Consider the following 54625-nt stretch of genomic DNA (forward strand, 5'->3'; position numbering starts at 1 on the left):
AAAGCTCGTCGGAACCCCGAGGCACGCGGATGTACTGCTCGTCACAGGCCCCGTGACCAACCAGAGCCTCGAGAGGGTCAAGCTGATCTACGAGCAGACGCCCGATCCCAAGGTGGTGGTTGCCGTAGGGGCTTGCCCCACGGGCGGGAGTGTGTTCTACGAGAGCCCCTTCACCAACGCGCCGCTGGACAGGCACATCCCGGTTGACGTCTTCGTTCCCGGCTGCCCGCCGAGGCCGGAGGCCATACTGCACGGTGTCGTGCTCGCTCTTCGGAAGCTGATCGAGAAGATTGAGGAGGGTAAGGAATGAACGTTGACGAGTTCGCGAAGGTCTTCGGTGAGAGGTTTCCCGATGCGGAGGTAAGAATCAGCGAGAACAAGCAACCTCACCCGCGGAGGAGGGTCTGGGTCACGGTCGGGCGGGATAGGTTCCACGAGGCGATGGCGTTCATAAAGGAGCTCGATCCCACCGCCCAGTTCTCCATAATCATCGCAAGGGACGCGGGCGAGACGCTCGAGGCTAAGTACCACCTGGAGCTCTTCTGGGAGGATGGCGAGAGCGTCTCGCTGATAATCGGCACGAGCGCCCCCAAGGAGAACCCAACGCTCCCGACAGTAACGGACGTCTTCCCGAGTGCCCTTGCCTACGAGAGGGAAGTGCAGGAGTTCCTCGGCATCAGATACGAGGGAATACCCGACCCGAGGAGGCTCTTCCTGCCGGACGACTGGCCGGAGGGGGTCTACCCGCTCAGGCTGGACGACACAGGAATCAAGCCAGAGATGGTGAAGAACGCGGGGCATCCCTACAGTCTGAAAAAGGAGGGAGAGCGATGAACGGGAAGCTTGAATACTGGGTCAAGGTGCCGGTGGGACCGATTCATCCCGCGCTCGAGGAGCCCGAGAAGTTCATCCTGACCCTTGACGGCGAGAGGATAATCAACGTTGACGTCAAGCTCGGTTACAACCTGAGGGGAATAGAATGGATAGCCATGAGGAGGAACTACATCCAGATACTCTACCTCGCCGAGAGGATGTGCGGCATCTGCTCCTTCTCCCACAACCACACCTACTCCAGGGCCGTGGAGGAGATGGCCGGTATCGAGGTCCCCGAGAGGGCCGAGTACATCCGCGTGATAATCGGCGAGCTGGAGAGGATTCACTCCCACCTGCTCAACCTCGGCGTCGTCGGCCACGCCATAGGCTACGACACCGTCCTGCACCTCACGTGGCTCGCCAGGGAAAAGGTCATGGACGTTCTCGAGTTCATAGGCGGCAACAGGGTCAACTACGCGATGAACACGATAGGCGGCGTCAGGAGGGACATCGAGGAGAAGCACGTCAGGGCGATAAAGGAGATGATAGAGTACTACAGGAGAGACGTCCTGCCGAAGGTGGAGGAGGTCTTCCTCTACGATCCGACCATCGAGGCCAGACTGAGGGACGCGGGGGTTATCCCCCGGAGGATAGCCATCGAGTACAGCGCCCAGGGGCCGACGGCGAGGGGAAGCGGCGTTAAGAAGGACGTCCGCTACAACGAGAGGCTCGGCGTTTACCCTGACCTCGGGATCAAGCCGGTAACGCCAAAGGAGTTCACCGGCGTCGTCAAGGGGGACATCTTTGACAGGATGGTCGTTAGGGTCGGGGAGCTGTGGCAGAGCCTTGAGCTCATCGAAAAGGCCATAGACAGGATGCCCGGTGGCAAGATAAAGGCCGTGCCGAAGGACAACGCCCTCCTCTTCCAGCTCAAGAAGGCCGAGGGAGAGGGAGTCGGCAGGTACGAGGCCCCGAGGGGAGAGCTGATCCACTACGTCATCGCCCAGAAGGGCAGGGACGGGCCGGTTAGGTGGAAGATGAGGGAGCCGACGTTTCCAAACCTGTTCGCGATAGCCAGGGCTCTGGTGAGCGAGCAGGTGGCGGACGTGCCCGTCGCGATAGCCTCGATAGACCCGTGCCTGAGCTGTACAGACAGGGTCGCGGTGGTGGACGCGAACACCGGGGAGAGGAAGGTTCTCACCGAGAAGGACCTCCTCAGGCTCTCCATCGAGAAGACGAGGGAGCTCAATCCTGAGGTAAAGGCGAAACCCGAGGTGGTTGGAGTTGGCTGTCCGAGGGGTGGTGGGCTATGAACCTCATATACGCTACCCTTGGTTTCATAGGGGTTTACGTCTACGTCTCGCTCGTCTCGTTGCTCTGGGAGGGGATGGACAGGAAACTCGTTGCGAGAATGCAGAGGAGGATGGGCCCCCCGTTGCTCCAGCCCTTCTACGACTTCCTGAAACTCGTGGGCAAGGAGTCGATAATCCCGAGGGACGCCAGTCGGTTCTTCGAGCTGGCCCCGGTGTTGACTCTCGCGACGTCGATAGCGCTCTTAGCTTACACACCTCTCGGCTTCGAGCCAATCTTTGGGACGAAAGGCGACGTTATAGTCTTCGTTTACCTCATCACCCTCATGGGTTTCTTCCGCGCTTTGGGTGCCATCAGCTCCGGTTCTCCCTACGCCCAGATCGGGGCCCAGAGGGAGATGGTTCTCATCGCGTCAAAGGAGGTCCCCATGATGCTCGCCCTCTTCGCGGTTCTCTGGCGCCTCAACGGACTCGGGGTTAGCAGGCCGTTCGGCATGGGCACTTTCTACGAGCACAACGTGTGGGAACTCGGGACGCCGCTCAGCGTCATAGGGACGCTCATACTCCTCTTCGTCTTCCTCCTCTGGCTCTCCAGCGAGATAGAGGTCGGGTACTTCGACGTACCCGAGGCGGAGACCGAGCTCGCGGAAGGCCCCATGGTCGAGTACAGCGGCAGGCACTTAGCTTTATTCGAGCTCGCCAGCGCTATAAAGATCTTCGTGAGCGCGAGCCTCGTCGTGGCCGTGTTCTTCCCCTGGGGGGTCTCAGGCTATCTCGGACTCACGGGGGTTACGGCCCTTGTCGCCGAACTCCTCTTCCACACCCTCAAGGTCTTCGCCGTGCTCTTCGCGGGCATGAGCCTCTTCAGGGCAATAACAGGAAGACTCAGGATAAACCAGGCCGTGAGCACGTTCTGGACGAGGCTCTTCCCGGCGGCGATAGTCGGGGCACTGCTCCTGGTCATTGACACCCTGGGGGTGGTGGCATGAGGGTTCCGCCGACCCTGTCGACGGTGCTCGGTAACCTCTTCAAGAAGCCCGCTACCAACCCCTTCCCGAAGAGCGATCCGGTGCCGGTTCCGGAGGGCTTCAGGGGCAAGCTCGTCTACGACGTCGAGAAGTGCGTCGGCTGCAGGCTGTGCATCACGGTCTGCCCGGCGGGTGTCATAGAGTACGTCCCCGAGGTGAGGAAGGTCACCTTCTGGCTCGGGAGGTGCACCTTCTGCGCCCAGTGCGTCGACGTCTGCCCGGTTAACGCGCTCAGCATGAGCGACGAGTTCCTGCTGGCCACCGCAGATAAGTACGACGACAACCTCAGGTGGTTCCACGGGGAGGAGATCGAGGAGTTCAAGAGGAAACTCGAGGAGAAAAAGAAGGCCCGGGAATCCTTCAAAAAAGAGGCGAGGAAAGCCGTGGAGTCCGAAGGTTAGCTCGGGGAGGCGCTTTCCCTGCTTTTATCCCGTTTTAATAGCTGTAATCCGCGATGTTTCAGGGGGCGACCTTCTCTCTCATCAGTTCCTCATATCTCTCCAGGAGGGCCTCGTAGTGCTTCAGCTCAACGTCGGCGAGCTTCCGGTAGAGCTCCCTAAGTTCGGGGTCCTCCACCCTCTCCGATAGGGCTTTGTAGGACTCGTGGGCTATGAGCTCGCTCTCCATGGCCGCCTTTAGGACCTCCTCCAGCTGGTCGGCCCTCTCGAACTCGTTGAGAACCGGGAGAACCTCGAGCGACTCGATCTCGGAGGGAGGCTTCCTTCCGTACTCCCTCTCGAAGCGGGCGTTGAGCTCCTTAGCGTGTTTTAACGAGTCTTTCGCGAGTTGCTCAAAGGTCTCCACCAGCCTCTCCCCGAGGCCCAGGTCCTTCGCCCGCTTCGCCAGTTCGCTGTAGAGCTCGGCCTCCTTCCGCTCGCCGCTTATCCAGTAGGCCAGGGCTTCCTCGTAGCTGAGCCTCGCCAGCCTTTCGACGACCTCATCAACGTCGTACATTTTCATCCCCGTGTCCGGATGCGCGTAGGGATAAATAAGCCTTCGCTCCGTATTGGCTCACTCCCTCACCTCAAACCGAAGCACCTCACCCCTCCGCGCGAGCCCTATTCCGGCCTTCTTTCCGAGGACCTCCACGAGAACTGTGTAATCCGGGTCGCCCAGGTTGACCTTCAGGCCGTACCGCTCCACTATCAGGGAACCGAGGTTCACCTCCAGCTCCCTCCCTGAGAGCCTTTTACTGCCCCTCACCTTCACTCTAACCGCGAAGGTTCCCCGGATTCGTTCCGCGAGCTCAAGAACAGCTTTCTCAACCTCCTCGCGCTTCGCCGGAACGAGCCTCTCCAGGGGGACGACGCGCTGAATGGCCTGCGTCTCGAAGTTCCTCAGCCTTTCGAGGGCCTCATCCTTAGGAAGGGGAGTCTCAGCGAGGAGGACGCCCCTCCAGTCCGTTCCCTTAACCTTGACTCTCTCCAGCGCCCACTCGAGTTCGAGTATCGCATCACCCTCCCTGTTGTGGGGGGCCGTCACGAGGAGAATCGTCATCTTCGCTCACCGATGGACAACTTTTTATATTTAACCGTCATAGATTGTGCGGTGAGTTAAAATGGAAACGGGTGGCCTTAAGCTTTATCCCCATCAATCATACGAGGTCTACGGCCTCTCCCGAAACCCCTTCGAACAGCTCGCGAGCGAGGGAATAAGCGATGTTGAGAGCATCCACGTCTACCAGGAGGTCGATATGCGCCTCCAGATGATAACGTCGGAGGTCATAGGCAACAGGAGCTCGATAGCGCTGAGCATCGTCGGCCCCCTCGGGATGGGGAAGACGCAGAGGCTCAAGACGATTGCCAAGGTCATAGAGGAGAACCGCGGGAAGGCCATATACGTGAAGGTGGACACAAACGACATCCTGAAGCTGACGAGGGACATCTTCTACGCGCTGAAGCCCCCGAAGAGCAGGACGAACATATTCCTCGAGAACCTCTCCAGGAAGCTCGGCTTCATAGACCGCCTCGAGAAGATGCTGAGCGATCGGAACGAGTACAAGAGCAGGGAGGTGGCGGAACTCCTGACGGAGCAGATGGGGAAGTACCCCTACTGCGCCCTTCTCCTCGACGAGCTTGAGAACATGGGGAGCGCGAACGAGAGGGAGAAGATACAGTTCTTCGAGATGCTCAGGCATTTCATCAGCAACATGCCCCAGGGCTGCGTCGTGGCCTTCGCCTGCGTCCCCGAGGCCTACGAGGAGTACGCGAAGATCTTCCCGGCCTTCTTCATGCGCCTCCACTACGAGTTCAAGCTCAGGCCGATGAGCATCGATGAAGCCTACGAGCTCGTCAAAAAGAGGCTCAACAGGGTGAGGATACGGGACACCGACGACCCGCTCTACCCGTTCACGGAGGAGGCGGTGAAGCTCATCCACGAGCTCGGGAAGGGGAACCCGAGGCAGATCCTGAGGCTCCTCCACTACGTTCTCAGCGAGGCCGCGAAGCACAAGTTCGACCCAATCGACGACTACGTCGTCACGACCATCCTCGAGGAGCCGAAGAGCCTCGAGGAATACTTAACGAGGATCCCGAAGGAGTACAGGGACCTCGTCGAAACCATAGTCTTCGAGTTCAACGGCGGGCCCGTGAGCTACATCCAGGTGGCCAAGGCCGTCAAGAGGCCAGGGATACAGGTCTACGACCAGCTGAACGAGCTGATAAGACTTGGCTTCCTCGTCGGGGACCCCAAGGGCAACTACAAGGTCCCGGAGTACGTGAGGAAGTTCCTCGAAGAGGGGCAGGCTGAGGGCGAGGAGTGATAGCATGCCGAACTACGACGCCCACGTCCTGAGCGGGATAGTCTCCTATCCGCTCGCCGTTTTCCTCGCGTTCGCCCTCAGGGACCACTTAGGAGTTCCCTTCGTCCTCAGCACGACGGCGATGCTGGTGGGTTACGCGCTCTACGTCCTGGGGGCTGATCTGCCCGATATGGACCATCCCAACGCCCTGATACACAGGGGAACGAAGCCGATAGTGGCCGTGGCAACGGGGAGCGCGGTCTTCGTTCGGGCTCTCGGCTCCGTGAACCTCGGAAGCGAGTCCCTCAACGTTACCGCCGCGTGGGGGATGGCGGTGCTCGCCGCGGTGATAGCCTGGTACGGCTTCACCGCGATAATGCCAAAGCACAGGGGCATCGTCCACTCCCTCCTCTTCGCGGCGATGTACGGGGTTCTCAGTTACGCCCTTGTGAAGTATGGCCTGGGCATGGCGACGGGCGGGGCCCTCTTCGTTGGCTTCGCGGCTTTCTGCGGCTACACACTGCACCTGATACTCGACGGGGCGGTTTCCCTCGTGTGAGCGAAAGACTTATCACCCCCAAAGATAAGAAACCACGGTGGTTTCATGGACGTGGGGGCAGTCGTTTTTCTCATCTTCCTCCTGATAGCCGCCGCCATAATGCTCCTCGCCTTCATGCTGGAAGAGAGTGCCCAGAAAAAGGCCGAGGGACTGAAGAACGCCGTGGAAATCCGGGATGACGAGGTGGTTCTCCCGCGGAGGATGAGGCTCACCAGGGGCCGGTTTTATCTCAGGGCTGTTTCTTGGTTGGTGGTTTTCGTAACTTTTGTTGTCTTTCATCACCGCAAGGTTTAAATACTACAACTTAGTATTCCCTTGACGGGTGTTAGTAATGCCTAAAGCGACTTTTGTCATCGACAGTGAAACGCTTGAAGAATTCAAAAGGCTGGCCAAAGAACGCTATGGGAACAAGAGGGGAGTCCTAAGCATTGCAGTTGAGGAAGCGATAAAAGATTGGATTAAGAAAACAAGAAAGGAACTGGAAAATGCCGAATGAAACGATAAAACTCACCGCAAAATTCAAGCTCAAAAACCCTCCAAACGGGTTAGACAACCTCATCCAAACTTACCGTGAAATAGTGAACACCCTCATCACCCACGCTCACGAGAACAACATCACAAGCTTCTACCGGCTGAAAAAAGAAACGTACAAAAGCCTTCGCAAAGAGTATCCGGAACTACCAAGCCACTACCTCTACACGGCCTGCCAGATGGCGACGGCAATCTACAAGAGTTACCGCAAAAGAAACAAAAAGGGAAAAGCAAAGGGAAAGCCAGCCTTCAAGAAAGAAGTCATAATGCTCGATGATCATCTCTTCAAACTCGACCTCGACAGAAAAATAATAAAACTCTCCACTCCTAACGGGAGGATTTCCCTCGAGTTCTATCCCGCAAAGTACCACGAAAAGTTCAGGGGCTGGAAGGTTGGGCAGGCCTGGTTGGTTAAAACCCCAAAAGGCGTCTTCGTGAACGTTGTCTTTTCCACGGAAGTTGAAGCTCAGGAACCAAAATCCTTCGTCGGCGTTGACCTGAACGAGAACAATGTAACCTTAAGCCTTCCAAATGGTGAGTTCGTGCAAATCATCACTCACGAGCGGGAAGTCAGGACGGGTTATTACGTGAAGAGGAGGAGGATTCAGAGGAAGCTGAAGGCTGGAAAGAAACGGAAGAAACTCCTTGAGAAGTATGGGGAAAGAGAAAAGAACCGGCTGAATGACCTTTATCACAAGGTGGCTAATAAGATCGTCGAGCTGGCGGAAGAATACGGTGGGATAGCTTTGGAGGACTTGACGAACATTCGGGAGTCAATAAGGTACTCTGCCGAGATGAACGGGAGGCTTCACCGCTGGAGTTTTCGAAAGTTGCAGTCGATCATCGAGTACAAGGCGAAGTTGAGGGGTGTGAGTGTTGTTTTTGTTGATCCGGCTTATACTTCTTCCCGGTGCCCGGTATGTGGGGGGAAGTTAAGCCCGAATGGGTACCGGGGGGTGAAGTGTGAGTGTGGTTTTGAGGCGGATAGGGACGTTGTTGGGAGCTGGAACATCCGCTTGAGAGCCTTGAAGATGTGGGGAGTTTCCGTTCCCCCCGAAAGCCACTCGATGAAGATGGGAGGGTGGAAGGTTGGCCGTAACGATGTTTACAAAAGTTACGGCTAACCAGAACGGGTACTGGTCGGGTAGCGGCAGGCACAGGCACTACCACGTTGAGAGGAGGTTCACCGCAGAAGGGGAGGTCGAGGCGGAGAGGATAAGGCTAAAGCCCGAGAGGTTCACGCTCATCGTGGCGCTGGACGGGAATGCCATGATAGACGTCCCGGCCTACCTCGTCCGCGAACCCGACTTCAAAGACGTCCTGCTAATCCCCGTAGTTCCATCCTACAGGTTCGAGCTCGAAAGGGATTCGCTCGAGGTATCTAAGGATATGGAGTTCGCCCACGCGAGGATGGAGGTGAAGGAGCGTGGAATCCGGGGCAGGCTGTACGCTACGGTTCAAAAATGCCGCGGGGCGAGGCTGGAGCTCAGAACCAGGAAGCCCGATGCCGTCGAGAAAATAGCCGAGACGAGGGAGAGCGCGGAGTTCAGCAGGGAGTTCCTGGGGGAGAAGCTCCTGATGGTCTCCCACGGGAAGGCCGCTGACCCGAGGCACTTCACCAGGCCCTTTGGAAGGAGGGTTCTGATCGAGGGCCACGGCGAGTACCCGGTGAGGTTAACCCTGGACGTTCCCCTCGGCAGGGACGTCCACGACGAGACCGTTCTGAGGGTGGAGCCCTCGGGCGAAATTCCGGAGGGAAGGCCCCGGGTCGAGGTTGTGGTCTGACTACCCAGATTCGGGTGGTAATGTTTTTAAATAGTCAACCCGAGGTGGGAAAGCGGAGGTGGAGGAGATGTTCAGCCTTGGAGGATTCTCACGCGGGGGTGAATACGAGAACAAAACCTGGGACGTGCTCATCATAGGCGCCGGGCCGGCCGGCTTCACGGCGGCGATATACGCGGCGCGCTTCGGGCTGGAGACCATCATCATCAGCAAGGACCTCGGTGGGAACATGGCCCTGACCGACACCATAGAGAACTACCCGGGCTTCCTCAGGATAAGCGGTGCGGAGCTGACCAACAGGATGCACGAACAGGTCAAGAACCTCGGCGTCGACGTTATCTTCGACGAGGTGGAGAGGATAGACCCGACCGAGTGCGCCTACTACGAGGGGCCCTGCAAGTTCGCCGTCAAAACAAGGAACGGCAAGGAGTACAGGGCCAGGACGATAATCATAGCCGTCGGTGCCGCCCCGAGAAAGCTCCACGTTCCGGGTGAGGAGAAGCTTACTGGGAGGGGCGTTAGCTACTGCGCGACCTGTGACGGCCCGCTCTTCAAGGGTAAGAAGGTCATCGTCGTCGGCGGCGGAAACACGGCCCTCCAGGAGGCCCTTTACCTGAAGGAGATAGGGGTCGACGTCACCCTCGTCCACAGGCGCGACAAGTTCAGGGCCGATAAGATACTCCAGGACCGCTTCAGGGCCAGCGGCATTCCCACGATACTCAACACCGTCGTGACGGAGATAATCGGGGAGGAGAAGGTCGAGGCGGTTAAACTGAAGAACCGCGTCACCGGCGAGGAGAGGGTCATGGAGATCGACGGCGTCTTCATCTTCATAGGCTACGAGCCGAAGACGGACTTCGTCAGGCACCTCGGCATCACGGACGAGTACGGCTACATCCCCGTGGACATGGGCATGCGCACCAAGGTGAAAGGCATCTTCGCCGCGGGGGACATAACCAACGTCTTCAAGCAGATAGCGGTGGCCGTGGGCCAGGGGGCGATAGCGGCCAACTCCGCCAAGGAGCTCCTGGACGAGTGGAACTCAAAGCTCGTGGAGTGAGGCTCTTTCCTTTTTCAGTCTCTCCTCGAGCTCTTTTTTCGTCAGATGTACGATTTCATTGGAGTCACCGATCACGTAGGGTTCTTTAACCTCTCTTTTAGTGGTGTCGAAGACGCCGCAGAAGTAGGCGAAGAGGGATACGAGTACCAGTTCGCCGGGGGAGATGTTCTCATCGATTAAGATGTGCAGGAGGAGGACCACAATGAGGAGGATGAAGCACTTCCTCTTCACCACTTCATCGCCGAAGACAGGGAATAATCTGAAGTTTATTAACCTTGCGCCCTCATCGATTGCGAGGTTTTACAAACTCATTTCTTTCGGAAGTTTGCCGAAAATTTTTCGGTCAAAGATGTTCATTGATGAACATAAGGTTATATAGGTCATGCCTCATCTCTCTCCGGTGATGCACATGGTGGTCAGACCGAACGTTAAAGAGCTCCCCGGACCGAAGGCCAAGGAGGTCATCGAGAGGAACTTCGAGACCCTTGCGTACACGACGCAGGATCCAGAGACCCTTCCGATAGTCATCGACCGCGGTGAAGGCATACTCGTCCACGACGTCGATGGAAACACCTTCTACGACTTCGGGAGCGGCGTCGGCGTGCTGAACGTTGGCCACGCCCACCCGCGCGTCGTAGAGGCCATAAAGAGGCAGGCGGAGAAGTTCACCCACTTCGCGCTCAACGACTTCTTCTACGAGAACGCGGTTATCCTCGCAGGCAAACTCGCCGAGCTCACCCCGGGCGACTTCCAGAAGAAGGTCGTTTACGGCAACAGCGGGGCAGAGGCAAACGAGGCCATGATGAAGCTCGTCAAGTACGGGACGGGCAGGAAGAGGTTCATAGCCTTCTACCACGCGTTCCACGGCAGGACGCAGGCCGTTCTTAGCCTGACAGCCAGCAAATGGGTCCAGCAGGACCGCTTCTTCCCGACCATGCCGGGAGTTGAGCACGTCCCCTACCCGAACCCCTACAGGAACCCCTGGCACATAGACGGCTACGACGAGCCGGACGAGCTCATAAACAGGGTCCTCGAGTTCATCGAGGAGTACGTCTTCAGACACGTCCCGCCGGAGGAAGTGGGCGCGATAGTCTTCGAGCCGATACAGGGAGAAGGCGGATACGTCGTCCCGCCGAAGAACTTCTTCAAGGAACTGAAGAAGCTCGCCGATAACTACGGGATCCTCCTGGCGGACGACGAGGTTCAGATGGGCGTCGGAAGGACCGGGAGGTTCTGGGCCATCGAGCACTTCGGGGTTGCACCGGACACCATCCAGTTCGGCAAGGCCATAGGCGGCGGGATACCGCTCGCAGGCGTCGTCCACAGGGCGGACATAGCCTTCGACAAGCCGGGCAGGCACGCCTCGACCTTCGGTGGCAACGCGGTGGCGATAGCCGCTGCACTGGAGGTCGTCGAGATAGTCAAGGAGCTCCTCCCGCACGTCCGGGAGGTCGGCGACTACCTCCACGGGTACCTCGAGGAGTTCAGGGAGAAGTACGAGGTCATCGGCGACGCGAGGGGTCTCGGACTGGCCCAGGCGGTTGAGATAGTCAGGAACAAGGACACGAAGGAGAAGAACCCCAAGCTCAGGGACGCCATCGTCAAGGAGGCCGTCAGGAGGGGCCTCATACTCCTCGGCTGCGGCGACAACAGCATACGCTTCATACCGCCGCTGACCATCGAGAAGGAGCAGATAGACGTCGCCATGGGGATATTCGAGGAGGCCCTCAGGGCCGCCCTCGGTTGAGCTTTTTAATTCTTCAACATCTCTCGTTTTTGGGCACTCGTAAACGATTACCACCGGGTCAACAAGTTTTTAAAGTCCAAACTTGAAAATTCCGCGGTGGTGAAGATGGTGGACCTGACAGAGGTACTCAAACCGTACGGTGGCTACGTCCTCGCGGGGGCCGTGATAGTTTTCATAGCTTACGTCTGGGCAAAGAGGAGGGAGTACAAGGCACCTTCAACCATAGCGGTTTCGGCGATACTCGCGGCCCTGGTCGCGGTGGTTACGAACTTCATAAAGGTGCCGACACCGGCCACCGGGGGTTACATAAACATCGGGGATACGATGGTCATGTTCTCCGCCATGGTCTTTGGCCCCGTGGTCGGCGTCTTCGCGGGCGGCGTCGGTTCGGCCCTCGGCGATATCCTGGGCGGTTACGCCGGGTGGGCACCGATAACCCTCGTCGTTAAGGGGCTTGAGGGGCTGGCCATAGGGTACATAGCCAGAAACAGCGATGACGTTTCAACACTCGTCATAGCCGGAATCATCGGCGGGCTAATAATGGTGTCCGGCTACTTCGCCTTCGAGGCCTACATGTTCGGCGTTCCAGCCGCCCTCGAAGAGGTCCCAGGAAACACCGTTCAGGCCATAACGGGGATAATAGTCGGGGTGGGCCTGGCGACGGTAATAAAGAAGAGGTACCCCGAGGTTGTGGACCTCATCTAAACCTTCAGCTTTTCCAGTTCTTCCCACATATCCGTCTCCTCGAGCAGGGGCTCCACGGAGATCCTTCTCGAGGCCCTCTTCATCTGACCGAGGTACTTCGAATCCGCAACGACGGCATCGTAGCCGAGTTCTTCGATTTTGTATATTCTGAGACTGCAGTTCCTGAGAACTTCAACGGAATGCTCAATGAACCGCGGGCCCACGAGGAGAATATCGGGCTCAAGGCCCTCCTCCTTTAACTCAGTTATGGCCTTCTCGAGGATGTCCCTTACCTCCTCAACCCCGCGCATTCTTCGCCCCCTCCACGATTTTTACACCGCTCGACGTTCCTATCCTTGTTGCCCCGGCCTCTATCATGGCCAGCGCCTGCTCGTAGGTTCTTATCCCGCCGGCGGCCTTGACGCCCATCTCCTCGCCTACGACCTTCCTCATCAGTTTGACGTCCTCGACGGTGGCGCCCCCGCTTCCGAAGCCCGTCGAGGTCTTCACGAAGTCGGCCCCCGCCTCCTTCGCCAGCTCGCAGGCCTTCACCTTTTCCTCCTCGGTGAGGTAGCAGGTCTCGATTATCACCTTGACTAAGGCCCCCCGCTCGTGGGCGACCTTAACGACCTCCGCTATGTCCCTTTTGACGTACTCGTAGTCCTTATCCTTCAGGGCTCCTATGTTGAGGACCATGTCCAGCTCGTCGGCGCCGTCATCTAAAGCCCTCTTCGCCTCGAAGACCTTTACCTCGGTTGGAGTTGCGCCGAGCGGGAAGCCTATGACGGACGCGACCTTAACGCCGGAACCCATGAGGGTCTCCTTCGCCAGCTTCACCCTGTACGGGTTCACACAGACGGCGTAGAAACCGTACTCTTTGGCCTCCTCGCAGAGCTTGACTACGTCCTCAGCGGTGGCGTAAGGTTTGAGATTCGTATGGTCAATGTATTTAGCGATATCGATGTGATCACCCATAACATCACCCACCTCTACTTTTCCCCAAGGTATTTAGACTTTTTCTCCTCAAAAATGCGCACCTCATGAGAAAATCTGCGGGAATTTCATTTGAATTTTTAGCATTTTTTGGAGTTATTTCCAGTAGGATGGACAAAAGTCAGCAGGTGGGACATTCAACTCGGGGAAAAGAGAAAGGGTCATCTCTTCCTGAAGAGGGGGACGAGCAGTATCAGCACTACCGAGAAGGCCGGTCCGCATATCCCACCTCCCTCCTCAGGGGGTGAGCTGGAGCTCGAGGATGGAACGGTGGTCGTTGTGGAAGCTGTGGGGCTCGACGGGGCGAAGTACGCCGTTCCGTTTGGGAGCCTGTACGTTGGAACGCCTATTGAGGAGCACTTCACCAGCCGGGGGTTCCTGCTCTCGTGATATGGAATCCACGAAAACGTCCCGTTCTTCGTTTCATACCAGCCGATGTGGGAGTTCTGGCCTGCATAGCCCCACCTGGCGATCCCCGCGATCTCTTCGACGTCCTCCTTGCTTATCTCTATTACCCCCCATTCCCTCAGCCACTCGAGCTCGGTTTTTATCGCTTTGGATGCTTTCAGAGTTCTGGGATCGACGAGGGGAGCGGGGACTTTATCCGTGTGCTTCTCAAACTTTATCGACATGTTGCAGGAAACGCCGAAGGCATGCATGAACTCCTCGACCGACGCTTCGGCCTCTTCCGGTGTTTTTTCAACCGCCGTTACGTAAACCGCCGTCCTCCCGGCACGGATGACACTTGAGGGATCAACGCCGTGCTCTTTGAGACATGCCTTGAAGTCCGGATTGGGCTTCCAGGTGCAGGTGCCGTTCACACAGCCGCAGGTACTCAGGGAGAGGCAGCTGTACCAGGATTTGTAAACGCAGGGTGTCACGATCTTCCCGGCTTCCTCCTTCGGGGCGCACACCTCACCGTTGCATCCACCGGTTGCACAGTCGGAATCCGAGGAGCATTCGGTCTCTTCCACTGGAATCAGGTTCACGGTGACTCCATCCCTCGTAAAAGTGGTGTTGTCAACGGTTTCCCATCCCTCTGAGCGGAGCTTTTCGAGAACGTCCCCGGTCAGGATGAGGGAGGCGTTGAAGGAGGCCCTCAAAACGGAGGAGTTCGTCCAGTTAATCGGTATCCCCACCCGGACGTGAAGCCCATCGCTGGCGTTCCAGACGAGGACGTAGAGCCGTTCGTCGTAGTGGGAGCGGTAGATCAGAGCATTTCCCTCCGAGATAACGTTGTGCGCCTCCATCAGGCGCGAGAGGTTGTAGGTGATCCCCGGCCTGTTCAGAGCCACACCAACGGCGTAGTAATCACCCGGTGTTATGCAGGCCCTCACGAGGGGCGTTAGGGTAAACATAAGGAGGATGAGGAAGGCCACCAGTCGTTTCATGGTATCACCGGGGGTATTACGTCGTAAGGATATATATGCGTATTCATCGCTTCGAGCGGTGTTGAAGCTAAAACCTTTATATGCCCCGGGGAGAATATCACCCGAGGTGATTGCGATGGAGAACCCCTTTGAGATAACAGGAGTCGTTGCAAGGGAGATACTCGACAGCAGGGGGAACCCGACGGTCGAGGTTGAGGTTTACACGCCGGTAAGCATGGGAAGGGCCGCCGTTCCCAGCGGGGCCTCAACCGGAACGCACGAGGCCCTCGAGCTCCGCGACGGTGGAAGGCGCTACCACGGGAAGGGCGTCAGAAGGGCCGTTGAGAACGTCAACAAGATAATAGCGCCGGAGATCGTTGGAATGGACGTCACCTGGCAGAGGGACATCGATACCCTCATGCTCGAACTCGACGGCACCGAGAACAAGAGCAACCTCGGGGCCAACGCCATCCTCGGCGTTTCCCTCGCGGTCGCCAAGGCCGCCGCGAACGCCCTCGGCCTTCCGCTCTACCAGTACATCGGGGGGACAAACGCCTACATTATGCCCGTTCCGATGAGCAACGTCATCAACGGTGGTGTCCACGCGGGCAACGAGCTCGACTTCCAGGAGTTTATGATAATGCCCGTCGGGGCCGACTCCTTCAGGGAGGGCATAAGGTGGGTCTCCGAGACCTACCACGTCCTCAAGGGCGTCATAGCCGAGAAGTACGGGAAGGACGCCGTCAACGTCGGTGACGAGGGCGGTTTCGCCCCGCCGCTGAAGGAGCCCCACGAGCCGCTTGAGCTCCTCACACAGGCCATCGAGGAAGCCGGCTACAAGCCGGGCGACGAGATAGCCTTCGCCATGGACCCCGCCTCGAGCGAGTTCTTCCACCCCGACATCGGCAAGTACGTCGTCAACGGCAGGGAGTACGACCGCGGAGAACTCCTCGAGCTTTACAAGGAGCTCGTCTCGAGCTACCCGGTGGTCTCGATAGAGGACCCCTTCCACGAGGAGGACTGGGAAGGCTTCGTCATGATAACGAAGGAACTGGGGAGCAAGATACAGATAGTCGGCGACGACATCTTCGTCACCAACCCGAAGAGGATAAGGAAGGCCATCGAGATGGGTGCCGCCAACGCGCTCCTCCTCAAGGTGAACCAGATCGGAACGCTGAGCGAGGCCATTGACGCCGCCTACACCGCCTACAGGGCGGGCTACGGTGTGGTGGTCTCCCACAGGAGCGGAGAAACGGAGGATTCCACGATAGCCGACCTGGCGGTGGCCCTCAACGCCGGTCAGATAAAGACCGGTGCCCCCGCGAGGAGCGACAGGAACGCCAAGTACAACCAGCTCATCAGGATAGAGGAGGAGCTCGAGGGTATCGCCCGTTATCCGGGCAGGAAGTTCCGCAACCCCTTCCTCTGAGCCCTTTTTTTCCTTTCCACGTTGCTGGCCGGGGAGGGTTTTTAACTTCGGCTTTGACAATTCTTAAGTTGAAGGCATCGAATTCCCTCGCAGCCGGAGGGGGCTCCGCCCTCTACAACCTCCCAAAAAGGTGACTGAAATGACAGACAGGAAAAAACTAAAGATCTACATCCCCGGCGTCAAATTCCCCTCAATCTCGCTCACCGGGAACTACTGCGCCCTCAACTGCGCCCACTGCGGGCGGCACTACCTCGAGGGCATGAGGAAACCGACGCGGAGGGAGCTCCTCGACTACTGTCTTGACCTCGAGAGGGAGGGCTACAACGGCTGCCTGCTGAGCGGCGGTATGGACGCCCGGTTGAAGGTTCCACTGGATAAGTACGCGGACGAGATCAGGGAGATAAAGGAGAGGACCAACCTGAAGCTCAACGCCCACGTTGGTTTCATAGACGAGAAGGATCTGGAGTGGGTCAGGTACGTCGACGCGGTTTCCCTCGACTTCGTGGCGGACGATGATGTCATAAGGCGCGTTTACAGGATAAACAAGACCGTTGACGATTACCTCAAAGTCCTCGACCTCCTGACTGAAGCGGGGATTAGGGTTGCGCCGCACGTAACGATAGGCCTCGACTTCGGGAGGATCCACTGGGAGTACAGGGCGATAGATCTACTCGTGAAGTACCCGATTGACGTCCTCGTCCTCGACGTCCTCATCCCGACGAAGGGGACGGAGATGGATAACGTTCCAAAGCCGGGCGTTGAGGAGAGCCTCGACGTCGTGAGGTACGCGAGGGATCGCTTCGACGGGGAAATAAGCGTGGGATGCATGCGGCCGCTGGGGAGATGGCGCCTCGACTTCGACAGGGGTGCCGTCTTGGCCGGCGTCGACAGGCTCACGAACCCGCCGAGGAAGGTCATCGAGTGGGCCAAAACCATCAGGGACGTTGAGGTAATCTACGAGTGCTGCGTGATGTGACTGCCGGGTATTTAAGACGAAAGACGGGTGCTACCGTTGAGGAGGGCGTTAACGGCTTTGATAACGCTGGTCATCATAGCCACCTGCATTGGGATGGCCGTCCATAACACTCACAAGTCCACTCCCGTGGTTAACGAAGAAGGCCTGAGGCATTTCCTGGAATCGCAGTACGTTGCTGACGTTGGGCTCCTGAGGGCGGCCACTATCTCTTATCCCGACAACGGGCTGCCTACATCTCCAACGATAACCTCCTGGCCGCGAGGGCCCTGAAAACCCTGGGTTCAGAGGAGTTAGGCAACGGGGTACTGGCCAGGCTGAACGACGAATACGGCGGAGGCTGGAACGGCAAGGTGGACATCCTGCTTGGAAGGGATATACCTGACACTTTTTACTGCAGCTACAACAAGCCGCTTGGCAAGGTGGCCGGTTACAGGATAATCTACGAGGAATCGAACCGCTCGTGCGTTATCAAAAACTGGTACGACTACGCTGACCTTCTGGTTTACCGGGCGCTGGACGAGTTGTCCTCCGGTTCGCGAACTGGGGCCGAGGAGTCATTCCTTCGCTTGACGGGGATGTGGGACGGCTACGGCTTCAGGGACGCGCCCGCCGGAAGTAGCGGGAAGTACGCGGTCTACAAGTGTGCGCTGTTTATCTACCTCTATAGGGCGCTACAATACGCCGGCTCGGGGGTTGTTGATGATTACCGTCACATCTACGATGAATGCCTGGGGGTAATCGCCAGGGCCCAGGATCCCGTGCACGGGGGCGTTCACACGGACTACCGTGTATCAAACGGTCATATAGTTATCGAGGGAGATATGAACACGGAAACGACGAGTATGGTCGCGCTGGCGCTGTACTCAGAGTATCCGGGGATCATCGGGGAGCGGGCCAGGAAAGAATAAAACTTTGGGAACATATCACGTGGGGCTCACCTAACCTCGCATCATCATAAATCAGAAAGGAGAACGCCGATCATCGCCCGAAAAGGTTAGAGCTCCTCCTTGACCGTCACGAAGGACACCATAGTTACCGTCTGCCCGATGCCCTTTATCTCCCTCAGTTTATCAACGACTATCTTCCCGACCTCCTCGGAGCTCGGGGCGCGCACCTTTATTAGGAGGTCCCACTCACCCGCGATTATGTGGACCTCGTAGACTCCCTCAAGGGCCGCTATCCTCTCGGCCACTTCCCTCTGGCTCATACCTGAGTCCGGATCGTACCTGGCGAGTATGAAGGCCGTGGTGCCGAGGTCGAGCTTCTTGTAGTTTGGCTTGATGGTGAACTTCTCTATTACACCCTCCTCAACGAGCTTCTTGATGCGGTAGTGGACTGTGGTCCTTGGAATCCCGAGCTTCTTGCTGAGGCTCGCTATGTTCTCCCTCGCGTTCTCCCTCAACTCCTTCAACAGCCTCAAATCGGTGCCATCGAGTGGTGCTACCATCGCGACCCCCTTCGTCATTCGTTCAAGTATTGCCATTAACTTTGAACTACCGGCTTATTTAAGGTTTTCCTTTAGCCAATCAGCGAAGGCCTTTAAGGCATGCCCCCTGTGGGAGATCACGTTCTTCTCCTCCGTTGTCATTTCGGCAAAGGTTTTATCGAATCCATGGGGTTTGAAAATCGGGTCGAAGCCGAAGCCCGAGCTCCCCTTCGGTCCGTTGGTTATCTCCCCGTCGACCCGGCCGGTAAAGAGGTGGGCCTCGCCGTCCCAGTAGGCGACGACGCTTTCGAAGTGGGCTCTCCTGTTCTCAACTCCATCCATCAGCTTGAGGATTCCCCCTATCCCAAGGGTCCTGTAAACGTAGGCCGAGTAAACCCCAGGGAAGCCGCCGAGGGCGTCTATGAACAGCCCGGAGTCATCGAGGAAGAAGGGCCCATCGATCATGCTGGAGAGCCACTCTACTCCAAAAAGGGCGACCTCCTCGAGGGTATCCGCCTGGATCTCGGGGTACTCAAGATGGAGCTGATGAACATCAACGCCAAGCGGTTCGAAGTACTTCTTAGCTTCCTCCACCTTCCCGGGGTTGGAAGTAACGAACATCAGCCTCATGGAACCACCGAAACGGAGAGGGGGCGGAAAGATAAAAAGGTTTCAGTCTATTTTGTAACCTATCTTCTCGACGAGCTCCCTGCGCTCCCTCTTGAGCTCCTCGTCCTCTATCCTGTTGGCGGCTTTTCCATCGACGACGCCCAGAACGGCCCTGCCGAGCTCGGTCTCCGCCACGATGACCTGGAAGGGGTTCTCGCTGGCGCCGTAGACCATGGCGACGGCCGGGTGGTTCTTGACGGCGTTGAGCACGTTTATGGGGAATGCTTTCTTCATCAGTATCACGAAGACGTGACCGGCCCCGATCTTGAGGGCGTTCCTGGCGGCGAGCTTCTCGAGCTCCGGGTCGTTGCCGGTGAAGCGCGTCAGCTGGGGCTTGGCCTCGTTCATCCCTATTCCGAACTTTATGCCCGGAACCGTCGTGAGAAGGGTCTTTGCAAGGTCGTCGACGGTGAATATCGAGAAGTTCCCCTGGCCGATTATGACCTCTACCCCCTCCGGCTTTTCGATATCCACGACCTCTATTCTGACCATGTTCCCACCGGAAGAGTTTAATAGGTATTCGGGATATAACCTTTTCGTGCGGGTAGAGCGGTGAGGTGGAATGGGCGAGCCTGCAATAAATGAGCTTGAATTTCTCGCGGAGATCCTGAGGAAACATCCCACCGACAGCCTGAGGAAGATAGCCGAAGAGGAGGGTATGGACTACTACCGTCTTAAGAGGATGTACGATAGGTACTACGGCAAGTACATCTCTGTTAATGCCATGTACAACATAAGGGTAATAGGTCTCAGAAGTTACCTGGCATTTCTGGGCGTTCCATCTGAGAGGATACTCGAAGTAGGGTATAGAATGACCCAGAATCCTTTTGTAGCATACGTCAATCCTGCGTTTGGGTTTAAGAACGGCCTGTCCGCGATAATCTACGTTCCGGATGACCAGAGGGACGATATAGATGAGATGTTATCCAGGTATTCAGACGATTATGAGTACCACGAGGTCAGGGCCTACCCATACAGCGGGGACGATAACTTCGGAGAGTGGACCCTTGCCTATGAGTACGCGGTTCTCATGGACATCCTGAAGGTGGATGCGAGGACACCAGTAACCAAAATTGCAGAGCGCCTCGGTAAAACCCGTCCCACGGTGAAGTTCATGATAAACCGGCTCAGGGAGATGGGGATCCTGATAAGCTTCGAGCCGACCGTGGATAACAACGTTCATGACCGAAGCGTCCTCGGGATAACGGAAACCCTTGACGAGTCCGTTCTGGAAAGGTTCAGGGAATACGAGATAACCGTCGGGGTGTTCCCCGGCAGGGGGTACGTTCTTGAGTGGTTCTTCTCCTCGAAGGAGGACCTGGGGACGAAGATACTGGAGTTCAGCAGCTACGTGGATCGAATACTGATCAGCTATTTTGACCCGACGTTTAAGGAACTCAACGATAGAAACAGTATAAACGTGTACTCGAGGATCGTGAAAAAAGACGGGAGCGGCTACCGCTCCATACTGGAATTTTAGAGGAATATGGGACAGTACTCCAGGCCGTCTATCTCGCCCGTGGCTTGATACTCCAGTGCCCGGCAGTCGTGGCAAACGTACCTGAACGGACAGGTACTGCAGGCCCCTATTTTGTCCTTTGTCATCCTCCAGAAGTCCCTTAGTTTCCTCTTCCTGAGGGCCTTCTTTAGCCCGATCTCCTTCAAGTCCCCAACGACGTAGTTCCGGAGTAGCGGACAGGGAAGCGCGTAGCCGTCCGCCGTTACGGCCACCGTGCCGGCGAGGCAGTCGTGGTACTTCTCGACGCTCGGGTTCAGTATCCTCCTGACTTCTATGACGTTGAAGTCCAGCTTTCTGGCGGAGCCGGGGAAGAGGAGGTCGACGTAGACTTCCCCCGGAAAGGTGGTCTTGAGGCCCGTAAGTTCGTCCAGCTTCGAACTCCGCACCATCACGAGCGCTCCGTACAGCCAATCCCACACCTCAAGCCGCTGGAAACCCTCCCTGCTGTACTCCAGCTCCGCTATGAAACGGACGCCCTCGATGGGGTCGGCTGATTCGACGTCCTCGAGTTTGACGACGGCGTAGACCTCGGGAACGCCTATCTCGGAGGCGTAAGCGGCAACGCTCGTCAGGTATTCAACCCGGTCGTAGTTGGTGAGCCATAGCTCCTTTCCGCCCAGCTCCTTGAACTCTCGAATGAGCTCCCTCACCCGTTCGGGGCTGAGGGGTTCCCTTCGTAAGACGAAGGAGTTGTTTCCTATGCATCCCATGGAACGGGGTATTCCGCTTACCTCTGAGAACCTGCCCCTTCCCGCGCCAAGCTGGAGGATCATGCGCTCAAGCTTGCCGCTGTGGGGGGTGTTGCTCCACGGTGGTTTTCCTATGGAAACCACGTTAGGGGTTGCTCTCGTATCAGCGGTAGTGGGCGCCTCGTAAGCCACCCTCTCCATTGGCCCGTCACCGTAAAAGAGAGCGGCAGCATGGTATATATACTTTTTCTATTCGGATTTTGCATACTATTGGAAGTAGTTTGCAAAAAATGGAAAATCATCCCTCCGGAACGATCCTGTCCCCCTCTATCCAGAACGTCCCTTCGTCGGTTACCTCCTTCTTCCAGACGGGAACACGACGCTTGACCTCGTCTATTGCCCAGGAGCAGGCCTCAAACGCCTCCTTTCTGTGCCTCCCGCTCGCTATTATCAGTATCGTATCCTGACCTACCTCGAGCTCCCCGTAGCGGTGCCATATAAGCATGTCGAGGATGGGGAACTTCTGGAGGGCCTCCCTTCTGATCCTTTCCATCTCCTTGACGGCCATCTCCGGGTAGGCCTCGTATATGAGCTTTTTGACCCTCCTGCCATGGTTCTCGTTCCTGACCTTGCCGAGGAAGAAGACGTATCCCCCCGCCTCCGGAACCAGCAGGTAACTCAAAGCCTCGTTGAGGTCGAAGGGCTCCTCCGTTATCCTGACCTTCATCTCGATCCCCATGGGGAGTACGATCAACCAAATTAAAAGTTGCCGGGTTAACGAAAAGGCTTAAGTGGTGTCAACGAAGGGACACCTGGTGAAGGGCATGAAGAAGTACGTCCTGATCCTCCTGCTGGTTGTGTTCATCGGATTAACGGCGGGCTGTCTCGGGGGCGGCGGCAACACCGCAACGTCGAGCCCCGCGGCGCATCCAGGCACAGGGACACCCTCAAACCAGAAAACCACGAGTTCGACGATCAGCACCCCGAGCACACCGACCACCACAACGAGCCCCCAGATGACCACCCAATCTCCAACCGAGACCTCCAGGGAATTCAGCCGGGCCGAGCTCCTCGAGCGGGTCTTGACCATAAACCAGTACACCTACGTGGCCAACGCCACGGTGTCAATGCTGGTGGTAACGCATGAAAACGTATCCTGGACTGATAACGTCACACTGGGGATGAGTGAAAGGGGTTACCTGGACTTCGGCTCGTGGAGCGCACTGATAAACACGACGACCGTCAGCGTTCCGGACGGGGTATCATTCAACACATCGAGGGTGCTGGTCAGCAACGTCACCTACATCCAGACCCCAACGGGATGGGTGAAGAGCGACGATTCAAGCACCGCGGATTTCATCTGGCGTTACAACATCGTGAGCCTCGCAAGGAAGTACCTGGGAATGGCCCCCGACCACAGGGAGAGTGGAGAGGGGCTCGTGCTCGAATACCACCTCAGCGACTACGATGTAAGGGAGCTGGCGTCCATCTACTTCGTCTCAACGCCAAATACGACGATAACCGTGAAGGGAGGTGTCCTTAAGCTCTACTTCGAGAACGGGGAGCTTGTGGGTGGCATGATAAACTTCTCGGTTATCACCAGAACCTCAATAGAGGATCCCACGATGGGAAAGATCACGATAACCCAGGACGGGTCATGGAGCGAAACCGTGAGGATAACGTCGGTAAACGAAAAGATGGAAGTAAAGGCTCCCTCTACCTGAGCTCGACGACGTCGAAGGAGTTGTAGGCGAGGTCGACTATGAGCAGTTTGTTCAGGAGGGGCTCGCCGAGCCCGGTGAGCAGTTTTATCACCTCCATCGCCTGAACCGCCCCGATGACGCCGGCCGTGGCGCCGATTATCGGGAACTTCCCCTTTTTCTCCCTCACGTTCGGGAACACCTCGCGCAGGCTCCTGGTTTTTCCGGGGACTATCGTAGTCACCTGGCCGTAGGTTCCCTCCACCGCGCCGTGGACGAGTGGGATGCCCCTCTTCTGAACGTAATCGTCAAGCAGGAACCTCGTCTCGAAGTTGTCGAGGCAGTCGACCACCACATCCACATCTCTGAGAACCTCATCGACGTTCTCCGCGGTGAGCCTTCCGACGAACGTCTCTATCTCCACACCCGAGTTGAACCTCCTGAGTTTCCATTTCGCCGACAGGGGCTTGGGGTTCCTGTCGATGTCCTCCTCCCAGTGGAGTATCTGCCTGTTGAGGTTGCTGAGCTCCGGTGTCTGCTCGTCCACGAGGAGGAGCGTGCCCACTCCGGCCGCGGTGAGGTAGTAGGCAACGGGACTCCCGAGGCCGCCGACGCCGACGACGGCAACCTTCGCCCTCCTGAGCTTCTCCTGTCCCTCGACGCCGAGGATCATCATCTGCCGGTCGTACCTCTCGAGCTCCCTCCCGCTCAGCATCTCAACCACCGCTCACCGGGGGGAAGAGCGCCACTACGTCGCCGTCCTCCAGAACCTCGTCGAAGCCGACGTACCGCCCGTTTCGCGAGACGTTCACGTCCGCCAGGTCGTCGTCCTCGGCGAACACCTCGTTTTTAAGGGCTGGATGCCTCTCCCTGAGGATGTTGATGAGTTCTCCAACCGTCGTTCCCTCGGGGACCTCGAGCTCCTCCTCACCGACGCCGGCGAGGGAGCGGAAGCGCGCGAAGTAGCGGACTCTAACCTTCATTCACACCACCCAATATAGGTTTGGAGACGGGGTTAAAAAGGGTTGCCGAGGTCCAACCCGATATCAGGGTGAGATTGAAAAACGAACCCCCGGGCAAGACCCCATGGCAAAATACCTGAAAATCGCTATTTTTCCAGTTCGATGCCCAGACGCTCCATCACGAGTCTCCTCTGCCATTCGGGAACGTTGGGCTTAGAAAGCTCCCTCTCCGCTTTCTCCCGATCCATGAGGCCGTAGCGAACGAGGGCGGCTATCCTCCTCTGCTCGAAACTGTGGCCGTGAACCCCCCAGTAGCGCTCCAGGGCCGGACCGAGGACGAGGCAGTTGGTGGTGTAGCCCGGCAGCTCCGGGAACTCGAAGGGGAGCCTCTCCAGGATCTTGAGGCGTTCCTCCTCGCTCATCATGGAGAGGAGCCTCACCTGCACCACCCCACCGCTCATGACCCTGTAAGGGCGGTGACCGAAGGGGAGCTCGTGACCGGTGATGATGTATCTGTATCCTTTTTTGATGGCGTACTTCCTCAGCTTTTCCATGGTTCGCCTGGAGCAGCGCCTGCACGGGGATTGGGCCTTGAGGAGGGCCTCGCGGAAGATGTCCGAGTAATCGTAGCGCAGAACCTTAAAAGGAACCTCCAGAGCCTCCGCCACCCGTCGGGCGTTCGCTATCGCCTCCTCAGCCATAAGTCCGTGGTCGATCATAACCGCCTCGAGCTCCGGAACGCGGTAGGCTTCCTTGGCCAGGTACAGTGTCACGACGCTGTCCTTTCCGCCGGAGTAAGCCACTACAGCTTTATCAACGTTTTTCATGAGTTCCTCGACTTCTTTCCTCACCTTTTCCCTGTCCACGGGGTGTTTTAGATAAACTTGGCACTCCCGGCAGACGGGTTTACCGTCGATAACGTCTATCTTCGCGGTCCTCTCGTCGTGAACGCAGATCGAGCACCTGAGCATGTTGAAAGAAAACGAGCGGAGCTTAAAAGATTATTTGCGGGGTTTTGAAAAGCCCCGACCGAGCTTCTTCGATACCTCCCCGGGTTTTTTAAGGGTCCCCTCCGCCTTTTTCTTCCCCTTTCTTAGTGTAAAGAAGCCAACCGTCGCTATGGCGTCCTTGAGGAGTATTCCGCGGTTGTTCCTCGCTATGAACCAGGCAAAGAACGACCCGAAGACGAGGCCGGAGAGCCAGAGCGACAGGATGAACGTGTTAGCGCCCATTCCCCCGGGTTTTAAGGCCACGGAGAGGGCCTTGTAGGCCAGGGCGAAGGCGACCACGAAGAGCGTTTCGAGCAGAAGAGACAGCTTGGTGGCCTTTCCAACAACCCCGAGGACTTTGCTATCCTCCGTGTACCCCTCTATGATCCTCTGGTCGTGGAGGCCGTAGATCAACGTTTTGGCTACGTTGGCCCCTCCCCTGAAGGCGAGGAAGCCGAAGAACGCGGCGGTTATCCGGGTGGGACTCCAGCCCCAGAGCTTGAGGAACGCCCACGCACCGACGAGCACCCAGGCCAGCGTGTAAACCCTCTCGAGCCCTTTCTTTTCGTTCTCGGGAACCTCAAGGCGGAGAACCTTTCTCCAGGTTCTTCCGGTGATCCTGCCGAAGGTTCTCATCAGTGTTAACGCTATCTTGATGAGGAGAAACGTGGCCAGAAGCAGAATGGCCAGCAGCTCGCCTATCATTACGATCCCCGTGAGAGAGGTTGGGAAAAGGATAATTAAAGGTTTGGGGTTCCGATTCCCTCTTATAACTCCCCCTTGTCCAGCCGTTTCCTCTTCACGGCAGGGGCAACGTCCCTGGCGACGCGCCTCGCGCTGAAGAGCGTCAGCGGATCCATGGTCCTGTAAACGGCCAGCTGACAGCCGCTTATCCTGACGTCTATGTATTCCTTCGCCCCCATCGCGGCCTTCAGGTACTCCCTTATGCTCTCGGCCCTCTCGAAGTCCAGCCCCGCCTTCCCGAGCCTCTCGACGTTCAGCTCGTGGATAGTCAGCGGCTGGAGCATCATCTCGTCCACGCCGAGGGAGGCGGCGAGTTCCGCTATCCTTGGAATGTCCTCATCGTTGATGCCGGGCATGAATATCGTCCTGACCGCGGAGCGGACGCTCTTATCCTTCCCGACTATTCTCAGGGCGTTGACAACGGCGTCGAAGGTGTCCGCGTTGGTGATCTTCAGGTGCTTCTCCCTGCTCGCCGCGTCGAGGCTTATCATGACGAGGTCGAAGTCGAGCTTCTCCCACAGCTCCTCCGTCAAAAGGGAGCCGTTCGTCTGGAGGTCGAGCCTCGCCTTTGGAAACCTCTCGCGGAGCATCCTGTTGACCTCCACTATACGCGGGCTGAGGAGGGGTTCCCCGTACTGGGAGACGGTTATGGCGTACGGGTCTTCCCAGCCGTAGTAGCCCGGCTTTGGAACCTTCCCGAGCTTCACCGCCACGTTGGAATAGCAGAAGATGCAGTCGTGGTTGCAGGCGGGGGTGAGCTCGTAGCTCGGGTGGTGAACGGGGTTTGGGTTGCTCAGGTCGAGCCCCTGGCAGCCCTGGCAGTGAGTGGGGAACCTTAAGTCCATCACGAACTCCTTTAAGAGCCTCGCCTCCCTGTTCTCCAGAATCCGGGGCTCCACGCCCATGCTCCTCGCGAACTCCTCCCAGCTGTACCTCATCCTCTCACCGGTTGGGGCGGAGAAGAGGAGTTTAAAAAGGTCACCCTCAGAGGAGTCCCTCAAGCTGGAAGCCGTCGAAGACAGGGCCGTCCCTGCAGACGAGGTATTTCCCGAGGGCGCAGGAGCCGCAGACGCCGATTCCGCACTTCATGTACCGTTCCGCGGAGACCTGGACGTTCTCGTAATCCATAACCTTCAGCACGGCTTTGAGCATCGGCTCCGGACCGCAGGCGTAGACCGTGTCAAACTCACCTTTCATATCCGCCAGAACCTCCGTGGGAAAGCCCTTCCTCCCGGCCGAGCCGTCGTCCGTCGTTACGATGATCTCGTCGACGTAATCGCCAACGTCCATCAGCGCCAGCTCGTCCCTTGAGCGGGCGCCGTAGATGAGCGTGATTTTCTCGAATCTCTTCCCGTACTGCATCGCGAAGGCGTAGAGGGGTGGAATCCCGATACCCCCTCCAACGAGGGCTATCCTTTTCCCTTTCGGTTCGAAACCCCGCCCGTAGGGCCCCCTTATCCAGAGGTGGTCGCCCTCGTCGAGCTCGAAGAGCCTCCCAGTAAAGGGCCCGACGCGCTTTACGACGATTGTATCCTCCCTGGCGAGGCTGAAGGGCTTCTCACCGACTCCCGGTAGCCAGACCATCACGAACTGCCCCGCTTTGAACTCGAACCTCTCATCGAAGCGGAAGGCCTTAACGTCCCTCGCGACGTCCCGGACTTCCTTAAGCGTTACCCTTTCCAGCATCTATCCTGACCCCCTCCGGCTTTCCCACGATTTCATCCTCCTCCATGACGACCCTTCCGTGGAGAACCGTCATCACGACCTTTCCCTTAAGTTTTTTGCCCTCCCACGGGCTCCATTTTGCCCGGGTGTAGAACTCCTCAGGTCTGACCTTCCATTCCCTTTTCAGGTCAACGACGGTGAAGTCCGCTTCCTTTCCCACTTCGAGCCCCTTGTTTCTTATCCCAAATATCCGGATAGGATTCACGTGCATCTTCTCGGCGATGTCGGGGAGTTCTATCAATCCCCTGTTCACGGCGTCGAGGAGCAGAGCGACCTCCGTCTCCAGCCCGGGAATGCCTGCCGCCCCGTTTTCCTTGTCTTCGGGTGTGTGGGGAGCGTGGTCGCTGGCTATGATGGGGATCCTGGAGAAGCTCTCCCAGAGGGCCCTTCTCTGCTCCTCATCCCTCAGAGGGGGATAGACCTTGAGTAACGGGTTTTTCTCGTAGTCCTTTCTCGTTAAAAACAGGTGGTGGGGCGTTACCTCGAAGCTCACCCAGGGGAGGCCGGCGCTGAGTATCTCCTCTATTCCCCCGGCTGTGGATACGTGGCAGACGTTCAGGGGCTTTTTAAACATCTCCGCGGCCTTTAACGCCCTCTTGATCGCCCTTACCTCCGCTTCCGGTGGTCTCTCCGGGTTTCGGGCGATGACCCCGGCGTCCTCCGCGTGGACGCTCACCACCCCGGGGGCGCAGGAGTAATCGCTCTCGAAGTCCTCCGAGAACATCCCGCCCGTTGACGCACCCATGAACGCCTTGTAGAAGTCCGCTCTGGTTCTTCTCGCCTCGGTGCAGTTCCCGTTGAGGAGAAAGCCCAGGGCGTAGTCCGAGTACGCCCCCCCTCTGAATAGTTTTGCCCTCATTTTGAAGGTCCCAGAATCCATCACGGGTGGGTCCGTGTTGGGCATGTCGAAGACCGTCGTTATCCCACCGTGGATGGCGGCCATGGTCCCTGTCCGAACCGTCTCCTTGGAACGCTGCCGGAAGTCCCTGAGGTGGACGTGGACGTCTATCAGGCCGGGAAGGATGACCTTCCCCAGGCCGGTTCTAAGGGTCTCCTCTCCCTTCAGCTCGCCCGTTGAGAGACGTACGATTCTGCCGTCAGAAACCCCTATGTTCCCTTCTACCAGTTTTCCATTCTTTAGAAATTTCCCTTTCAGGACGAGGTCGTACATAGTGCCCGCACGGGGGTGGGGGCCATTCGATTTTAAGTTTTTTGTTTTGTTCTTGGAGGTTACATCTGTGAAAAGCACCTCTAACGATTTTTCGGGCTTTCTTCGTGTTTGTATCAACTCCTTTGTAGGTTTTGAGTGGTTTGCTGTTTTTTACAGATGGGTGGGGGCTGTGAGGTAACACAATTGGCTCAAAGTCTTTTTGTAGCTTTATCTAAGTGGATTGGGGACACGTATCCTCTTTTTCATCGACGTTACTTTTACAGGAACGTAACCCTTAAATAGGCTTTCAATGTATATCTCCATGCCATTGTACGCCATATGGCAACATTGCCAACAACCTGAAGGAGGCAGTGGAATATGAAGAAGGCTCTGGGATTGTTTGTTATGGGTTTGATGTTGTTTAGTATTTTTGCCGTCCACCCGGTCAGTGCGGCCGACTACACCCCCAAGGACATACCCCTGAACAGCGACCAGGCCAAGGCCCGCTTCAAGGCCGACCTCCAGTGGTACCTCAAGTACGGCCACTTCGTCATCAGCAACGGTCCGTACATGCTCGTCATGTACTCCCCGGAGAACCTTTACCTCAAGCTTGAGAAGTTCAACGGCGCAAGGACCGTCTACACCGACACCCTTCCAAAGGACGGATACGCCGATGTTATAGAGTACCAGGGTGTTCAGAATCCTGAGAACGTTATCCTCCAGATCGCCAAGGGCGAGTACGACCTCGGTATGTTCGCATTCCCCGCTGGAAGGTACCAGGGTCTCGGTGCGGACGTTCTTGCCAATCTCAACCTTTACAAGAGTGCCAGCTCGTACAACGAGCTGACCTTCAACACCTACCACGACCCCGACAAGGATGCCCCCATAGTTACCGTCGGTGACAATGTTTACTTCAACCCGTTCGCCATCAGGGAAGTCAGGTTCGCTATGAACTACCTCATCAGCAGGGACTACATCGTCCAGAACATCTACCAGGGTAGCGGTGCCCCGATGTTTGGGTGCATCAGGCCGAGCCACCCGGCCGACAAGTACTTTGAACCGGTTTACAATGCCCTCGGTCTCAGCGGTGCCGGAAACGAGCAGCTTGCCCTCAACATCATAGACCAGGCCATGAACAAGGCCGCCCAGGAGGTTGCCAACTACGGCCACACCCTGAAGAAGCAGGACGGAATGTGGTACTTCGACGGCCAGCCGGTTACCCTCAAGTTCATCATCCGTACCGAGGACGAGAGGAAGGACATCGGTCTCTACGTTGCCGACCTCCTCGAGAAGAAGGTTGGCTTCAAGGTTGAGAGGCTTCTCTGGGACAGGCAGAAGGCCGGTCAGGTCGTCTTCGCCAAGCCCCCGAGCAACTACGAGTGGAACATCTACACCGGTGGATGGGGTACCAGCGGTATCCCGAGCGTCTGGATTGACGACTACACCGCCTGGTTCTACGCAGCCTGGTACGGGTACGTCCCCGGTGCGGTCGAGCCGAAGCACGTTAACACCGTCACCGTTGAGGACGCCCTTAAGTACATCGGCAACGGCGACGTTAACGCCGGTCTCCAGAAGATAGGGGCCGAGTACTACACGAGCGCCGACAAGCTCGGTCCGATGCTCAAGTGGACCGAGGAGGAGCTCACCTACCTGCTGACCTACTTCACCACCGAAGGTGCCAATGGAACGTCACACATCAACGGCGACCTCATCCCCGCCGAGCCGATCAAGATAACCACCAAGGAGCAGTACTGGGACCTCCAGAAGATAAGCATGCTCATAGGCATCCTCGAGAGCGAGAGGGTCTTCCTCATCGAGACCTGGGAGTTCTACCCGGCCAACAAGGAGAGGGTCGTTAAGATAACCCCCGAGGCCAGCACGGGTATCGGCCAGCGCTGGAGCGTCATGACCGCCCAGACCCCGGACAAGCACCTCAAGATCGCCCAGTTCGCCTCGACCGGTGCCATGTTCATGAGTGCATTCAACCCGGTCGGCGGTCTGAGCGACGTTTACAGCGTCCGCGTCTGGAACCTCATCAGGGATTACGGTGCCACCACCAACTTCGACGGCATAGTGGCCCCGTACAGGTGCAAGTGGCAGCTTGAGCGCGGTGAGTTCAAGGTTCCGGACGATGCGGTCATCTACAACCAGACCCAGGGCTGGATCGCGGCGAACGCCGGCAAGACCGCCAGGGTTAAGGTCAAGGTCAGCTGTGACTTCGGCGAGTGGCACAACGGTGTTAAGGGCAACATCGACGACCTCAAGTACTACGTCGCCTTCCTCTACACCTGGGCTTACAAGGACGGCGCCGACGACCCGTACTACGATGAGAGCCTCGGTGGAACCGCCGGAACGCTCCAGAACATCCTTGGCTGGCAGTGGACTGACGACGGTTACGTTGCCTACGGTACCTACGAGCACCCGCTCGCCGACGACATGACTGCCGGCTTCTACGTGTTCTATCCGACGCTTCCGTGGGAGCTCTACTGGGCCATGGGCGAGCTCGTCGCCAACAGCAAGAAGTACGGCATCGACAAGACCTACTCCTTCAGCAGCGGTGCCGAGGGTGTCCTCTGGCTCGACCTCCTCACCAAGGAGCACGTCGACGATCTCGCCAAGGTCATGATGAAGATCTCGGGTCTCACCATGGAAGACCTGACCAAGACCACGACGACCAGCTCACCGAGCCCCACCCAGACAACCACCAGCAGCCCAAGCCCCACCCAGACAACCAGCTCTCCGACCCAGACAACCAGCAGCCCGGCTGAGACCACCACGACCCCGGCAGGAGGAGGAAGCAACACCACCACCTACGTCGTCGTCGGTCTGGTGATAATCATCATAGCAGGAGCCGCCTGGTGGTACTACGCCAAGAAGTGAAGTGGTTTCGTTCTTTTCCCTCTTTTTTGAGATTTTATACCCGATTTCAAGAGTCTTCGATGGATCTCCGCTCTGCGCTTCTATGAAAATGTGTACATTTATGCAGTAAGATATATAAAGACAGTTTTACAATGCTGAAAAAGATACATCATCAAACAAGGCAATCTGTGAGGGGGTGAAAAAATGGGGTATCTAAAGTATCTGGCCTTTAGAATTCTAAACGCCATCCTCGTCCTGTTGATTGTGACCTTTATTATCTCGGCGCTCTTCGTTAAGGTTGCCGAGCAGAGCAACAGAGCAAAGATGTACGAAGAGCTTATGCAATGGGAGAGAACAGAGGGTTCTAAAATCAAGCAGAGTCAGGGTTTGGAGGCCTTTGAAAGGGCCAAGGCCGAGAAACAGGCCTCCCTTGAGAAGAAGTACGAACTGAACATTCCCTACTGGCAGAAGGTTTACAGGAAGGCCGTGCGCACACTTCGTCTGGATTTTGGAACTACGGGCATGCCGATCTTCGGCACGAACAAAGTTTCGGACATCATAAAGGTGGCCCTCCCGCGGAGCGTCATCCTCTTCACGACCGCAACTATAATAGTCATTATACTTGGCATCTTCCTGGGGGTTAGGGCCGCGAGGCACGCCGGCAGTGTCTTTGACAGGGGTCTCTCCATCTTCGCACTGCTCACCTACAGTCTGCCCATGTGGTGGACCGGGATGATGTTCCTCCTGATATTCGCGTTCAAACTCGGCTGGTTCCCGCTCAGCTCGATGTTTGACCCGCAGCTCACGGGCTGGGCCCACATCAAGGACGTCCTGTGGAAGCTGGCCCTCCCTGTGATTACCTACGTCTTCGTTGCCTTCGGTGGATGGGCGTGGACGACCAGGAACATCATGATAGGAACCCTCCAGGAGGACTTCATCATGGCCGCCAGGGCCAAGGGTGTTCCCGAGAGGAAGATCATCTACGGCCATGCCCTCCGTGCGGCGGCCCCGCCGATAGTTACCATGATAATCTTCTCCCTCCTCGGTTCGCTCGGCGGTGCAATAATCAGCGAGCTCGTCTTTAACTACCCCGGAATGGGCAGGCTCTACTGGGTTGCCCTCCAGCAGAACGAGACCAACCTCCTCATAGGGCTGACGTACTTCTTCACGGTGCTGTACCTTGCCGGGGTCGTCCTCGCGGACATGATATACGGATTCCTCGACCCGCGTGTTAAGGTCGGTGCTTCCGCCAAGATGTGAGGTGATTCGCGATGAGATGGGTAGACGTCAAAGAGGGCCTTAAGGGATTCCTCGAGGAATTTAAGAGGGAGAAGACCGGCATAGCCGGTGTTATCCTCCTCATTATACTCGTGCTTGTCGCACTCACCGCACCGTACACGACCATACCCGATCTTCCGGAGAAGTGGAGGAACTCCCAGTACTGGGAGGACAACCCCAAAAACGTTCCCCCAACCTGGTACAACATGTTCACGTCCAACAAGCTCGTGCCCCAGGAGGTTTACCTCCTCGACGACCTTAAAATAACTCACCCGAGCGATACGGTAACCATCGTGGAGGCCGACTACACCCTACCCAAGAAGTACGTTCTCGGGCCCCAGGGAATCATCATCAAGGGCCTGAACGTTACGCTCAATGAACCGTTCCAGGCTCCCACCATGGACGTTTATCTACTCAGGCCCGATGGAAAGAGGGTCCCCATCCTCACCAACAAGCAGCTCAGTTCCGGAACCACCATCTCAATCGGTAGGGACAGCAAGATCTCGGCCAACGTGTACATCTGGCTCGTCAACGTTACGGAGGGCAAGAAAATAACGATGTTTGAGGTGCCCCTGGAGACGATACTTATCAACGATATGGTTGCTCCAATGTTCGCGAAGGTCGAACCGGGCATGAACGTTAGTGAGATTATCGAGAATCCCCAGACCCTCCCCGGTAATTACAGGCTCGTTCTTCAGATAAACAACCCCGCTCCCAAAGACAACCAGGTGACCTACGACAACATCAAGGTGACTTTCCTCGGCAGGAGTTATGGAAATATGGGTACCGACTACCTCGGCAGGGACCTCTGGGCTGGTATCATCTGGGGAAGCAGGGTTTCCCTCACCATTGGAATACTCGTTTCGGTCCTGAGCACCATCATCGGTCTCGTGTACGGAGTTACGAGCGCCTACCTCGGTGGAAACGCCGACGAGGTCATGATGCGTATCAACGAGATCTTCGCCTCGATTCCGAGCCTGCCGATACTCATCCTCATAGGTGCCACCGCCGGACACATAACCCTCTGGTTCATAGTCCTGCTGCTGGTCATCTTCGGGTGGATGGGAATAGCAAGGATCTCGAGAAGTATGGCCCTCCAGATCAAGGAGCAGACCTACATCGAGGCGGCGAAGGCCCTCGGTGCCGGCAACGGCAGGATAATCTTCAAGCACATCCTACCACAGCTTCTTCCCTACGCCTTCGCGGTCATAGCCCTCAGCGTTCCAGGTGCGGTTATAGCCGAGGCTTCCCTGAGCTTCCTTGGAATCGGTGACCCGACGGCCGTTACGTGGGGCCAGATACTCAACGCGGCCCAGGCCCAGTCGGCCACAACGAAGGGTTACTGGTGGTGGGTTCTCCCGCCCGGGCTTGGAATCGCCGTCGTCGGCCTCACCTTCGTCCTGATAGGTACGGCCCTCGACAAGATACTCAACCCGAGGCTCAGGAGGCTGTGAGGTGGTATAAATGGTCAGGAACGTACTCGAAGTTAAGGATCTTAAGATGTATTACTTCACCAACAAGGGTGTCGTTAAGGCCGTTGATAACATCTCCTTCAACCTCAGAAAGGGTGAGGTGCTGGGACTTGCCGGGGAGAGCGGATGCGGCAAGTCCTCCCTCGGTTTTACCCTTATGGGAATGCCCACCCCACCCGGCAAGATCGTCAGCGGTAGCATCAAGATAGACGGGAGGGAGATAGTCGGTCTCCCGGAGGACGTCCTCAGAAAGGAAATCCGCTGGCAGAAGATAGCGATGATATTCCAGGGGGCTATGAACGCCCTGAACCCGGTTTACACCGTGGGGTACCAGATGATCGAGCCGCTGGTACTGCACAAGGGAATGAGCAAGGGCGAGGCACTCGAAAGGGCCCAGAAGTACCTCGAGCTCGTTGGCCTTGACCCGGAGATAGTGTACCGCTATCCCCATGAGCTCTCGGGTGGTATGAAGCAGCGCGTCATCATTGCCACCGCACTCCTCCTCGAGCCGGACGTTGTTATAGCCGACGAGCCGACGACTGCACTTGACGTCGTTGTCCAGGCCCAGATCATCAACCTCATGAAGAAGCTCAAGAAGGAGCTCGGTCTCTCGATGATATTCATCACCCACGACCTCAGCATCCTCGCCGAGATCAGCGACAGGGTGGCCATAATGTACGCGGGCAAGCTCGTTGAAGTAGGGGACAGCGAGAAGATATACTACGAGCCGGCCCACCCCTACACCCAGAAGCTTCTTGCGTCCATACCCAGGCTCCACGAGGACGTGGAGAAACTGGAGTTCATTCCCGGACAGCCGCCGAACCTCATCACCCCGCCCAAGGGATGCCGCTTCCACCCGAGGTGCCCCTACGCTATGGGGGTTTGTAAGGAGCAGGAACCCGAACTGAAGGAAGTTGATAAGGATCACTACGCCGCATGCTGGCTGCTGTGAGGTGTGAGAGATGGCGGAGCCGATACTAAGAGTTGAAAACCTCAAGAAGTACTTCCCCATCAAGAGGAGCTTTGTTGACACGATCAAGGGTGCCCCCCAGAAGAAGGTTCACGCGGTGGACGGCATTAGCTTCGAGGTGTACAAGCAACAGGTCTTTGCCCTCGTCGGTGAGAGCGGCTGTGGTAAGTCCACGACCGGAAAACTCATCGTCAAGCTCCTCGAGCCCACGGCGGGTAAGATATACCTGGAGGGGAAGGACGTCACCAACATCAGAACGAGGGACGAGATCCTCGAGTACAGAAGGCACGTGCAGATGATCTTCCAGGATCCCTTCAGCTCCATGAACCCGAGGTTCAGGATATTCGACATCCTGGAGGAACCGCTCCTGATACACGGCATCGGCGAGACCAAGGCCGAGCGTGAGGAGCTCATCTACAAGGCCCTCGAGATGGTCAAGATCACCCCGCCGGAGGACTACGTTGGTAGGTTCCCGCACATGCTGTCAGGCGGTCAGAGACAGCGTGTGGCGATAGCCCGCGCGCTGATACTCAACCCGACTTTCATCGTCGCGGATGAGCCGGTGTCGATGCTCGACGTTTCAATTCGTGCCGAGATCCTCGAGCTGATGAAGGAGCTCAAGGAGAAGGTGGGGGTCACCTACCTCTACATCACCCACGACATGTCCACGGCGAGGTACTTCGCCGACTGGATGGCGGTCATGTACCTCGGAAGGATAGTCGAGATGGGCCCGGTCGAGAGGGTCATCGACAACCCGCTCCACCCGTACACGAGGGCACTGCTGGCGGCGGTTCCGGAGCCGAAGCCTGAGAGGAGGAACATCATCAAGGAGCTTCCGATAAAGGGAGAGGTGCCCAACGCCGTCAACATACCGCCGGGGTGCCGCTTCCACCCGAGGTGTATCTACGCCCAGAAGGGACTCTGTGACACGAAGCATCCACAGCTCATCGAGTACGAGCACAACCACTGGGCCGAGTGCCACCTCGTCGGCAAGTACTGACCCCTTCTTTTCTTTCTCCAGGTGATGTTTATGGGAACGCTCAGGGATGCCCTTGACTATCCCCTCCTGAGGGTCGGGCTGGCGCTGCTCGTTCTGGCGCTGCTGATATCTGTAACCGGTTTTTACCGTGTGGATAAGTCCTATTCCTCCAACGGTACTCTCGGGGGGGGTATGCACCGCCTGGGGGACGATAAGTTTGAAACCGAGTACCTTTACCATAACAGAACCCTGGTTATCTCCTCATCCGATGCAAACCTCTCGCTTATCCAGGGGACTCAGATTGTAAACTACACCCTCCTCAACCGTGAGATACGGCTCCATCCCAGAGAGAGACCGATGATATACGTTTTCAACGGGAGCGTAAATTACAGCTATAATGTAACGGCCGTGGATTATCCCTACGCCGTTTACTCCGTCTTCGCCTTCGTGCTGATGCTCGTCGGGGTAGCCCTTTCCTTCATCGGGTACACCCAGTTCATAGGGGATGTGAGGGAGGGTAAGAGATGAGGAAACTGGATTATTCGCTGGCCGTTGAGAAGCTGGTTTCTTTTATCCGGGAGAGGGTCAAAGAAGCCGGCGCCAGCGGCGTCGTCGTCGGTATAAGCGGCGGAATAGACAGCGCCACGGTTGCGTATCTTGCCACAAAAGCACTCGGGGGGGAGAAGGTTCTCGGCCTGATAATGCCCTACTACGAGAACCGCGACCTCGAGGACGCCAAGCTCGTGTGTGAAAGCCTCGGAATCGATTACCGGGTTATCAGCATAAAGCCCATCGTTGACGAGTTCGAGAGGAGGGTTGGAGAGCTCGACGTTAGGAGCAGGGGGAACGTAATGGCCAGGACGAGGATGGTGCTCCTGTACGCGCACGCCAACGCCATGAACCGCCTCGTACTTGGGACGAGCAACAGGAGCGAGTTCCTTACCGGCTACTTCACCAAGTGGGGCGACGGGGCGAGCGACTACGCTCCCCTCATAAACCTCTACAAGACGGAGGTATGGGAGGTGGCGAGGCTCCTCGGGGTTCCGGAGAGGATAATCAATAGGAAGCCCTCTGCCGGTCTCTGGGAGGGCCAGAGCGATGAAGACGAGCTCGGGATAAGCTACCGCATCCTCGACGAGATCCTCTGGCGTCTCGTTGACCTCGGGATGGGGAAGGATGAAATCGCGAACGAGTTCAATGTACCCATCGAGACGGTCGGGTACGTTGAGGGGCTCGTGAAAAACAGCGAGCACAAGCGCCGCCTGCCGCTCGGCCCTACTTTCTGAGGTGATTTCATGAAAAAGGGATACCTTTTCGTTTTTTTGGCCGCCTCCATGTGGGGGACGCTGGGTATATTCGCCAAGTACCTCGACGGCTTTGGGTTAACGCCCTTCACGATGGTCTTTTACCGGGTTCTCTTTGCTTTACTCTTCCTGACTCCGTACCTCCACCTGAGGGGAATAAGCTTTTCTCTCGAACGCTCCCGCCTCAGGTTCTACGCGCTCTACGGCTTCTTCAGCATCTTTCTCTTCTACACGCTCTACTTCTACACCGTGACGATATCGTCGGTCTCCTTTGCAGTTCTGCTCCTCTACACCGCCCCCCTGTATTCGATAATCCTCGGCAGGGTGCTTTTCAACGAACCTCTGACGTGGGAGAAAGTAACCGCGCTCATCATGGTGACTGTGGGAGTTCTGTTGGTCAACTGGGGCGACGTACGGTTCTCAACTAAGGCCCTGCTATTCGGGCTTCTTACTGGCTTAACCTACGCCCTCTACGGCGTTCTCGCAAAGTTCGCTGTCAGGGACGATGAACCCGAAAAGGCGCTCTTCTACACCCTCCTCTTTGGGATGGTCTATCTACTCCCCTTCACGAACTTCTCGGTGCCCCGTGGCGCGGTTCCGTACCTCCTCGCCCTGGCGTTCTTCCCGACGTTCCTCGGATACGTGCTCTACAACCACGCCCTGCGGGAGATCGAGGTGAGCAGGGCCAGCATAGTCGCCACGGTTGAACCCGTCGTGGCCATAACCCTCGCGTTCCTCCTCTTCGGGGAGACGCTTACGGTTGAACAGTTAATCGGGGCGACCCTCATAATCGGGGGCTCGAGTCTGGTGCACATGAAGGAGGGAGAAAAGCCGGAGAACCCCGCCGGGGAGGTGCTCGAAGAGATTCATTAGACGTGGAAGTACCTCTCCAGCTCCCACCCGGTTACCTTTCTCGTGTCCTCAGGGAGGCCCTCGGCCTTCAGATACCCGAGGTACGCCTCCCACTCGCGCTCCTTGTACCCGATGAAGTTCCTATACGCCTTTCCTATGGCCTTCCTGACGACCCTGTCCTCCTTCAGCTCCTCGAGGGCCTCGCCAAGGCTTCCCGGCAGTGTCTCCACGCCCATGCTTTCCCTTCTGGAGTCATCCATTTCGTAAACGTTCTCCTCCACGTAAGCAGTGGGTTCGATTTTCCTCCTTATCCCGTCCAGTCCGGCCATCAGTACTGCCGCAAAGGCCAGGTAGGGGTTGGCGCTTGGATCCGGACAGCGGTACTCCACCCTCGCCCCCTTCCCCCAGAAGGCCGGAACCCTTATCAGGGCACTCCTGTTTCTGTAGCCCCAGCTTATGTACACGGGGGCCTCGTAGCCCGGAACGAGACGCTTGTAGCTGTTCACGGTTGGGTTCGTCAGGGCGGTTAAAGCCCGTGCATGAGCAAGTATGCCCCCAATGAAGTGGAGCGCCGTATCGCTCAGCCCTCCATCCCCCATGAACGCGTTATCCCCGTCCTTCCACAGGCTCATGTGGAGGTGCATTCCGTTTCCGGGAAGGTCGTGGATGGGCTTTGGCATGAAGGTGGCGTGGAGTTCGTGGGTTTCCGCAACCGCCTTCACGATGTACTTGAAGCTGACTATATTATCGGCGGTCCTCAGGGCCTCATCGTAGCGGAAGTCTATCTCGTGCTGCGCCTTTCCGACCTCGTGGTGGAGAACCTCCGGGATGAGTCCAAGGGAAGGCATGTAGAGGGCTATATCCCTGCGTACGTTTCTGGCCCTGTCGAGGTTCACGAGGTCAAAGTAACCGCCTCCGTCAGGTAGCCCGAGTTCCCAGGAACCGTTCTTCCTGAATAGGTAGAACTCCGGCTCCGGTCCAATGTAAGCCCGGAATCCCTCTTTCTCGAGCTCTTTGAGGGCATCGCGGAGCACTCCTCTCGGATCTGCTGGGTAGGGTCTTTTGCCCTTGTATATGTACCCGTAGACCCTTGAGACCCCCTCCCACGGAACCTCCGAGTAGGTTGAGGGATCCGCTTTGAATATTAGGTCGCTGTCCTCTATTCCCTCGAATCCCGGGATCGATGAACCGTCAAAGGCTATTCCATCGTCTATTGCTTCTTCGTACCTCTCCACCGGTATCTCCATGCCCTTTGGAACCCCGTTTATGTCCACGAAAATGAGCTGGAGAAATTTCATCCGCCCTGGCTTTAGGGCCGTTTCTTTTTCGGAGAGGGTTGTAGCGTTCATGTTTACCACCTCATACTATTTGAATGTTCATCATTAACGCCATTTTAATGAACGTTTATTCCGATAAAAGCTTTTTTATTGAATTTCTGTCATTGTGACGGGAGGCACGGTGGAACTTCCGTTGGTTGACAGAAAAACGTTATTTTAATCATCTTTTTCTTCTAATTTTGACAGATTTCTGTTGAGCAAAGGTTTATTGGATTCACGGGTAGCGTATAACATGCCGAGGGGCGAGGATATACTCAGGAGGGAAGTGGCAAGGATAAACCTTCACCTTCCGGCCCTCAGGCCAACCCTGAGAACCTTACTCGAGGAGGGAGAGCCAAAGGTCCGGTTGCGCGACGGAAGCTACCACCACTTCAGGCGTTCCGAGCTAAACTACCTCCTCTCGCTCCTCGATCCCGGGGAGGATGAAAACCTGAGGGTGCCCATAGTGCTTGAGATAAGCACCCTTTACAGGGGCTACTTCCGGGTAAGGGGGCGAGCTGAAGTTAAGGTTATCGAGAAGATCCTCGGTACCTACGATATCCTCGACGAGAAAACCGAGGGGCTTTATCCGAGGTACCTCCTTCCGAAAGTCAGAAAAACCCTCCCGACGACAACGACCTACGCGTTCATAACGGAGTGATGGTCATGGACGAGGATACGAAGGTTCTGAGGGATTATCTGATGTTCACCGTTCCCCACGTTACCGTCCTGGCCGGTGCCCTGCTCGGGGTGCTCCTGATAGCCGGCGTCAGTGTTAACACCGCCCTCGGGATATTCACCTCCTTTTACGGGTTCATGCTCTTCGTTCTCGGCCTCGTCGTGGCCCCTCATTTCTCCAAAGTGCCCTTGTATAAGGTCATGATGGCCTTTTTTGTTTGCTTAATGCTTCTCGGGGTTGTTCTTCTGCTGTACTTAGAGTAGCCTTTATATGGAGGAATGGACAACTAAACATGGTGGGAAGTCATGAGGAAGGTCGTGGTTGCGTTGATCATCCTGGCTTTGAGCATGGCGTTTCTTCCTAAGTCCTCCGCCCAGTTCGTCACGTTTACAACGGACGATAAAGTCCTTGTGATTAGCGGTGATTACAGTGCGGGGAGTGCATCGCTGACGAACGCCGGTGGCTTCAGCTTTAAAATCGTTAGCTATCAGAAGTTCTGGGTGGAGGATGAGAACGGCAACGTGATCCCGGGCTTTAACCTGACGCTGAGACCAACCGTTTTCAGTGACTGGCCGTCCAAGAAGACGTACTCGATATCTTACAACCTATCGTGCGCGTCAAACGTTTCGGCTGGGAACTACACGCTTTACCTTCGTTTTCTTGCCTATACGTACGGTAATTCCCTGTACGTAGTTCACGCCAGGATACCCCTTCAGGTAATCCGGGGACCCCTCAAATTCGGGGTGGCAGACGCTTACGTTAAAGAGCGTCCAGGCTCATCGTACGCCCTCAACGGGGAAACCATAGTGGTGTTCTCCCACGTTAATAACATGGGGCACTCGAACGTTACCCTTCGGGCGACGGTCTCTCTTTCAATGGGCGGGAAAGTTTACTTCTTCGAGGAGGGGGCCCTTAACATGGCACCCGGGGACAATCTGGTTCGCTTTGAGGTGCCGGTGAAATACGAACTACCCGAGGGCACGTACAGGCTGGAGTACGTGCTGAGATACCCCGATGGAAGTTACAGGTACTCCAAGGAAATCCCCGTCAGGTTTGGGGTCAAGATGGCGGGAACCTCCCTCCAATCAGACACCGTGAAGCTGGGGGAGGAAAACAGGGCGTACCTGACCCTTCTGTCTGAAAGGAAAATCCGCCTGAACCTCACCGTGAGAACTTACCGAAACGGGATGTTGGTCGCAGAGGTCGTTGAGCCCGTAACCGTTAAGGAGGGTACAAACGTCCTCGATGTGGATCTACCAACCAACGTATCCGGGGAGCTGACATCCGTTGTTGGGTTGACCTTCTACAACAGAACCATATGGAGGGGCAACGTATCCTACGAGGTCCTTGCACCGCCCATCATAAAGAACGTTACCTACGAGAGGGTTTCTAACGAGGAGGTGGTTTTCAGGATACTAATTGAGAACCCGAATCGGGAACCTTCCGAAGGGGAGATCTCATACAGGATAGTGGCCAACGGGAGCGTTCTCTACAGGGACTCCCTTGAGAGCAGAATAAACCCCGGTATCAACGAGGTCTCCCTGAGGTTCAAGCTCCCAATGGGGCAGGGTATTGGGTATGAGTTTACCCTCAACGCCCTGGGCGAAACGAGCGTTTCAAGGGGCGAGCTGTACCTGAAGCCCCCCGTCCCACCGACGACGACCACGCCCACCGCAACCTCCACTACGACCACCTCAACCCCCTCGAACACCACCGTTCCCGGCACAACAACCCCCGCTGGAAGCTCGAGGGGACTCTGGCTGGGGCTCCTCGCGGTGGTCTTCCTCCTGCTGGTTGTCGGAGCGTTCTATTACACCCGTGGGGGTGAAAGTTCCCGAAGGCGCACCAGGCCCAAACCCAAGAGACGTTCGCCCCTGGGGAGGTTCAGGAGACCGAAGATGCCCAGGTTCAAGGAGAACAGGGAGCTTCCGAAGAAGTGAATACCAAACTTTTTTATCCCCTTTTCTCTACCCCCTTCGGGCGAGGGGGTCGGGGACTCCCGGGGGGCTCCCGAGGAAGTTCCGCCCACCTCACCGGGGCCGCGGTGCCGCAAGGCACCTCCCGAGAGGGAGGGCAACGGCGCAGAAACGACACGTCCCGGCGGGGATGGGAATGAAGGCGGCGAAGGGCCCGGCGACGGCGCCCGAGATAACCCGCAGACGACCCGTCGGGGAGCGGTGAAACGGCCGTCCCGCGGGGTGCAAGGCCGAGGGAGGGGCGATGAGTTCCCGGTGCGAGCCCCGTGGTAGGCCGCTCAGTCGAATGTCCCCAACACAGAAGGCGGGCTACGACCCCCTCGCCCATTCCGGTTCTCCATTTCCTTCGTTCAACTCACATCTCATCCCCGTGTTCTTCCACCCATTCCTCGTAGGCTTCCCTGACCTCCTCCCTCCTGAACTCGGGAACGGCACTTTCGAAGGGGTTGAACCTCTCGAGGTTTCTCTCCTTCGATCCGATGTACGTGGCTACGAGGCCCACCTTGGAGTGCAGGGTTGAGGGCAACCGGAGGATCCTCTTGACGTCGACAGTGACCCTTCCGTCGAAGTAGGCCTTTGAGAACGTGCTCGACAGCGCGAAAAGCCTCGTCAGGGTCTTGTACCCCACCCCGTTGGGAAATGCAGTGAGCAATCCCTTCCTGACGAAACCCTCGTAGATGCGCCCCCTTTCCCCGAGTATTCTCCTGACCTGGCCCTTGTTCAACCCCACGTTGAGGAGGTGGTTCTCGTTAACCCGCCTTATGAAATAGCCGAACCTGAGGCGGAAGACCCTGAAGTATCCGGAGGACAGCATCACCCTCCTGCTACGTATGTCATCAAAGGTTACCTCCTCGGCGGCGCTGATGTAGGAGAGTATCTTTTCCCTCGCCTTTCCGTCGAGGGCGAGCGCCCAGTCGTCGAGAACCCTCAAGTGGTAACCCCTCCCGGAGTAGATAACGTGAACGTCCTCGAAGCCGAAATCTTCCCTCAACACCACGAGCGTGTCCCTCGCGAGTTCTTTAGCATCCTCGAGACATATCGGACACACCCGCCCGTGCTCGTGGATGTGGGAGCATCTCCGCAGGGGTAAATCCTTGGCGTCTATGTCGAAGACCAGCTCAGCGCCCAGCCAGCCGCCCATGTTCCGGGGTTCCTCGTAGAGGGCCACGGAGGAGTATGCCGCGTAGGGCGCCGTCGCCTTCACGTAGTCCTCAAGGTCGCGGACGTCCAGAAAGACGTTCTTTCTGTCGCTCGGTCCCTCCCCGGTGTGGTCGAAGCCGAACTCCCTGTTTTCCAGGGTTTTGATTATGAACCCCGGGAGCTTCTTGGCGCTCCATTCCCTCGTGTAGTAAAGCTTTCTCTCCCTCTCCGTCACCTCCCTGAACAGCTCGGCCATTCTAATCACCCCCTGCCTTTTCCGTTTGTTCCCTCTTTTTCTCGAGGTACAGGCGCCGCAGGTAGTACGTTAGCGGGTTCTTGATGTTCCTGCAGTGTTCATCGGGCTTGCATAGCTGGGGGGCGTTCGCCCTTATCTTGGAGCAGTTCGGTGGGAAGTACCACGGGGAGTTCCCGCTGTCCTCGAGGGTGGGTCTGTCCGTGAGCCCGAAACCGAGGTGGTACCATATGTTCTTGATCTCGTGCGGCTGGTCCTCGAAGAGTGGCGGGGAACAGCGGTTGCCTGCCTCGATGATAACAGGAAGTATCTCCTTTTCGATTATGCTCAAATCGCTGACGCAGTCCCTTATCCTGACGTCCCTCTTAGGCGGGTTTGGGCAGAGCCGCGCGTAGCTCAGAAAGCTGGTCAGAAGAACGGTTATCGCGTAGTTTCTCAGTCCTGAGGGAACGCCACCGAGGGCTATCTTCACACACGGCGGGAAGAGGTCGAAGCGCAGCGGTCCGGCCTCGGCGGAGCCCATCCTCTCGAGCCTCTCCTTGAAGTGTTCCCGGGCGATCCCACTCAGTTTATCGTAGATCTTGTGGTAATACTCGGGAAGTTCGTCCCTCACCTCGTACAGCAGGTTGATGGCCCTTTCGAAGTTCCTCTCGAAGGACCTCTCCCAGAGCCTCAGCGTCTGGTCCCTGGTGAGGTAGGCGTATCCCCCCCGGATGTAAACATCCTTGAGGCTCCCATCCCAGAGCTCGAGGAACCTCCCGAGGGGTATCTTATAGGTTAACCTCATCCTTTCCCTCTCATCCTGGGGGATCTCCTGGTGCCCGGTTCTTTCGAGTACCGTCCTGTCCCGCCGGGGTATCTCGTCGTCCCCAACCGTCGTTAACTCGAGGGTGGTTCCACTTATCGTTCCGGCTCTTCTCAGCCTCTCGGAGTATATCCTGGAATTGGCCTCCTTTACGAGCTCCATCTCGATGCCGTAGGGTGAGAATGCGAGCGCCCCGATGAGGGCATAGAACGTCAGCAGGTCCTGAACGTCACCCATCTCAAGCACATCCCTCGGGATCTCTCCCGATTCTACCCATGAGATCCTTCGCAGGACCACGTCCATTTCAACGTAGGATGGGATCACGGCTAACAGCTCCATTATCCCGCCGAACTCCTCCTTTACGAGCCGTTTGGCTTCATCTCCAAAGGGGTCGAGCATGACCTCACCTCTCAACGGTAGGTTCACCCTATGACATAAAACGGTTTCCGTGGGTGGCAGGTCTCGCCATGTCCTTGTACTTAACTTTTTCAGAATGCCCTCGAGGGCTGATTTAAATTATAGAGGAAAGGTAACTGTCATAACTTTCTAATATAACCTATCTGGACGTTCCAGTCTGGACTCGAGCCCTTCCCACCCGAAAGTTTTATATCTATCTGTTTCATATCTTGGTTTAGGTGCAAAAGAGGGAGTTCGCAAAGATCCCGCGGGTGATTTGGATGGTCATGGCGTACACTGTTAAAAGAGTGGGAAGTGGTATTCCCGGTTTTGATGATTTAATCCAGGGTGGCTTTCCACAGGGAACCACTGTTCTGGTCACCGGGCCAACGGGTAGTGGTAAAACCACCTTTGGCATTCAGTTCGTTTACAAAGGGGCCGCGGATTACGATGAACCCGGAGTCATAGTCACCCTTGAGGAGAGGGCCCAGGATCTGAGGAGGGAGATGAAGGCCTTCGGTTGGGACCTCGAGCGTTACGAGAGGGAGAGGAAGATAGCCATAGTCGATGGCGTCAGTGCCGTCGTGGGTCTTCCCTCGGAGGAACAGTACGTCCTTGAGGGCAACCTCAACACCGAGGATTTTCTCCGCTACATCTACCGCGTCGTCAAGGCCATAAACGCCAAGAGGCTCGTCATCGACTCGATCCCTTCCATCGCTTTTAGACTCGCGGAGGAGAGCAGGATAAGGGAGGTTCTCCTTCAGCTCAACACGATACTCCTCGAAATGGGGGTTACCTCGATTCTGACCACGGAGGCCCCTGATCCGGCCAGGGGTAAAATAAGCCGCTACGGGATAGAGGAGTACATATCCAGGGGTGTCATCCTCCTTGATTTCGTGGAGAAGGAGGTTGAGCTGAAACGCTATCTCCTGATCAGGAAAATGCGTGAAACCAAGCATTCGATGAAGAAGTACCCCTTCGAGATAACCGAGGAGGGCGTCGTCGTCTACCCGAGCGGCGAGGTTTACTGATCCTTCTCCTTTTATTAAACATCCAGCGGGGGTAAACTTTTTAAGCCTGCAGTCTTACAACCAATCATGGTTACTTATGGGAAACTCAAAATCGTTCTCTTGGTGGGTTCCATAGTTGTTCTGATCATCATGGCCAGGATGGGAACCACACCCCGAGATCCAGACGTATTCACAGGGGTCTGCGTGTACTCCTCCGATTCCTTCTCCGTTCTGAGTGACGGTCGAATCTCCGTGGGGGTGTACGCGTCCCTGCGGGAGGGGCTGGTCTATCGTGTGGAGGGACGGTTTTACAACGGAAGCTCCGGCCTAAGGCTCAAGCCGGTCAGGATAGAACCGGGGGAACCGACCTTTCCCCTGTCCTCAGTGAGGGGAGCCTACTGGGTATCTTCGGGTCGTTACCCTTACCTCCTAACCCCCGATAAGGTAAGGCTGGCAAAGGTCTTGCCGGTTGAAAAGGGGGTGATAGTGGAGGCCCGGGGGATATGGCACGGTGATAAATTTTATCCAGTCCTCTATCACGTGTTCGGCCCGCTTCGTAGGCCCCGAAACGGCATGCCCTGGTTGGTTGAGGGCACCGTGATCTACGGCGGTAGCAAAGCGATCCTCTGGAACGGAAGCGAGGAGGTTGTTCTCTACCTCCCCTACGGGACGAAGGTTGATATTGGAACGCGCGTTAGGGCGTTGGGAATAGCCAGGTTCTACTCAAAGCTTTCCCTCATCGTCGAGTCCCCGGATGACGTTGCCGTCTTGGGGTACGGCAGGAAGGTTCCGGTTTCTGAAGCTTCCATCGGTGACGTTGCCGTTGGGAACTGCACCGTGGTGGGGAAAGGGAGGTACCTTAGCCTCAACTGCACGAAGCTAAGACTCTACGGTTTCGATGCCCGGGTTGGGGATAGAATTCACTTTGAGGCCGTTAGGAGGAGGTCGTCCCTTTACTGCATGAGATGTGAGGTCATCAGGCCCCGCGAGAAGCTTCCCAACGGCATATGCTCGTTCGCCAACGGAAAGTTCGGCAGGGTATCCGGACGGGTGGAGTGGATCAAGGTTTACAAAACCGGCTTTGGGCTGGCCAACGTTACCGAAAACGGGTGCTGGATTCTTCTAAAGCTCAGGAAATCCCTCGGGGTTTCTCTGCGGGTCAATCAAAGCGTCACCGCCTACGGGTTCTTCACAACCTACAGAGGCGCCCCCGCCTTCGAGGTTCCATCGGGTGATGACCTTTGCTCAGGGAACTGCTGAGCGGGATTCTTGCAGGAACACTCAGCGGAATAACCCCGGGAATTCACGTGAACACCCTCGGGGCCATCCTGGAAGGTGAGGGGGTAAGGGGGAACCTCCTGCTCTTCGCGATGGGTCTGACGCACACGTTCCTCGACGTCATTCCTTCGGCTTTCCTTGGAGTTCCGGATGAGGGCACGGCCCTTGGTGTTCTCCCGGCGCACAGGCTCGTCCTCCGCGGGAAGGCCCTGGAGGTCGTTAGGATAGCGCTTTGGGCGAGCTTCCTCGCCGTTCTCATCTCCATCCCCCTTTTTCCGCTGTACCCTGCGCTCGCCCGTGCGTACACACCGGGGCTGGGAAGGATCGCGGTTCTCCTCCTGGCGCTCCTCCTGATCCTCACGGAGAGAGGGATTAAAAAGCTCTACGCGCTTTTGACCTTCCTTCTGGCCGGCCTCCTTGGGATCCTGACGTTCAGGCTCCCCCTGAAGGAACCCTACTATCACCTCTTCACGGGGCTCTTCGGCGTTCCGGTGCTCGTTACCTCGCTTGTCGAGGGCGCTGGGAGGGTTCGGGCGGGGGACGGAGAAGTCGAGATGGAAAAGGGTCGCTTCCTTGCCTTCTCCATTCTGGGGACGTTCCTCGGCATGCTGGCCTCCCTAATCCCGGCTTTTACCGCCTCCCAGGCCGCGCTGGTAGGCTCCTTTTTTTCAAGAGACGAGCGTTCGTTTTTGACGGTGGTCTTCTCCGTCAACACGGCCAACTTCCTCTTCTCCTTCGCGAACTTCGCGGAGACGGGAAGGGTGAGGAACGGCATCGTGGCGCTCATGAGCCCCGTTGACGGGCGGTTCCTATCCCACTACCTCCTGGCGGCGGTCTTCGTTTCCCTCCTGGTGCTGAGTTACGGTGAGGGCCTGGCGGTCGTTATACTGAGGGCATTAACCCATCTGCCGTACAGGACGCTGAACGGCCTTGTCCTGGTTATCCTCGTACTCCTCTCCATCTATTTCGACGGTCTCCTTGGACTTCTGGTTCTGACCGGTGGGGCCATGATAGGTCTCCTCGCGGTGGCCCTGGGGATCAAAAGAACGAACTGCATGGGGGTCCTCATGCTCCAGATAATAATCGGGTAAGAAGGGAAAGTCAGGGAGACTTCTCTTTTAGAATCCTCTGGAGGTCATTGTAGTTCGTTACTACCCTTCTGTTATCGAGGGTCGTGAAGTAGGCCTTCTTGACCCTGATCTTCTTCGTGCTCACGTACTTCTTCTCGGGCGGATCGTAAGAACCCGGCTCCACGACCTCCTCCTCGACGGTGTAGGTTTCGAGGTCCGGCCTTCCGACGTACCTCCAGACCTCGTAGAAGACCTCCGGATCGAGGTGGATCTCGTCGTCGATCTCCACCCAGTCCGCCCCTATCTCCTCGAGAAACTCCTTCACTACCTCGAAGTTCATAGAACCACCATCAATATGTATGTCACCGGAGGTTATATACCTATCGGGTCGCCTCCCGGAATCTTTTAAAGCTCCCCATCGAAACCCGTCCGGTGGTGAGATGGCGAGGGTTATAGTCGACGCCCAGGCGGCGAGGGCCATAGGGAAGGGCGCCATGATAGTCTTCAAGAAGGGAGTAGTTAGAACCGAGGGCGAGTTTAATCCTGGGGACGTCGTCGAGGTCTACACCAGGGGGGGCAGGTTCCTCGGGAAGGGTTTCGTCAACCCCAACTCCAACATCATGATAAGGCTCGTCACGAAGGACAGGGAGACCGAGGTAAACAAGGAGCTCTTCCGTGAGAGGATCAGGAAGGCGAACGAGTACCGCAAAAAGGTCCTCGGCTACGATAAAGCCTATCGCATGGTCTACGGCGAGGCCGATTATCTCCCGGGCCTCATCGTCGACCGCTTCAACGAGATAGCCTCCCTCCAGATCTCGAGCGTTGGGATGGAGAGGTTCAAGCTCGACGTTGCGGAGGCGATAATGGAGGCCGAGCCCGAGATAGAGACGGTCTTCGAGAAGAACACCGGGAGGTCGAGGAGGCGGGAAGGGTTACCTGAGGTGGAGCGCGTGCTCCTCGGCAAGGAGAAATACCGGACGGTTATAGAGGAAGGTAAGGCCAGGTTCATCGTTGACATGCGTGGGCAGAAGACGGGCTTCTTCCTCGACCAGAGGGAGAACAGAATCGCTTTGGAGAAGTACGTCAAGCCGGGGATGCGGGTCCTTGACGTCTTCACCTACACCGGCGGCTTCGCGATCCACGCCGCGGTGGCCGGCGCCGACGAAGTCGTGGCGGTGGATAAATCCCCATGGGCGATAAACATGGTGAAGGAGAACGCCAGGCTCAACGGCGTCGAGGACAGGATGAAGTACATCGTCGGTTCGGCCTTCCCGGTCATGGAGGAGATGATAAAGAGGGGTGAGAAGTTCGACGTGGTCATCCTCGACCCTCCGGCCTTCGTCCAGCACGAGAAGGACCTAAAGCGGGGTCTCAGGGCGTACTTCAACGTGAACTACGCCGGCCTTCAACTCGTGAAGGAAGGGGGAATCCTCGTTACGGCCTCCTGCTCCCAGCACGTTGACTTGGGGGCTTTCAAGGACATGGTGATAGCGGCGGCCGCAAAGGCCGGCAAGTTCCTCAAGCTCCTCGAACCCTACAGGACGCAGGCCCCCGATCACCCGATCCTCATGGCCTCAAAGGACACCGAGTACCTCAAGGCCCTCTTCCTCTACGTTGAGGACATGAAGTAGTTAGGGACGTTGAGGGGACGATGACGAGAGTGCACCTCCTCTGATCCGGCGTGAGTGATGATACGCTGGGTCTGAGTCCCTAAGGCACTTGCGTGAACGGAAGATCGGAGGCTTACATCGTGGGTTTTTTATTTGTTCCACCTGTTATCCTTGGGCTGGAGTTTCCATCCGATGACTCCGGCCAACAGCAGGATGCTGGAGTAGAAGACCCATTTGAGGCCCGTTTGTGGTTTGGAGTAGTTAACGGTTTCTTCCTGTCTCTTGACTCCGGTGGTGAAGTTGGCAAGAACGAGGCCGGTTAAGTAGGACTTATCCCCTTTAGCCACAACCTGATACTCATGGTACTCATCTATAAAACTCGCACTAAGGAACCCCAACGCCCAAAAATCAGGTGCGTCAAAACCCGTTGAAATGAGGAGACCGTTCGAAGCATCAAACCTGAACATCATGATTCCGTACCAACCCACAAGGAAGCGGGCTTTTTTCACGCCCTTCAAACGCTGGGTCCCATTGTAAGAGATCTTGGTTGTAGTTACGAGTTTGGTCGGGGGTTTGATGGTGATGTTCTTACCCTTGAAAACCCGCTCATTATCAATTTGAACATCGTCTATTCTGGACTTAAATGGGTAGACTGAGAAGAGCGAACCGTTCACGAGTGGTTTCTCTGGGTCATCCCAGAGCATCGTGTGACCGTAAACGACACCATCCTTGACGACCATGCTGTCGTTAACCCGAATCCTGTATTTCCCGGTTATCCTAAGCTGCTTAAGGTGAAATACGTACCACTTCCAATCTTCAAAACCAACGAAATGATCCTTGGCCGTTTCATTGGAGATAACGTCTGACTCGTTCCAGAATACGAGGGGAGAGTAACCCGGCGGCAAAACCGTGGTGATGTTAACGTTCTTCAAGAGAAACTCTGCAGTAACGTTAACGAACTCCCCATCACCCGTGAGGTTGAACCTCACCACCACCGGCCCGTAACCCTCACCATAGTAAAGCATTCCAGAGTAATTGTAAGTGAAGTAACCTGTCTTTATCCATTCTGGTCTTTGCCCTTGTGAAACGCGGTACTCAACGTATGGAGCGTAATAATCAGCCCTGTAAGTGATTGTAGCGTTTTTAGCCCAGTAAGGAATGGCAAAAGCATACTGGGCAACGCTAAGTACCAAAAACGAAAGCACCAACACTAAGAGGATCCCTCTCCTCATTTAGAATCACCTCTGACTATCGTCCCGGAGGGCAACAGTACATTCATCAGTCGGACTGTAATATACTCCAATAAATTTAAATTTTGCCCCGTCTTGCCGTGAATTTCAAAGTTGCATCAGCGGGTCATTACGTTAACGATCTGGGGGAGCAAATGAGTTCGAGGAGCTCGACCCAAATCAAAAGTCACCCAGTAGAATCAAACCGTGCCTCCACCTCGTCCCGGCCCTGAAGCGGACGTCCTTAACGGAGTAGCCCAGTTCCCCGGCCCTTTTCATTATCTTCTCTATAAGCGGCCCTTTGTCCGGCAGGAACAGCGCAACCTTTCCTCCCGGTTTCAGGTATCCTCTGGCCTCTTCGATTAACCTTAGGGAGAAGGCTTCACCGTGTTTCCCTCCCCCCACACCCTCACCCTCAGTTAAAACTCCGTTAGTCAGCCTATCGTAGTAGGGCGGGGCCGAAAAGATGGCGTCAAACTTCTCCCCCGCGGGGATCACCCCCCGTATTATCCCGCCGTGGCTCTTGATGAGCCTTGCCTTGGCGTTGTTCCTCGCGAGATTCGCTCCCGCGTACCTGAAGAACTCGTCATCGAGCTCCGTCGCGGTGACATCGCAGTTGAACAGTTTCTCGGCCATCAGCGCCATCATGGCGGTGTGTCCCGTCCCTATCTCAAGAACCCTCTCCCCTCCACGGAGGAAGGTCTTCAGGAAGAGGTAGCGCGAGACGGGCGTGGTAACGAGTCCCCGCGGGTGGTACTCCACCTCGAGTCCGAATAGCGCCTTCGCTACAGCCCTGTTGTAGAGTATCCTCGCCCTCCTGTTCGAGAGGTCAAGCCTCCCGCGCCCGTCGATGTACTCCCCCAGCTCCGGGAAGAGCTCAACCGCTTCCCTGATCGGCAGTCCAAGTTTCCCATCCTTCCACGCGGGCATGGGAAAAGGTAAGGAACGAAGAGAAAAGGTTTTCGCTCAGAGCAGGGCAAGGGCCGCCATGACCTTGGCGTCCTCCACCATGTTGTCTATCTTCGCGTACTCGTTGGGCTGGTGGGCGGTCTCGTCGAGCGTCGCCCAAACGACCGCCGGGATACCGAGCCTCCTGAAGTAGGCCGCGAAGGTTCCGCCGCCTATTCCCCCAACCCTGGCTTCCCTTCCGCGGAGCTTTTTCAGGGCCTCCCTGAGGAGTCTAACTATCTCGCTGTCCGGATCCGTCGGTTTGGGGGCGTCGAGGCGCTGGAGAACCTCGATCTCTATCTCGGGCAGGGTTTCGCCGTCGAACTCCTTCCTGTACCTCTCCCTGACCTCCTCGGCGAGCTTTTCGGTGTCGCCAAGCACGTCATCCAGGTTATACCTCGGCAGAATCCTGCAGTCGAAGACCAACTCGTGCTCGCCGGGGGCTATGTTGGGGCTGTCGGCCGGGCCGCGAACCATCGTCGGTTCGAAGGTGCTCTCGGGTGGCTCGAAGAGCCCGTCCCTTGCGGAGTACTTCTCGTGGAGGAGCCTGTCGAGGTGGTAGGCGAAGTCGAGGGCGACGCGGTGGGCGTTCAGCCCCTTGTCGGGCATGCTGGCGTGAACCTGTTTGCCCCTGACCCTTACCCTGAACCAGAGGATGCTCTTCTCGGCGACCTCTATGAAAGTCCCGTCCTCATTACCCCCATCAGGCACGAGAACGAGGTCGTCCTTCCTGAAGAGCTCCGGGTGGTTCTTCATGAGCCACTCGACTCCGTACTTGCTCCCGGTCTCCTCGTCGCTGACGAATGCCAGGATCACCGTCCTCTTCGGCCTTATCCCGAGGTTCATCATTGCCCTAACCGCGTAGAGGGAAGCGACCAGGCTCTGGCCGTTGTCCTCGCTCCCGCGCCCGTAGACCTTTCCGTCCTTGATGATGGGTTTGAATGGCTCGGTTACCGTCCACCTGCTCAGGTCCCCGGGCGGGACGACGTCCATGTGGGTGAGTATCCATATCCTCGGGGCTTTCTCGTCCCGGCCGTGGTAGTAGGCCAGGATGCTCGGCCTCACGCCGTTCTTGGCCCTCTCGTCGGGCGCGTTGTAGACCTCCACCTTATCGAACGGCCAGTCTTTGATTATCTCGAGCAGCCTCTGGGCCTTGTCGTACTCCCCCTCGTAGCCGTAGTCGGGGCTTATGGCGGGTATTTTTATGAGCTCCACGAGAGTCTCAACCATCTCATCCTCAAGCGCCTCAATCTCTTTGGAAACAACCTCAATATCCATCTCCATCACCACCTTAAAATGATCCCCATAATTTAAGCTATTTTTGGTTCTAACAGTATAAAAAATAAAAAGGAAAGGGTTACTCGATTTCCTTCACTCCCGTCAGGTAAAGCCATACCAGGATCCCCGCTAGGAGGATCACACCAAGGATGTTGCTTGAAAATCCTATGCTTGGAGCTTTGTTCGCAACTATTAAGCCGGCGAACACTATACCCATCAAAGCCTCCCCTGCTATCAGACCCGCTGCTCCAAGAACACCAGCATCTGTGGGCTTCTCCTCAACCTTGGTACCCCTTGACCTCCCTACGAGCCATCTGAAGATGCCTCCTATGAATATCGGGACGCCCAGGCTCAATGGAAGGTATATTCCGACGGCAACGGGCATCACGGGTGTTCTGAACTTTGAGCCCCTCATGGCGAGTATCTCATCGAGCACTATCAGGGCTATGGCAATTCCTGCGCCTATGTAAACCATGGTCCATTCGAGGGTTCCTGTGAAAACACCCTCCGTGACCTTGGCCATTAAAAATGCCTGAGGAGCGGCTAATGCGTTCTCTTTAGCCGTTGGAGTTCCAGCAATACCATAGGCTTTGATCAAAAGATTGAGAACAGGTGCCATGACGAGTGCAGCGAAGAAGGTGCCTATAATTTCAAAGACCTGCTGCCTCTTTGGAGTTGCACCCACCAGATAACCCGTGGCTAAATCCTGCATCGTGTCTCCGGCTATGGCTGCACCCGTACATATAACCGCTGCAACCAAAATTGTGGCGACCATTCCCTCCGTACCGCTTAATCCAAGTCCCTTAAGCACCAAAGCCGTGAAGAGGAGACTCATTATGGTGATACCCGAGACAGGGTTGTTGGATGAACCCACAACACCCGCGAGGTATCCCGCTATCGCACTTCCAAAGAACCCCACTATGAGCATTATTATTGACATTAATGCCGCAATTCCTATGGAACCGATCACGTGGGCGTAGAGGAGGAACAGGGGCACTATAAATGCAACTATTAACATGATGACGCTGTTCATTGGCATATCCTCTTCAGTCCTTAAGAGGGTCCCACCGCTCTGTCTGTGTTTTGTGGCTTCCAGACCTGCCTTTATACCCCTCGAAATAGGGCTCCTAAGTTTTATTAAGCTCCATAGACCGCCCACTACCATAGCTCCAACGCCCATGTACCTGATTTTTGTACTCCATGTTACCCATGCCAGATCCAGAAGACTCAATCCGTGCGGGTTTCCGGTCTTTGCGACATAGATCGGAATTGCTATAAACCAGGCTATTGCACCGCCGAGAAAGACTAGGAATGCTATGTTAAGCCCG

61 protein-coding genes and 1 other RNA gene (2 of these 62 running past the window's edge) are annotated in these 54625 nt (G+C 56.7%); 36 read left to right on the top strand and 26 right to left on the bottom strand.

What is annotated here, in order from left to right:
* The 5 genes in view from A3L02_RS07850 to A3L02_RS07870 are tightly spaced (each overlapping or abutting the next) and all read left to right on the top strand, a layout consistent with a single transcriptional unit that may run on beyond the window.
* Positions 1 to 310, top strand: the 3' portion of a protein-coding gene (locus tag A3L02_RS07850; RefSeq protein WP_088863389.1) for an NADH-quinone oxidoreductase subunit B family protein. It extends 209 nt beyond the left edge of the window; the window shows 310 of its 519 coding nt (coding positions 210–519); the start codon falls outside the window, past its left edge; its stop codon occupies positions 308 to 310.
* Positions 307 to 834 carry an NADH-quinone oxidoreductase subunit C gene (locus A3L02_RS07855; protein ID WP_088863390.1) on the top strand — a complete coding sequence of 176 codons (528 nt, stop codon included), beginning with the start codon at positions 307 to 309 and terminating at the stop codon, positions 832 to 834. The genes A3L02_RS07850 and A3L02_RS07855 overlap by 4 nt, the downstream gene beginning before the upstream one ends.
* Entirely contained in the window at positions 831 to 2126 is a 1296-nt protein-coding gene (locus tag A3L02_RS07860) for a hydrogenase large subunit (RefSeq protein WP_088863391.1), read from the top strand. Before A3L02_RS07855 ends, A3L02_RS07860 begins: the two co-directional genes overlap by 4 nt.
* Complete coding sequence (locus A3L02_RS07865) at positions 2123 to 3112, top strand: respiratory chain complex I subunit 1 family protein (protein ID WP_088863392.1); 990 nt, start codon at positions 2123 to 2125, stop codon at positions 3110 to 3112. Before A3L02_RS07860 ends, A3L02_RS07865 begins: the two co-directional genes overlap by 4 nt.
* A complete protein-coding gene (locus tag A3L02_RS07870; RefSeq protein ID WP_088863393.1) occupies positions 3109 to 3552 on the top strand; it encodes a 4Fe-4S dicluster domain-containing protein in 444 nt (147 codons plus the stop codon). The genes A3L02_RS07865 and A3L02_RS07870 overlap by 4 nt, the downstream gene beginning before the upstream one ends.
* 58 nt (positions 3553 to 3610) lie before the next feature.
* On the opposite strand, the gene A3L02_RS07875 is transcribed toward A3L02_RS07870, so the two are convergent.
* Positions 3611 to 4111 (bottom strand): ferritin-like domain-containing protein, encoded by a 501-nt coding sequence (locus A3L02_RS07875; protein WP_335755124.1) that lies wholly within the window; start codon positions 4109 to 4111, stop codon positions 3611 to 3613.
* 51 nt (positions 4112 to 4162) lie between these two features.
* Complete coding sequence (locus A3L02_RS07880) at positions 4163 to 4648, bottom strand: THUMP domain-containing protein (protein ID WP_088863395.1); 486 nt, start codon at positions 4646 to 4648, stop codon at positions 4163 to 4165.
* 61 nt (positions 4649 to 4709) lie between these two features.
* On the opposite strand from A3L02_RS07880, the gene A3L02_RS07885 reads away from it, so the two are divergent.
* The 7 genes from A3L02_RS07885 to trxB all read left to right on the top strand — a co-directional run bounded on the left by A3L02_RS07885 (position 4710) and on the right by trxB (position 9823).
* Positions 4710 to 5912, top strand: a complete 1203-nt coding sequence (locus tag A3L02_RS07885; protein ID WP_088863396.1) for an ATPase — start codon at positions 4710 to 4712, stop codon at positions 5910 to 5912.
* Between the two features lie 4 nt (positions 5913 to 5916).
* Positions 5917 to 6450 carry a metal-dependent hydrolase gene (locus A3L02_RS07890; protein ID WP_088863397.1) on the top strand — a complete coding sequence of 178 codons (534 nt, stop codon included), beginning with the start codon at positions 5917 to 5919 and terminating at the stop codon, positions 6448 to 6450.
* 45 nt (positions 6451 to 6495) lie between these two features.
* Complete coding sequence (locus tag A3L02_RS07895) at positions 6496 to 6744, top strand: hypothetical protein (RefSeq protein ID WP_088863398.1); 249 nt, start codon at positions 6496 to 6498, stop codon at positions 6742 to 6744.
* 28 nt (positions 6745 to 6772) lie between these two features.
* Positions 6773 to 6946, top strand: coding sequence for a hypothetical protein (locus A3L02_RS10250; protein WP_157895711.1), 174 nt, complete (start codon positions 6773 to 6775; stop codon positions 6944 to 6946).
* Positions 6936 to 8105, top strand: coding sequence for an RNA-guided endonuclease InsQ/TnpB family protein (locus tag A3L02_RS07900; protein WP_088863399.1), 1170 nt, complete (start codon positions 6936 to 6938; stop codon positions 8103 to 8105). Before A3L02_RS10250 ends, A3L02_RS07900 begins: the two co-directional genes overlap by 11 nt.
* Positions 8071 to 8766, top strand: a complete 696-nt coding sequence (locus tag A3L02_RS07905; protein ID WP_088863400.1) for a hypothetical protein — start codon at positions 8071 to 8073, stop codon at positions 8764 to 8766. The genes A3L02_RS07900 and A3L02_RS07905 overlap by 35 nt, the downstream gene beginning before the upstream one ends.
* A gap of 67 nt (positions 8767 to 8833) precedes the next feature.
* Positions 8834 to 9823 (top strand): thioredoxin-disulfide reductase, encoded by a 990-nt coding sequence (gene trxB / locus A3L02_RS07910; protein WP_088863401.1) that lies wholly within the window; start codon positions 8834 to 8836, stop codon positions 9821 to 9823.
* Here trxB and A3L02_RS07915 read toward each other — a convergent pair.
* Positions 9806 to 10054 (bottom strand): hypothetical protein, encoded by a 249-nt coding sequence (locus A3L02_RS07915; RefSeq protein ID WP_157895756.1) that lies wholly within the window; start codon positions 10052 to 10054, stop codon positions 9806 to 9808. The two genes, trxB and A3L02_RS07915, sit on opposite strands and share 18 nt — an antisense overlap.
* A gap of 178 nt (positions 10055 to 10232) precedes the next feature.
* Here A3L02_RS07915 and A3L02_RS07920 point away from each other — a divergent pair, with 178 nt between their 5' ends.
* Together A3L02_RS07920 and A3L02_RS07925 are read left to right on the top strand one after the other, a co-directional pair.
* Positions 10233 to 11570, top strand: coding sequence for an ornithine aminotransferase (locus A3L02_RS07920; protein WP_088863403.1), 1338 nt, complete (start codon positions 10233 to 10235; stop codon positions 11568 to 11570).
* Between the two features lie 105 nt (positions 11571 to 11675).
* Complete coding sequence (locus A3L02_RS07925) at positions 11676 to 12275, top strand: ECF transporter S component (protein WP_088863404.1); 600 nt, start codon at positions 11676 to 11678, stop codon at positions 12273 to 12275.
* Here A3L02_RS07925 and A3L02_RS07930 read toward each other — a convergent pair.
* The 3 genes from A3L02_RS07930 to A3L02_RS07940 form a co-directional block, all read right to left on the bottom strand.
* On the bottom strand, positions 12272 to 12565 hold the full coding sequence (locus tag A3L02_RS07930; protein WP_088863405.1) for a family 4B encapsulin nanocompartment shell protein: 294 nt from the start codon (positions 12563 to 12565) through the stop codon (positions 12272 to 12274). The two genes, A3L02_RS07925 and A3L02_RS07930, sit on opposite strands and share 4 nt — an antisense overlap.
* Positions 12552 to 13229: a deoxyribose-phosphate aldolase gene (gene deoC / locus A3L02_RS07935; protein WP_088863406.1), complete on the bottom strand. Its 678-nt coding sequence runs from the start codon at positions 13227 to 13229 to the stop codon at positions 12552 to 12554. Before deoC ends, A3L02_RS07930 begins: the two co-directional genes overlap by 14 nt.
* 179 nt (positions 13230 to 13408) lie before the next feature.
* The gene (locus tag A3L02_RS07940) at positions 13409 to 14638 is read right to left on the bottom strand and encodes a CGP-CTERM-anchored Cys-rich protein (protein WP_088863407.1); all 1230 of its coding nucleotides are present in this window, start codon (positions 14636 to 14638) and stop codon (positions 13409 to 13411) included.
* Between the two features lie 115 nt (positions 14639 to 14753).
* Here A3L02_RS07940 and eno point away from each other — a divergent pair, with 115 nt between their 5' ends.
* The 4 genes from eno (at position 14754) to A3L02_RS07955 (ending at position 17930) form a co-directional block, all read left to right on the top strand.
* Complete coding sequence (gene eno, locus A3L02_RS07945; protein ID WP_088863408.1) at positions 14754 to 16046, top strand: phosphopyruvate hydratase; 1293 nt, start codon at positions 14754 to 14756, stop codon at positions 16044 to 16046.
* A gap of 139 nt (positions 16047 to 16185) precedes the next feature.
* Positions 16186 to 17022 (top strand): radical SAM protein, encoded by an 837-nt coding sequence (locus tag A3L02_RS07950; protein ID WP_088863409.1) that lies wholly within the window; start codon positions 16186 to 16188, stop codon positions 17020 to 17022.
* Between the two features lie 27 nt (positions 17023 to 17049).
* Positions 17050 to 17292 carry a hypothetical protein gene (locus A3L02_RS10350; RefSeq protein WP_204247187.1) on the top strand — a complete coding sequence of 81 codons (243 nt, stop codon included), beginning with the start codon at positions 17050 to 17052 and terminating at the stop codon, positions 17290 to 17292.
* An 80-nt stretch (positions 17293 to 17372) separates the two neighbouring features.
* On the top strand, positions 17373 to 17930 hold the full coding sequence (locus A3L02_RS07955; RefSeq protein ID WP_204247188.1) for a hypothetical protein: 558 nt from the start codon (positions 17373 to 17375) through the stop codon (positions 17928 to 17930).
* An 86-nt stretch (positions 17931 to 18016) separates the two neighbouring features.
* On the opposite strand, the gene A3L02_RS07960 is transcribed toward A3L02_RS07955, so the two are convergent.
* Genes A3L02_RS07960 through A3L02_RS07970 form a run of 3 tightly spaced genes read right to left on the bottom strand, consistent with a single transcriptional unit; the run spans position 18017 to position 19609 of the window.
* On the bottom strand, positions 18017 to 18469 hold the full coding sequence (locus A3L02_RS07960) for an Lrp/AsnC family transcriptional regulator (protein ID WP_088863410.1): 453 nt from the start codon (positions 18467 to 18469) through the stop codon (positions 18017 to 18019).
* 54 nt (positions 18470 to 18523) lie between these two features.
* The gene (locus A3L02_RS07965) at positions 18524 to 19078 is read right to left on the bottom strand and encodes an XTP/dITP diphosphatase (RefSeq protein WP_088863411.1); all 555 of its coding nucleotides are present in this window, start codon (positions 19076 to 19078) and stop codon (positions 18524 to 18526) included.
* A gap of 42 nt (positions 19079 to 19120) precedes the next feature.
* On the bottom strand, positions 19121 to 19609 hold the full coding sequence (locus A3L02_RS07970; RefSeq protein ID WP_088863412.1) for an adenosine-specific kinase: 489 nt from the start codon (positions 19607 to 19609) through the stop codon (positions 19121 to 19123).
* Positions 19610 to 19679: 70 nt separating this feature from the next.
* Between A3L02_RS07970 and A3L02_RS07975 the strand changes: the two genes are divergently transcribed.
* Positions 19680 to 20597 carry an Lrp/AsnC family transcriptional regulator gene (locus tag A3L02_RS07975; protein ID WP_088863413.1) on the top strand — a complete coding sequence of 306 codons (918 nt, stop codon included), beginning with the start codon at positions 19680 to 19682 and terminating at the stop codon, positions 20595 to 20597.
* Here A3L02_RS07975 and A3L02_RS07980 read toward each other — a convergent pair.
* Together A3L02_RS07980 and A3L02_RS07985 are read right to left on the bottom strand one after the other, a co-directional pair.
* Positions 20594 to 21526 (bottom strand): SPASM domain-containing protein, encoded by a 933-nt coding sequence (locus tag A3L02_RS07980; RefSeq protein ID WP_088863414.1) that lies wholly within the window; start codon positions 21524 to 21526, stop codon positions 20594 to 20596. The genes A3L02_RS07975 and A3L02_RS07980 overlap by 4 nt on opposite strands.
* A gap of 97 nt (positions 21527 to 21623) precedes the next feature.
* A complete protein-coding gene (locus tag A3L02_RS07985; protein WP_088863415.1) occupies positions 21624 to 22052 on the bottom strand; it encodes a molybdenum cofactor biosynthesis protein MoaE in 429 nt (142 codons plus the stop codon).
* 97 nt (positions 22053 to 22149) lie between these two features.
* Here A3L02_RS07985 and A3L02_RS07990 point away from each other — a divergent pair, with 97 nt between their 5' ends.
* Positions 22150 to 23049 (top strand): hypothetical protein, encoded by a 900-nt coding sequence (locus tag A3L02_RS07990; RefSeq protein ID WP_088863416.1) that lies wholly within the window; start codon positions 22150 to 22152, stop codon positions 23047 to 23049.
* On the opposite strand, the gene A3L02_RS07995 is transcribed toward A3L02_RS07990, so the two are convergent.
* From A3L02_RS07995 to A3L02_RS08025, 7 genes are all read right to left on the bottom strand, one after another.
* Complete coding sequence (locus tag A3L02_RS07995) at positions 23042 to 23740, bottom strand: ThiF family adenylyltransferase (protein ID WP_088863417.1); 699 nt, start codon at positions 23738 to 23740, stop codon at positions 23042 to 23044. The two genes, A3L02_RS07990 and A3L02_RS07995, sit on opposite strands and share 8 nt — an antisense overlap.
* Position 23741: 1 nt before the next feature.
* Positions 23742 to 24008 (bottom strand): ubiquitin-like small modifier protein 1, encoded by a 267-nt coding sequence (locus tag A3L02_RS08000; RefSeq protein ID WP_088863418.1) that lies wholly within the window; start codon positions 24006 to 24008, stop codon positions 23742 to 23744.
* 125 nt (positions 24009 to 24133) lie between these two features.
* A complete protein-coding gene (locus tag A3L02_RS08005) occupies positions 24134 to 24958 on the bottom strand; it encodes a 7-cyano-7-deazaguanine synthase (RefSeq protein ID WP_088863419.1) in 825 nt (274 codons plus the stop codon).
* Between the two features lie 30 nt (positions 24959 to 24988).
* Positions 24989 to 25681: a hypothetical protein gene (locus A3L02_RS08010; protein WP_088863420.1), complete on the bottom strand. Its 693-nt coding sequence runs from the start codon at positions 25679 to 25681 to the stop codon at positions 24989 to 24991.
* A gap of 62 nt (positions 25682 to 25743) precedes the next feature.
* Positions 25744 to 26658 (bottom strand): radical SAM protein, encoded by a 915-nt coding sequence (locus A3L02_RS08015; protein ID WP_088863421.1) that lies wholly within the window; start codon positions 26656 to 26658, stop codon positions 25744 to 25746.
* Positions 26659 to 26704: 46 nt separating this feature from the next.
* Positions 26705 to 27406, bottom strand: a complete 702-nt coding sequence (locus A3L02_RS08020; RefSeq protein ID WP_088863422.1) for a dihydroorotate dehydrogenase electron transfer subunit — start codon at positions 27404 to 27406, stop codon at positions 26705 to 26707.
* The gene (locus tag A3L02_RS08025) at positions 27384 to 28616 is read right to left on the bottom strand and encodes a dihydroorotase (RefSeq protein ID WP_088863423.1); all 1233 of its coding nucleotides are present in this window, start codon (positions 28614 to 28616) and stop codon (positions 27384 to 27386) included. Before A3L02_RS08025 ends, A3L02_RS08020 begins: the two co-directional genes overlap by 23 nt.
* A 384-nt stretch (positions 28617 to 29000) precedes the next feature.
* Between A3L02_RS08025 and A3L02_RS08030 the strand changes: the two genes are divergently transcribed.
* The 8 genes from A3L02_RS08030 (at position 29001) to A3L02_RS08065 (ending at position 38330) form a co-directional block, all read left to right on the top strand.
* Positions 29001 to 31475 carry an ABC transporter substrate-binding protein gene (locus A3L02_RS08030; RefSeq protein ID WP_449353738.1) on the top strand — a complete coding sequence of 825 codons (2475 nt, stop codon included), beginning with the start codon at positions 29001 to 29003 and terminating at the stop codon, positions 31473 to 31475.
* Between the two features lie 183 nt (positions 31476 to 31658).
* Positions 31659 to 32714, top strand: a complete 1056-nt coding sequence (locus tag A3L02_RS08035) for an ABC transporter permease (protein WP_088863425.1) — start codon at positions 31659 to 31661, stop codon at positions 32712 to 32714.
* An 11-nt stretch (positions 32715 to 32725) separates the two neighbouring features.
* The gene (locus A3L02_RS08040) at positions 32726 to 34186 is read left to right on the top strand and encodes an ABC transporter permease (RefSeq protein ID WP_088863426.1); all 1461 of its coding nucleotides are present in this window, start codon (positions 32726 to 32728) and stop codon (positions 34184 to 34186) included.
* 10 nt (positions 34187 to 34196) lie between these two features.
* Positions 34197 to 35156, top strand: coding sequence for an ABC transporter ATP-binding protein (locus A3L02_RS08045; RefSeq protein WP_088863427.1), 960 nt, complete (start codon positions 34197 to 34199; stop codon positions 35154 to 35156).
* A gap of 10 nt (positions 35157 to 35166) precedes the next feature.
* Entirely contained in the window at positions 35167 to 36174 is a 1008-nt protein-coding gene (locus tag A3L02_RS08050) for an ABC transporter ATP-binding protein (RefSeq protein WP_088863428.1), read from the top strand.
* Between the two features lie 30 nt (positions 36175 to 36204).
* A complete protein-coding gene (locus A3L02_RS08055; RefSeq protein ID WP_088863429.1) occupies positions 36205 to 36681 on the top strand; it encodes a hypothetical protein in 477 nt (158 codons plus the stop codon).
* A complete protein-coding gene (locus A3L02_RS08060) occupies positions 36678 to 37439 on the top strand; it encodes an NAD+ synthase (RefSeq protein ID WP_088863430.1) in 762 nt (253 codons plus the stop codon). Before A3L02_RS08055 ends, A3L02_RS08060 begins: the two co-directional genes overlap by 4 nt.
* 9 nt (positions 37440 to 37448) lie before the next feature.
* Positions 37449 to 38330, top strand: a complete 882-nt coding sequence (locus tag A3L02_RS08065) for an EamA family transporter (protein ID WP_088863431.1) — start codon at positions 37449 to 37451, stop codon at positions 38328 to 38330.
* On the opposite strand, the gene glnA is transcribed toward A3L02_RS08065, so the two are convergent.
* Positions 38327 to 39658: a type I glutamate--ammonia ligase gene (glnA, locus tag A3L02_RS08070; RefSeq protein ID WP_088863432.1), complete on the bottom strand. Its 1332-nt coding sequence runs from the start codon at positions 39656 to 39658 to the stop codon at positions 38327 to 38329. The two genes, A3L02_RS08065 and glnA, sit on opposite strands and share 4 nt — an antisense overlap.
* 220 nt (positions 39659 to 39878) lie before the next feature.
* Between glnA and A3L02_RS08075 the strand changes: the two genes are divergently transcribed.
* The 4 genes from A3L02_RS08075 (at position 39879) to rnpB (ending at position 42604) form a co-directional block, all read left to right on the top strand.
* The gene (locus A3L02_RS08075; RefSeq protein WP_088863433.1) at positions 39879 to 40286 is read left to right on the top strand and encodes a DUF61 family protein; all 408 of its coding nucleotides are present in this window, start codon (positions 39879 to 39881) and stop codon (positions 40284 to 40286) included.
* Complete coding sequence (locus A3L02_RS08080; RefSeq protein ID WP_237268597.1) at positions 40286 to 40567, top strand: hypothetical protein; 282 nt, start codon at positions 40286 to 40288, stop codon at positions 40565 to 40567. The genes A3L02_RS08075 and A3L02_RS08080 overlap by 1 nt, the downstream gene beginning before the upstream one ends.
* A gap of 42 nt (positions 40568 to 40609) precedes the next feature.
* A complete protein-coding gene (locus A3L02_RS08085; RefSeq protein WP_088863435.1) occupies positions 40610 to 42244 on the top strand; it encodes a COG1361 family protein in 1635 nt (544 codons plus the stop codon).
* 40 nt (positions 42245 to 42284) lie between these two features.
* Positions 42285 to 42604: RNase P RNA component (gene rnpB / locus A3L02_RS08090), an RNA gene on the top strand.
* A gap of 31 nt (positions 42605 to 42635) precedes the next feature.
* Here the strand turns inward: rnpB and priS are convergent.
* Entirely contained in the window at positions 42636 to 43676 is a 1041-nt protein-coding gene (gene priS, locus A3L02_RS08095; protein WP_088863436.1) for a DNA primase catalytic subunit PriS, read from the bottom strand.
* Position 43677: 1 nt separating this feature from the next.
* On the bottom strand, positions 43678 to 44877 hold the full coding sequence (priL, locus tag A3L02_RS08100; protein WP_088863437.1) for a DNA primase large subunit PriL: 1200 nt from the start codon (positions 44875 to 44877) through the stop codon (positions 43678 to 43680).
* A gap of 278 nt (positions 44878 to 45155) precedes the next feature.
* On the opposite strand from priL, the gene A3L02_RS08105 reads away from it, so the two are divergent.
* The 3 genes from A3L02_RS08105 (at position 45156) to A3L02_RS08115 (ending at position 48253) form a co-directional block, all read left to right on the top strand.
* Positions 45156 to 45905: an ATPase domain-containing protein gene (locus tag A3L02_RS08105; RefSeq protein ID WP_088863438.1), complete on the top strand. Its 750-nt coding sequence runs from the start codon at positions 45156 to 45158 to the stop codon at positions 45903 to 45905.
* 66 nt (positions 45906 to 45971) lie between these two features.
* Complete coding sequence (locus tag A3L02_RS08110) at positions 45972 to 47144, top strand: hypothetical protein (RefSeq protein WP_204247189.1); 1173 nt, start codon at positions 45972 to 45974, stop codon at positions 47142 to 47144.
* Positions 47126 to 48253, top strand: coding sequence for a tripartite tricarboxylate transporter permease (locus A3L02_RS08115; RefSeq protein WP_088863439.1), 1128 nt, complete (start codon positions 47126 to 47128; stop codon positions 48251 to 48253). The genes A3L02_RS08110 and A3L02_RS08115 overlap by 19 nt, the downstream gene beginning before the upstream one ends.
* 10 nt (positions 48254 to 48263) lie before the next feature.
* On the opposite strand, the gene A3L02_RS08120 is transcribed toward A3L02_RS08115, so the two are convergent.
* Positions 48264 to 48572 carry a DUF5748 family protein gene (locus tag A3L02_RS08120; protein WP_054834512.1) on the bottom strand — a complete coding sequence of 103 codons (309 nt, stop codon included), beginning with the start codon at positions 48570 to 48572 and terminating at the stop codon, positions 48264 to 48266.
* Positions 48573 to 48672: 100 nt separating this feature from the next.
* Between A3L02_RS08120 and A3L02_RS08125 the strand changes: the two genes are divergently transcribed.
* Entirely contained in the window at positions 48673 to 49863 is a 1191-nt protein-coding gene (locus tag A3L02_RS08125; protein ID WP_088863440.1) for a class I SAM-dependent rRNA methyltransferase, read from the top strand.
* A gap of 128 nt (positions 49864 to 49991) precedes the next feature.
* On the opposite strand, the gene A3L02_RS08130 is transcribed toward A3L02_RS08125, so the two are convergent.
* The 4 genes from A3L02_RS08130 to A3L02_RS08145 form a co-directional block, all read right to left on the bottom strand.
* The gene (locus A3L02_RS08130; protein WP_088863441.1) at positions 49992 to 51074 is read right to left on the bottom strand and encodes a hypothetical protein; all 1083 of its coding nucleotides are present in this window, start codon (positions 51072 to 51074) and stop codon (positions 49992 to 49994) included.
* Between the two features lie 177 nt (positions 51075 to 51251).
* Entirely contained in the window at positions 51252 to 52001 is a 750-nt protein-coding gene (locus tag A3L02_RS08135; RefSeq protein ID WP_088863442.1) for an RlmF-related methyltransferase, read from the bottom strand.
* Positions 52002 to 52037: 36 nt separating this feature from the next.
* Positions 52038 to 53297, bottom strand: coding sequence for a M20 family metallo-hydrolase (locus A3L02_RS08140; protein WP_394335156.1), 1260 nt, complete (start codon positions 53295 to 53297; stop codon positions 52038 to 52040).
* Positions 53298 to 53376: 79 nt separating this feature from the next.
* A protein-coding gene (locus A3L02_RS08145) for an OPT family oligopeptide transporter (RefSeq protein ID WP_088863444.1) crosses the window boundary here: on the bottom strand, positions 53377 to 54625 show its 3' portion. 638 nt of this gene lie beyond the right edge of the window; only the last 1249 of its 1887 coding nucleotides appear in the window; its start codon lies off the right edge, out of view — the gene reads right to left on this strand; its stop codon occupies positions 53377 to 53379.

Origin of the sequence: Thermococcus celer Vu 13 = JCM 8558, assembly GCF_002214365.1 — an archaeon.
GTDB classification, from domain to species: Archaea; Methanobacteriota_B; Thermococci; order Thermococcales; family Thermococcaceae; genus Thermococcus; species Thermococcus celer.

Coding starts and splice junctions, on each gene's coding strand:
- A3L02_RS08020 (WP_088863422.1), bottom strand. CDS start 27,406: ATGCTGGAAAGGGTAACGCTTAAGGAAGTCCGGGACGTCGCGAGGGAC.
- A3L02_RS07930 (WP_088863405.1), bottom strand. CDS start 12,565: ATGCGCGGGGTTGAGGAGGTAAGGGACATCCTCGAGAAGGCCATAACT.
- A3L02_RS08015 (WP_088863421.1), bottom strand. CDS start 26,658: ATGAGGTACAGCTGGGAGGAGTTCGCGAGGAGCATGGGCGTGGAGCCC.
- A3L02_RS08110 (WP_204247189.1), top strand. CDS start 45,972: ATGGTTACTTATGGGAAACTCAAAATCGTTCTCTTGGTGGGTTCCATA.
- A3L02_RS07960 (WP_088863410.1), bottom strand. CDS start 18,469: ATGGTAGCACCACTCGATGGCACCGATTTGAGGCTGTTGAAGGAGTTG.
- A3L02_RS07990 (WP_088863416.1), top strand. CDS start 22,150: ATGAAGAAGTACGTCCTGATCCTCCTGCTGGTTGTGTTCATCGGATTA.
- A3L02_RS08085 (WP_088863435.1), top strand. CDS start 40,610: ATGAGGAAGGTCGTGGTTGCGTTGATCATCCTGGCTTTGAGCATGGCG.
- A3L02_RS08065 (WP_088863431.1), top strand. CDS start 37,449: ATGAAAAAGGGATACCTTTTCGTTTTTTTGGCCGCCTCCATGTGGGGG.
- A3L02_RS07970 (WP_088863412.1), bottom strand. CDS start 19,609: ATGGTCAGAATAGAGGTCGTGGATATCGAAAAGCCGGAGGGGGTAGAG.
- A3L02_RS07900 (WP_088863399.1), top strand. CDS start 6,936: ATGCCGAATGAAACGATAAAACTCACCGCAAAATTCAAGCTCAAAAAC.
- A3L02_RS07890 (WP_088863397.1), top strand. CDS start 5,917: ATGCCGAACTACGACGCCCACGTCCTGAGCGGGATAGTCTCCTATCCG.
- A3L02_RS07950 (WP_088863409.1), top strand. CDS start 16,186: ATGACAGACAGGAAAAAACTAAAGATCTACATCCCCGGCGTCAAATTC.
- A3L02_RS08130 (WP_088863441.1), bottom strand. CDS start 51,074: ATGAGGAGAGGGATCCTCTTAGTGTTGGTGCTTTCGTTTTTGGTACTT.
- A3L02_RS07995 (WP_088863417.1), bottom strand. CDS start 23,740: ATGCTGAGCGGGAGGGAGCTCGAGAGGTACGACCGGCAGATGATGATC.
- A3L02_RS08040 (WP_088863426.1), top strand. CDS start 32,726: ATGAGATGGGTAGACGTCAAAGAGGGCCTTAAGGGATTCCTCGAGGAA.
- A3L02_RS08055 (WP_088863429.1), top strand. CDS start 36,205: ATGGGAACGCTCAGGGATGCCCTTGACTATCCCCTCCTGAGGGTCGGG.
- A3L02_RS08010 (WP_088863420.1), bottom strand. CDS start 25,681: ATGATAGGCGAGCTGCTGGCCATTCTGCTTCTGGCCACGTTTCTCCTC.
- A3L02_RS08045 (WP_088863427.1), top strand. CDS start 34,197: ATGGTCAGGAACGTACTCGAAGTTAAGGATCTTAAGATGTATTACTTC.
- A3L02_RS08060 (WP_088863430.1), top strand. CDS start 36,678: ATGAGGAAACTGGATTATTCGCTGGCCGTTGAGAAGCTGGTTTCTTTT.
- A3L02_RS08000 (WP_088863418.1), bottom strand. CDS start 24,008: ATGAAGGTTAGAGTCCGCTACTTCGCGCGCTTCCGCTCCCTCGCCGGC.
- A3L02_RS08105 (WP_088863438.1), top strand. CDS start 45,156: ATGGTCATGGCGTACACTGTTAAAAGAGTGGGAAGTGGTATTCCCGGT.
- A3L02_RS08025 (WP_088863423.1), bottom strand. CDS start 28,616: ATGTACGACCTCGTCCTGAAAGGGAAATTTCTAAAGAATGGAAAACTG.
- A3L02_RS07965 (WP_088863411.1), bottom strand. CDS start 19,078: ATGAGGCTGATGTTCGTTACTTCCAACCCCGGGAAGGTGGAGGAAGCT.
- A3L02_RS07940 (WP_088863407.1), bottom strand. CDS start 14,638: ATGAAACGACTGGTGGCCTTCCTCATCCTCCTTATGTTTACCCTAACG.
- A3L02_RS08080 (WP_237268597.1), top strand. CDS start 40,286: ATGGTCATGGACGAGGATACGAAGGTTCTGAGGGATTATCTGATGTTC.
- A3L02_RS07880 (WP_088863395.1), bottom strand. CDS start 4,648: ATGACGATTCTCCTCGTGACGGCCCCCCACAACAGGGAGGGTGATGCG.
- A3L02_RS07875 (WP_335755124.1), bottom strand. CDS start 4,111: ATGAAAATGTACGACGTTGATGAGGTCGTCGAAAGGCTGGCGAGGCTC.
- A3L02_RS07980 (WP_088863414.1), bottom strand. CDS start 21,526: ATGGAGAGGGTGGCTTACGAGGCGCCCACTACCGCTGATACGAGAGCA.
- A3L02_RS08050 (WP_088863428.1), top strand. CDS start 35,167: ATGGCGGAGCCGATACTAAGAGTTGAAAACCTCAAGAAGTACTTCCCC.
- A3L02_RS07855 (WP_088863390.1), top strand. CDS start 307: ATGAACGTTGACGAGTTCGCGAAGGTCTTCGGTGAGAGGTTTCCCGAT.
- A3L02_RS08030 (WP_449353738.1), top strand. CDS start 29,001: ATGGGTTTGATGTTGTTTAGTATTTTTGCCGTCCACCCGGTCAGTGCG.
- A3L02_RS08120 (WP_054834512.1), bottom strand. CDS start 48,572: ATGAACTTCGAGGTAGTGAAGGAGTTTCTCGAGGAGATAGGGGCGGAC.
- A3L02_RS07925 (WP_088863404.1), top strand. CDS start 11,676: ATGGTGGACCTGACAGAGGTACTCAAACCGTACGGTGGCTACGTCCTC.
- priS (WP_088863436.1), bottom strand. CDS start 43,676: ATGGCCGAGCTGTTCAGGGAGGTGACGGAGAGGGAGAGAAAGCTTTAC.
- priL (WP_088863437.1), bottom strand. CDS start 44,877: ATGCTCGACCCCTTTGGAGATGAAGCCAAACGGCTCGTAAAGGAGGAG.
- A3L02_RS08035 (WP_088863425.1), top strand. CDS start 31,659: ATGGGGTATCTAAAGTATCTGGCCTTTAGAATTCTAAACGCCATCCTC.
- A3L02_RS07920 (WP_088863403.1), top strand. CDS start 10,233: ATGGTGGTCAGACCGAACGTTAAAGAGCTCCCCGGACCGAAGGCCAAG.
- A3L02_RS07865 (WP_088863392.1), top strand. CDS start 2,123: ATGAACCTCATATACGCTACCCTTGGTTTCATAGGGGTTTACGTCTAC.
- A3L02_RS07870 (WP_088863393.1), top strand. CDS start 3,109: ATGAGGGTTCCGCCGACCCTGTCGACGGTGCTCGGTAACCTCTTCAAG.
- A3L02_RS08140 (WP_394335156.1), bottom strand. CDS start 53,297: ATGGATATTGAGGTTGTTTCCAAAGAGATTGAGGCGCTTGAGGATGAG.
- A3L02_RS07895 (WP_088863398.1), top strand. CDS start 6,496: ATGGACGTGGGGGCAGTCGTTTTTCTCATCTTCCTCCTGATAGCCGCC.
- A3L02_RS08005 (WP_088863419.1), bottom strand. CDS start 24,958: ATGCTCAGGTGCTCGATCTGCGTTCACGACGAGAGGACCGCGAAGATA.
- A3L02_RS08075 (WP_088863433.1), top strand. CDS start 39,879: ATGCCGAGGGGCGAGGATATACTCAGGAGGGAAGTGGCAAGGATAAAC.
- glnA (WP_088863432.1), bottom strand. CDS start 39,658: ATGAACGCTACAACCCTCTCCGAAAAAGAAACGGCCCTAAAGCCAGGG.
- A3L02_RS07985 (WP_088863415.1), bottom strand. CDS start 22,052: ATGAAGGTCAGGATAACGGAGGAGCCCTTCGACCTCAACGAGGCTTTG.
- trxB (WP_088863401.1), top strand. CDS start 8,834: ATGTTCAGCCTTGGAGGATTCTCACGCGGGGGTGAATACGAGAACAAA.
- eno (WP_088863408.1), top strand. CDS start 14,754: ATGGAGAACCCCTTTGAGATAACAGGAGTCGTTGCAAGGGAGATACTC.
- A3L02_RS07885 (WP_088863396.1), top strand. CDS start 4,710: ATGGAAACGGGTGGCCTTAAGCTTTATCCCCATCAATCATACGAGGTC.
- A3L02_RS08125 (WP_088863440.1), top strand. CDS start 48,673: ATGGCGAGGGTTATAGTCGACGCCCAGGCGGCGAGGGCCATAGGGAAG.
- A3L02_RS07860 (WP_088863391.1), top strand. CDS start 831: ATGAACGGGAAGCTTGAATACTGGGTCAAGGTGCCGGTGGGACCGATT.
- A3L02_RS07975 (WP_088863413.1), top strand. CDS start 19,680: ATGGGCGAGCCTGCAATAAATGAGCTTGAATTTCTCGCGGAGATCCTG.
- deoC (WP_088863406.1), bottom strand. CDS start 13,229: ATGGGTGATCACATCGATATCGCTAAATACATTGACCATACGAATCTC.
- A3L02_RS08135 (WP_088863442.1), bottom strand. CDS start 52,001: ATGCCCGCGTGGAAGGATGGGAAACTTGGACTGCCGATCAGGGAAGCG.